The 57,671-nt window shown below is 52.3% G+C and carries 49 protein-coding genes and 1 pseudogene (1 of these 50 running past the window's edge); 37 read left to right on the plus strand and 13 right to left on the minus strand.

Annotated features, from left to right (window positions below; translation table 11 throughout):
* The first annotated feature begins 111 nt into the window (after positions 1–111).
* From gcvA to rlmM, 3 genes are read left to right on the plus strand one after another with little or no spacing between them, the layout of a single operon-like run.
* On the plus strand, positions 112–1,029 hold the full coding sequence (gene gcvA, locus FDX19_RS10935) for a glycine cleavage system transcriptional regulator GcvA (protein ID WP_005130970.1): 918 nt from the start codon (positions 112–114) through the stop codon (positions 1,027–1,029).
* Positions 1,030–1,047: 18 nt separating this feature from the next.
* Complete coding sequence (locus FDX19_RS10940; RefSeq protein ID WP_005130969.1) at positions 1,048–1,443, plus strand: DUF423 domain-containing protein; 396 nt, start codon at positions 1,048–1,050, stop codon at positions 1,441–1,443.
* Positions 1,436–2,536 (plus strand): 23S rRNA (cytidine(2498)-2'-O)-methyltransferase RlmM, encoded by a 1,101-nt coding sequence (gene rlmM, locus FDX19_RS10945; protein WP_048213093.1) that lies wholly within the window; start codon positions 1,436–1,438, stop codon positions 2,534–2,536. The genes FDX19_RS10940 and rlmM overlap by 8 nt, the downstream gene beginning before the upstream one ends.
* A gap of 31 nt (positions 2,537–2,567) precedes the next feature.
* On the opposite strand, the gene fucR is transcribed toward rlmM, so the two are convergent.
* From fucR to fucI, 4 genes are all read right to left on the minus strand, one after another.
* Positions 2,568–3,296, minus strand: a complete 729-nt coding sequence (gene fucR / locus FDX19_RS10950) for an L-fucose operon activator (RefSeq protein ID WP_137382719.1) — start codon at positions 3,294–3,296, stop codon at positions 2,568–2,570.
* Between the two features lie 58 nt (positions 3,297–3,354).
* Positions 3,355–3,777 carry an L-fucose mutarotase gene (fucU, locus tag FDX19_RS10955; RefSeq protein WP_137382720.1) on the minus strand — a complete coding sequence of 141 codons (423 nt, stop codon included), beginning with the start codon at positions 3,775–3,777 and terminating at the stop codon, positions 3,355–3,357.
* Position 3,778: 1 nt separating this feature from the next.
* Positions 3,779–5,197 (minus strand): L-fuculokinase, encoded by a 1,419-nt coding sequence (gene fucK / locus FDX19_RS10960; protein ID WP_137382721.1) that lies wholly within the window; start codon positions 5,195–5,197, stop codon positions 3,779–3,781.
* Positions 5,198–5,301: 104 nt separating this feature from the next.
* Positions 5,302–7,077 (minus strand): L-fucose isomerase, encoded by a 1,776-nt coding sequence (gene fucI / locus FDX19_RS10965; RefSeq protein WP_137382722.1) that lies wholly within the window; start codon positions 7,075–7,077, stop codon positions 5,302–5,304.
* Between the two features lie 464 nt (positions 7,078–7,541).
* Here fucI and FDX19_RS10970 point away from each other — a divergent pair, with 464 nt between their 5' ends.
* From FDX19_RS10970 to fucO, 7 genes are all read left to right on the plus strand, one after another.
* Positions 7,542–9,041: a sugar ABC transporter ATP-binding protein gene (locus FDX19_RS10970; protein ID WP_137382723.1), complete on the plus strand. Its 1,500-nt coding sequence runs from the start codon at positions 7,542–7,544 to the stop codon at positions 9,039–9,041.
* Positions 9,042–9,044: 3 nt separating this feature from the next.
* Positions 9,045–10,028, plus strand: a complete 984-nt coding sequence (locus tag FDX19_RS10975) for an ABC transporter permease (RefSeq protein WP_003034055.1) — start codon at positions 9,045–9,047, stop codon at positions 10,026–10,028.
* A gap of 73 nt (positions 10,029–10,101) precedes the next feature.
* Entirely contained in the window at positions 10,102–11,052 is a 951-nt protein-coding gene (locus tag FDX19_RS10980) for an ABC transporter substrate-binding protein (protein WP_061068495.1), read from the plus strand.
* 53 nt (positions 11,053–11,105) lie between these two features.
* Complete coding sequence (locus tag FDX19_RS10985; RefSeq protein ID WP_137382724.1) at positions 11,106–12,686, plus strand: FGGY-family carbohydrate kinase; 1,581 nt, start codon at positions 11,106–11,108, stop codon at positions 12,684–12,686.
* A gap of 66 nt (positions 12,687–12,752) precedes the next feature.
* A complete protein-coding gene (locus FDX19_RS10990) occupies positions 12,753–13,751 on the plus strand; it encodes a LacI family DNA-binding transcriptional regulator (RefSeq protein ID WP_137382725.1) in 999 nt (332 codons plus the stop codon).
* Between the two features lie 142 nt (positions 13,752–13,893).
* Positions 13,894–14,541 carry an L-fuculose-phosphate aldolase gene (gene fucA / locus FDX19_RS10995; protein WP_137382726.1) on the plus strand — a complete coding sequence of 216 codons (648 nt, stop codon included), beginning with the start codon at positions 13,894–13,896 and terminating at the stop codon, positions 14,539–14,541.
* A 27-nt stretch (positions 14,542–14,568) separates the two neighbouring features.
* Positions 14,569–15,717, plus strand: coding sequence for a lactaldehyde reductase (gene fucO / locus FDX19_RS11000; RefSeq protein WP_137382727.1), 1,149 nt, complete (start codon positions 14,569–14,571; stop codon positions 15,715–15,717).
* A 94-nt stretch (positions 15,718–15,811) separates the two neighbouring features.
* On the opposite strand, the gene xni is transcribed toward fucO, so the two are convergent.
* The 5 genes from xni to queF form a co-directional block, all read right to left on the minus strand.
* Positions 15,812–16,567 (minus strand): flap endonuclease Xni, encoded by a 756-nt coding sequence (gene xni / locus FDX19_RS11005; RefSeq protein WP_137382728.1) that lies wholly within the window; start codon positions 16,565–16,567, stop codon positions 15,812–15,814.
* Positions 16,568–16,736: 169 nt separating this feature from the next.
* Positions 16,737–18,104 carry an L-serine ammonia-lyase gene (locus FDX19_RS11010; RefSeq protein ID WP_137382729.1) on the minus strand — a complete coding sequence of 456 codons (1,368 nt, stop codon included), beginning with the start codon at positions 18,102–18,104 and terminating at the stop codon, positions 16,737–16,739.
* 53 nt (positions 18,105–18,157) lie between these two features.
* Positions 18,158–19,447 (minus strand): HAAAP family serine/threonine permease, encoded by a 1,290-nt coding sequence (locus FDX19_RS11015; protein WP_005130942.1) that lies wholly within the window; start codon positions 19,445–19,447, stop codon positions 18,158–18,160.
* A 560-nt stretch (positions 19,448–20,007) separates the two neighbouring features.
* Positions 20,008–21,372 carry a nucleotide 5'-monophosphate nucleosidase PpnN gene (ppnN, locus tag FDX19_RS11020; RefSeq protein WP_005130941.1) on the minus strand — a complete coding sequence of 455 codons (1,365 nt, stop codon included), beginning with the start codon at positions 21,370–21,372 and terminating at the stop codon, positions 20,008–20,010.
* Between the two features lie 113 nt (positions 21,373–21,485).
* A complete protein-coding gene (gene queF / locus FDX19_RS11025; protein WP_137382730.1) occupies positions 21,486–22,334 on the minus strand; it encodes an NADPH-dependent 7-cyano-7-deazaguanine reductase QueF in 849 nt (282 codons plus the stop codon).
* A gap of 68 nt (positions 22,335–22,402) precedes the next feature.
* Between queF and syd the strand changes: the two genes are divergently transcribed.
* From syd to FDX19_RS11065, 8 genes and pseudogenes are all read left to right on the plus strand, one after another.
* Complete coding sequence (gene syd, locus FDX19_RS11030) at positions 22,403–22,948, plus strand: SecY-interacting protein (RefSeq protein ID WP_137382731.1); 546 nt, start codon at positions 22,403–22,405, stop codon at positions 22,946–22,948.
* Between the two features lie 632 nt (positions 22,949–23,580).
* On the plus strand, positions 23,581–23,910 hold the full coding sequence (locus FDX19_RS11035) for a YqcC family protein (RefSeq protein ID WP_137382732.1): 330 nt from the start codon (positions 23,581–23,583) through the stop codon (positions 23,908–23,910).
* Positions 23,910–24,692, plus strand: a complete 783-nt coding sequence (truC, locus tag FDX19_RS11040) for a tRNA pseudouridine(65) synthase TruC (protein WP_137382733.1) — start codon at positions 23,910–23,912, stop codon at positions 24,690–24,692. Before FDX19_RS11035 ends, truC begins: the two co-directional genes overlap by 1 nt.
* 19 nt (positions 24,693–24,711) lie before the next feature.
* Positions 24,712–25,161: a flavodoxin gene (locus FDX19_RS11045; RefSeq protein WP_137382734.1), complete on the plus strand. Its 450-nt coding sequence runs from the start codon at positions 24,712–24,714 to the stop codon at positions 25,159–25,161.
* A 342-nt stretch (positions 25,162–25,503) separates the two neighbouring features.
* Positions 25,504–26,856, plus strand: coding sequence for a galactarate/glucarate/glycerate transporter GudP (gene gudP, locus FDX19_RS11050; protein ID WP_137382735.1), 1,353 nt, complete (start codon positions 25,504–25,506; stop codon positions 26,854–26,856).
* Between the two features lie 2 nt (positions 26,857–26,858).
* Entirely contained in the window at positions 26,859–28,199 is a 1,341-nt protein-coding gene (locus FDX19_RS11055) for an enolase C-terminal domain-like protein (RefSeq protein WP_137382736.1), read from the plus strand.
* A 20-nt stretch (positions 28,200–28,219) separates the two neighbouring features.
* Positions 28,220–29,560 (plus strand): glucarate dehydratase, encoded by a 1,341-nt coding sequence (gudD, locus tag FDX19_RS11060; RefSeq protein ID WP_137382737.1) that lies wholly within the window; start codon positions 28,220–28,222, stop codon positions 29,558–29,560.
* A gap of 78 nt (positions 29,561–29,638) precedes the next feature.
* Positions 29,639–30,781 (plus strand): annotated as a pseudogene (locus FDX19_RS11065) (glycerate kinase).
* A gap of 127 nt (positions 30,782–30,908) precedes the next feature.
* On the opposite strand, the gene barA reads toward FDX19_RS11065, so the two are convergent.
* On the minus strand, positions 30,909–33,665 hold the full coding sequence (gene barA, locus FDX19_RS11070; RefSeq protein WP_137382738.1) for a two-component sensor histidine kinase BarA: 2,757 nt from the start codon (positions 33,663–33,665) through the stop codon (positions 30,909–30,911).
* A gap of 57 nt (positions 33,666–33,722) precedes the next feature.
* Between barA and rlmD the strand changes: the two genes are divergently transcribed.
* The 5 genes from rlmD (at position 33,723) to eno (ending at position 41,630) form a co-directional block, all read left to right on the plus strand.
* Positions 33,723–35,021 carry a 23S rRNA (uracil(1939)-C(5))-methyltransferase RlmD gene (rlmD, locus tag FDX19_RS11075; protein ID WP_137382739.1) on the plus strand — a complete coding sequence of 433 codons (1,299 nt, stop codon included), beginning with the start codon at positions 33,723–33,725 and terminating at the stop codon, positions 35,019–35,021.
* 100 nt (positions 35,022–35,121) lie between these two features.
* Positions 35,122–37,356 carry a GTP diphosphokinase gene (relA, locus tag FDX19_RS11080; RefSeq protein ID WP_137382740.1) on the plus strand — a complete coding sequence of 745 codons (2,235 nt, stop codon included), beginning with the start codon at positions 35,122–35,124 and terminating at the stop codon, positions 37,354–37,356.
* 110 nt (positions 37,357–37,466) lie between these two features.
* On the plus strand, positions 37,467–38,258 hold the full coding sequence (mazG, locus tag FDX19_RS11085) for a nucleoside triphosphate pyrophosphohydrolase (RefSeq protein ID WP_137382741.1): 792 nt from the start codon (positions 37,467–37,469) through the stop codon (positions 38,256–38,258).
* A gap of 349 nt (positions 38,259–38,607) precedes the next feature.
* Positions 38,608–40,245, plus strand: coding sequence for a glutamine hydrolyzing CTP synthase (pyrG, locus tag FDX19_RS11090; RefSeq protein WP_005130912.1), 1,638 nt, complete (start codon positions 38,608–38,610; stop codon positions 40,243–40,245).
* An 86-nt stretch (positions 40,246–40,331) separates the two neighbouring features.
* Positions 40,332–41,630, plus strand: coding sequence for a phosphopyruvate hydratase (gene eno, locus FDX19_RS11095; protein ID WP_137382742.1), 1,299 nt, complete (start codon positions 40,332–40,334; stop codon positions 41,628–41,630).
* Positions 41,631–41,699: 69 nt separating this feature from the next.
* Here eno and FDX19_RS11100 read toward each other — a convergent pair whose 3' ends face one another.
* On the minus strand, positions 41,700–42,809 hold the full coding sequence (locus FDX19_RS11100) for an SDR family oxidoreductase (RefSeq protein ID WP_137382743.1): 1,110 nt from the start codon (positions 42,807–42,809) through the stop codon (positions 41,700–41,702).
* Positions 42,810–43,236: 427 nt separating this feature from the next.
* On the opposite strand from FDX19_RS11100, the gene queE reads away from it, so the two are divergent.
* Positions 43,237–43,908, plus strand: a complete 672-nt coding sequence (gene queE / locus FDX19_RS11105; RefSeq protein WP_137382744.1) for a 7-carboxy-7-deazaguanine synthase QueE — start codon at positions 43,237–43,239, stop codon at positions 43,906–43,908.
* A 97-nt stretch (positions 43,909–44,005) separates the two neighbouring features.
* On the opposite strand, the gene queD is transcribed toward queE, so the two are convergent.
* Complete coding sequence (queD, locus tag FDX19_RS11110; RefSeq protein ID WP_041686189.1) at positions 44,006–44,368, minus strand: 6-carboxytetrahydropterin synthase QueD; 363 nt, start codon at positions 44,366–44,368, stop codon at positions 44,006–44,008.
* A gap of 305 nt (positions 44,369–44,673) precedes the next feature.
* Here queD and cysJ point away from each other — a divergent pair, with 305 nt between their 5' ends.
* The 3 genes from cysJ to cysH all read left to right on the plus strand — a co-directional run bounded on the left by cysJ (position 44,674) and on the right by cysH (position 49,021).
* Positions 44,674–46,473 carry an NADPH-dependent assimilatory sulfite reductase flavoprotein subunit gene (cysJ, locus tag FDX19_RS11115; protein ID WP_137382745.1) on the plus strand — a complete coding sequence of 600 codons (1,800 nt, stop codon included), beginning with the start codon at positions 44,674–44,676 and terminating at the stop codon, positions 46,471–46,473.
* Complete coding sequence (cysI, locus tag FDX19_RS11120) at positions 46,473–48,185, plus strand: assimilatory sulfite reductase (NADPH) hemoprotein subunit (RefSeq protein ID WP_137382746.1); 1,713 nt, start codon at positions 46,473–46,475, stop codon at positions 48,183–48,185. Before cysJ ends, cysI begins: the two co-directional genes overlap by 1 nt.
* A gap of 101 nt (positions 48,186–48,286) precedes the next feature.
* Positions 48,287–49,021 carry a phosphoadenosine phosphosulfate reductase gene (gene cysH / locus FDX19_RS11130; RefSeq protein WP_137382747.1) on the plus strand — a complete coding sequence of 245 codons (735 nt, stop codon included), beginning with the start codon at positions 48,287–48,289 and terminating at the stop codon, positions 49,019–49,021.
* Positions 49,022–49,066: 45 nt separating this feature from the next.
* Here cysH and FDX19_RS11135 read toward each other — a convergent pair whose 3' ends face one another.
* A complete protein-coding gene (locus FDX19_RS11135) occupies positions 49,067–50,110 on the minus strand; it encodes an aminopeptidase (protein ID WP_137382748.1) in 1,044 nt (347 codons plus the stop codon).
* Positions 50,111–50,364: 254 nt separating this feature from the next.
* On the opposite strand from FDX19_RS11135, the gene cysD reads away from it, so the two are divergent.
* From cysD to FDX19_RS11185, 10 genes are all read left to right on the plus strand, one after another.
* Positions 50,365–51,273, plus strand: coding sequence for a sulfate adenylyltransferase subunit CysD (cysD, locus tag FDX19_RS11140; RefSeq protein WP_137382749.1), 909 nt, complete (start codon positions 50,365–50,367; stop codon positions 51,271–51,273).
* A gap of 9 nt (positions 51,274–51,282) precedes the next feature.
* On the plus strand, positions 51,283–52,710 hold the full coding sequence (gene cysN, locus FDX19_RS11145; protein WP_137382750.1) for a sulfate adenylyltransferase subunit CysN: 1,428 nt from the start codon (positions 51,283–51,285) through the stop codon (positions 52,708–52,710).
* Positions 52,710–53,315: an adenylyl-sulfate kinase gene (gene cysC, locus FDX19_RS11150; RefSeq protein ID WP_137382751.1), complete on the plus strand. Its 606-nt coding sequence runs from the start codon at positions 52,710–52,712 to the stop codon at positions 53,313–53,315. Before cysN ends, cysC begins: the two co-directional genes overlap by 1 nt.
* Before the next feature lie 47 nt (positions 53,316–53,362).
* Positions 53,363–53,686, plus strand: coding sequence for a DUF3561 family protein (locus FDX19_RS11155; RefSeq protein WP_137382752.1), 324 nt, complete (start codon positions 53,363–53,365; stop codon positions 53,684–53,686).
* Positions 53,687–53,900: 214 nt separating this feature from the next.
* A complete protein-coding gene (gene ftsB / locus FDX19_RS11160) occupies positions 53,901–54,212 on the plus strand; it encodes a cell division protein FtsB (RefSeq protein ID WP_003034163.1) in 312 nt (103 codons plus the stop codon).
* An 18-nt stretch (positions 54,213–54,230) separates the two neighbouring features.
* Complete coding sequence (ispD, locus tag FDX19_RS11165; protein WP_137382753.1) at positions 54,231–54,965, plus strand: 2-C-methyl-D-erythritol 4-phosphate cytidylyltransferase; 735 nt, start codon at positions 54,231–54,233, stop codon at positions 54,963–54,965.
* A 63-nt stretch (positions 54,966–55,028) separates the two neighbouring features.
* Positions 55,029–55,508 carry a 2-C-methyl-D-erythritol 2,4-cyclodiphosphate synthase gene (gene ispF, locus FDX19_RS11170; protein ID WP_005130881.1) on the plus strand — a complete coding sequence of 160 codons (480 nt, stop codon included), beginning with the start codon at positions 55,029–55,031 and terminating at the stop codon, positions 55,506–55,508.
* Positions 55,505–56,554: a tRNA pseudouridine(13) synthase TruD gene (gene truD, locus FDX19_RS11175; protein WP_137382754.1), complete on the plus strand. Its 1,050-nt coding sequence runs from the start codon at positions 55,505–55,507 to the stop codon at positions 56,552–56,554. Before ispF ends, truD begins: the two co-directional genes overlap by 4 nt.
* Entirely contained in the window at positions 56,535–57,296 is a 762-nt protein-coding gene (surE, locus tag FDX19_RS11180) for a 5'/3'-nucleotidase SurE (RefSeq protein ID WP_137382755.1), read from the plus strand. Before truD ends, surE begins: the two co-directional genes overlap by 20 nt.
* Positions 57,290–57,671, plus strand: partial view of a protein-L-isoaspartate(D-aspartate) O-methyltransferase gene (locus FDX19_RS11185; protein ID WP_061068474.1) — the 5' portion only. It continues 245 nt past the right edge of the window; only the first 382 of its 627 coding nucleotides appear in the window; it begins with the start codon at positions 57,290–57,292; its stop codon lies off the right edge, out of view. Before surE ends, FDX19_RS11185 begins: the two co-directional genes overlap by 7 nt.

Genomic DNA, 57,671 nt, shown 5'->3' on the forward strand with positions numbered 1-57,671 from the left:
TTGCTGGTAGAACCTCAACGGACAATTTATAATGGCTCAGATTAAAAAAACTAATAGGTTACAGCCTGTTAGCTAATTGTTAAATTCATTTAACATCAAAGCCTAAAAGTCATGTCAAAACGATTACCACCCTTAAATGCGTTACGTGTTTTTGATGCTGCCGCACGCCATTTAAGCTTTACGCGCGCAGCAGAAGAACTTTTTGTGACGCAGGCCGCAGTAAGTCACCAAATCAAGTCACTTGAGGATTTTTTGGGGCTGAAGCTGTTTCGTCGGCGCAATCGATCGCTGTTGTTAACGGAAGAAGGTCAAAGCTATTTCCTCGACATCAAAGAGATTTTTTCGCAATTAACCGATGCGACGCGTAAACTTCAGGCACGCAGTGCAAAAGGCGCGCTTACCGTCAGTTTATTGCCCAGTTTTGCGATTCAATGGCTGGTGCCCAGACTCTCTAGCTTTAACTCAGCTTATCCGGGAATCGATGTCAGGATCCAGGCCGTGGACCGTCAGGAAGATAAACTGGCCGACGACGTCGATGTGGCTATTTTCTACGGACGCGGCAACTGGCCTGGCTTACGCGTAGAGAAATTGTACGCAGAATACTTGCTGCCCGTTTGCTCTCCTCTGTTGCTGACCGGCGATAAACCGCTGAAGACGCCTGAGGATCTGGCAAAACATACGTTATTGCACGATGCGTCACGACGTGACTGGCAAGCTTATACGCGCCAACTGGGTCTGAATCATATCAACGTACAGCAGGGACCGATCTTCAGCCATAGCGCCATGGTGCTACAGGCCGCTATCCATGGACAGGGCGTTGCGTTGGCCAATAACGTTATGGCGCAGTCCGAAATTGAAGCCGGACGTCTGGTTTGTCCTTTTAATGATGTTCTGGTCAGCAAAAACGCATTTTATCTGGTTTGTCATGACAGTCAGGCAGAACTGGGTAAAATAGCCGCCTTCCGTCAGTGGATACTGGCGAAAGCGGCCACGGAACAAGAAAAATTCCGCTTTCGTTATGAACAATAATTTACGTAGGGTATTAACATGACCAGCCGTTTTATGCTGATTTTTGCCGCCATCAGTGGCTTTATCTTTGTAGCTCTGGGAGCCTTTGGGGCACATGTTCTGAGTAAAACCCTCGGCGTTGTTGAAATGGGGTGGATCCAGACTGGCCTTGAGTATCAGGCATTTCATACGCTGGCTATTTTTGGTCTGGCCGTCGCCATGCAGCGACGTATTAGCATTTGGTTTTACTGGAGTAGCGTGTTTCTGGCATTAGGGACCGTGCTGTTTAGCGGCAGTCTGTATTGCCTCGCGCTTTCTCATTTACGCCTGTGGGCGTTTGTTACCCCTGTCGGTGGTTTTAGCTTCCTTGTAGGCTGGGCACTGATGTTAGTGGGCGCTATTCGATTGAAACGTAAGGGCGTAAGCCATGAATAAGGTTGTATTGTTGTGTCGCCCGGGTTTTGAAAAAGAGTGCGCCGCAGAAATTACGGATAAAGCAGGGCGTCGCGAAATCTTTGGTTTCGCCCGCGTCAAAGAAAATGCGGGTTATGTCATCTTTGAATGCTATCAGCAGGAAGATGCGGAAAAGCTCGTGAAAGAGTTGCCGTTTAGCTCGCTGATTTTTGCTCGCCAAATGTTTGTTGTCGGCGAGCTACTGCAATATTTGCCGCCGGAAGACCGCATCACACCGATCGTCGGTATGCTGCAGGGCGTGGTGGAGAAAGGCGGCGATTTACGTGTCGAAGTTGCCGACACCAATGAAAGCAAAGAGCTGGTTAAATTTTGCCGCAAATTTACCGTACCGCTGCGCGCCGCGCTGCGTGAAGCGGGTGTGCTGGCAAAGCATGAAACGCCAAAACGCCCGGTAGTGCACGTCTTCTTTATTGCGCCTGGCTGTTGCTACACCGGCTACTCCTGGCCTGATAATAACTCGCCGTTCTACATGGGCATTCCGCGGCTGAAATTCCCGGCTGATGCGCCGAGCCGTTCAACGCTGAAGCTGGAAGAGGCGCTGCATGTGTTTATTCCTGCCGATGAGTGGGATGAGCGTCTGGCCAATGGAATGTATGCCGTTGATTTAGGAGCATGTCCTGGCGGTTGGACCTACCAACTGGTTAAACGCAATATGTGGGTGTACTCGGTGGATAATGGTCCGATGGCGCAAAGCCTGATGGATACCGGGCAGGTCACCTGGCTGCGGGAAGATGGATTTAAGTATCGCCCGAATCGTAACAACATCTCGTGGATGGTCTGCGATATGGTGGAGAAACCGGCCAAAGTTGCTGCGCTGATGGCGCAATGGCTGGTGAATGGCTGGTGCCGCGAGACGATTTTTAACCTTAAGCTGCCGATGAAAAAGCGCTACGAGGAAGTGTCGCAAAACCTGGCTTATATTCAGGCACAGCTCGATGAGCATGGCGTGAATGCGCAGATTCAGGCGCGTCAGCTTTATCACGACCGTGAAGAAGTCACCGTGCACGTGCGTCGTCTGTGGGCTGCCGTCGGTGGTCGCCGCGACGAACGATAATCGTTATTTGCCGGATGGCGGCGTAAACGCCTCATCCGGCCTGGATTGTTTCAATCATTTCTGTATCTGAAATAATATGCGTCACATGTTCCAGATGCCCAATCTGCGCCTCACCCGAGCGATTAAATTTACTCTTATCAATCAATAATAATGACTGCGCCGCACGCTTAAGCAGGATGGATTTAAAATCGGCGTTGGTAGCATTTGAATCCCAGAGTGTACCGTCGCGGTCGATCCCCTCGCAGGAAAAGATGAACAGGTCGATATCAAGCGGCTTTAGCTGCGAGATGAGCGATGGATTAACGTAGCAACCGTATTTGCGCTCAAGTCGACCACCGGAACTGATCAACTGAATATTTTCACGTTTTCCCAATTCGAGGCAAATCGGTTGGCTATTCGTAAATACGTGAATGTTAATGTCTGGCAACAGGCGAGCCAGGTACCAGCAAGTAGAGCTGGCATCCAGCGCGATCACCATACCTTCCTCTATCCACGTTAACGCGTCTCTGGCGATATTTGCTTTGTGGGAATAATGGCTTTTCAGTCTGATATGAAACGGCTCGCCGCAGTCCTGGTTTACCCGATGTATCACTTTGGCGCGCCCGTGATGACGCAGTACCTTACCCTGTGCCTGCAGTTGCGTAAGATCGCGACGGATAGTTTCTTTACTGACATTGAGCAGTGAGGATAAGGTTTCAGTCGTCAGACTTTTATGGTTGCTCAACAGACTCAGGATTGCTTGCAGGCGTGCTGCTTTCATGTTTTCTCACCCCATCATGCGATGAATGCCCGTACCTGCCGGGCATTCAGGTAAGAGATTATGGCGTTACCCCTTTTTTTAACAGGATATTTCCGTACTTTGCCCGCTCCCCTGTAATAACGATTGCGAATACTTTTTGTGCGCGTTCATAAAATGCATAACGGTCAATGCGCGTGATGTCCGGGCAAGGTGTTTGTAATGACAGTGCCTGCCGATATCGCGCTTCTACGTCGGGGGCGAGCGAGTCTCCTTCGACGGCGGCCATCATCACCAGTGGTGGGGCATAACTGTCCAGTTCAAACAGCGGAATAATCGCCCGTAACAGGTCGTTGACCTGCAGGCCGTCGGCGCGGATCACCTGTGGCCCCATACTGTGGGCCGGAAAGTGGGCGTCGGAAAAGATAATCTCATCACCGTGACCCATTTCAGCCAGCACCTTTAACAGATCAGGGGAAATTAAGGGGGAAATCGTTTTGAGCATGTCACTCGACTCCTGTGAATACGGGTTCTGTTTGTGGATAGAAGTAACGATATTGATAGTCCACCTGCGCACGAGCCTGCTCGGGAGAGGCAAATTCGCCGACACCGGACCAGGCAAACATCGCTGCACCGGCAACCGTCGTTTCGGCATCATCCAGCACTTTGATGGGAATACCCAAAACGTTCGCTTTTATCTGATTCCATAGTGCATTACGACTTCCTCCACCAACCAGAAGTAGCTCTGTTGCGTTGAAATGACCGATGGTTTCCAGTGTGTGTAGATTGTGCTGCAACTGGGCCGTCAATCCTTCCAACGCAGCGCGGTAGAAGTGTCCGCGGGTGCTGTTAAGTGTGACGCCCTGCCAGCCGGCACGCGGACTGGCAAGCAGGTCGCAGTGCATGGTTATCCCTTCAGCGCCCGCCGGGACGGCCTGCGCTTCATCAATGAGCGTTTGCCAGGGGGTGTCGGGTGTCCACAGCAACTTACGTACCCACTCAAGCACGCCGGAAGCCAGCCACTGCATACCGGGGTTATAGAGTCCCGGCCGGCTGTCCAGTTCACAGGTAGACCCCACATAGTCGCTGAGTAAGGCAGTATTCACCTGAGCGCTGCGTACCATCAGTATTTCCCATGTACCGGAAGAGAGCACGGGTTCATCTGGCTGCGCGCCTGCGCCAAAGAGCGCAAACTGCGTGTCGTGGCCGGCAGAGATAACCGGAATGCCCGCGGTGAGCCCAAGTTGCTTTGCCGCGTCATTTTTCAACGTGCCGATCTGCTCTCCCGCTTCAACTAAACGTGGAAACAGTCGGCGTGGTATCCCGGTAGCCTGCAAAATATCAACACTGAAATCGCGCTGATGAATATCCAGCATCTGACTGGTACCGGCCATGGTGATATCTGTGGTGAACTCACCGGTGAGGCGATGGTTGAGCAGTGATGAAATAAATAGCCAGGCGTGTGCCTGTTCGAGCAATTGCGGGTGATTCTCTTTAAACCATACCAGCTTGTACAGCGTGTTGAAGCTGAACGCGCCAACGCCGGATATATCCTGTAATTTCTGAGGGGATATCCGTTGGCTGATCGAGGCCATGACGGCGGCGGTGCGTGGACATTTCCAACTGATAACCGGATAAAGCAGTTTGCCATACGCATCAACCAGCGCGCCATCAACGCCAAATGTGGTGACCGTTATCCCTCGAATGTTACAGGCGGTCAGTTCCGTGGTGAGTTGTTGGCAGCAATCGGCAAAGCGCTGCACAATGGCGTCGAGGGACCACTGATGCCAGCCAGCGTTCTCGACGGCGGTATCACTGGCGTTCGGGGTTGAGGCGCGGGCGACAATTTTTCCCTGGCGGTTAACCGCAATGGCTCGCACGTTGGTCGCGCCGCAGTCGAGAACCAGGATGACGTCATTCTTCATAATCACTCCCGAGACGGTGCCGGATGGCGGCGTAAACGCCTTATCCGGCCTACACGTTGTGCAACCGTAGGCCCGGTAAGCTTGCGCCACCGGGCTGAATCGCATTAACGTTTATACAGCGGGCCGTAGTTTTGGCAGGCGCGATAATCCTGGCCTTCACTGTCCATGCCGTGGGCTGCCCATGCGGAAGGGCGATAGATCTTCTCTTCTTCCACGTTGTGCATACACACTGGGATACGCAGCATGGCGGCGAGCGTAATAAAGTCCGCACCAACGTGACCAATCGTCAGCACACCGTGGTTGGCACCCCAGTTAGCCATGACGGAATAGACATCGCTGAACGGACCTTTGCCGGTTAAGCGCGGCGCAAACCAGGTTGTTGGCCAGGTAGAGTTGGTACGAGCATCAAGCTGAGCATGCACCTCCTTCGGTAATTCCACACTCCAGCCTTCCGCAATTTGTAGCACCGGGCCCAGGCCTTTGATGATATTGATGCGGGTCATGGTGAACGGTACGCCACCTTCGGTAAGAAAACGGGAAGAGTAACCGCCGCCGCGGAAATACTCGTGGATCGCCGGACACCATTCGGTCGCCGCCAGGCAATCATCTGCTTCCTGCTGTGAGATCTCCCAATGTGGTTTCATGGTGGGCTGACCTTCGCTGTCACGCTGTTTGCAGGAACCATCCAGTGCCGCAGAGCCGGAGTTAATCAGGTGAATAATGCCGTGCTCAGCAAGACCGGTCAGCGGTTTACCTGTGACGCGTTCTACGGCTTCCGGTGACCAGTAGGTCCGTACATCAGCAAAGACCTGCGCCGTGCCGGTGAGCTGGTGGCCAAATAACATTGCGACACCGTTCAGGCTGTCGTTCTCGGTGGCGACGACATACGGTTCACGCACACCATTCCAGTCAAATGAGCTATTCAGCAACGCTTCGGCGGTGTCGCCGTTTGGATATTGATCCGTCCAGTGGCGCTGGCCCTGGAAACCGGCGGCAATCGCGTTGTACCCCATCGACTCTTCAACCCGGCCTTTCTCTGCCAGTTTCTGGTTACCCTGCATCATGTCGCGGATGCACATTGCCATCAGCAGGCTCTCTTTCAGCACGGCACGGCTCTGTTCTTCATTTCGCTTATACTGTTGCGCGTTCTGATCCTCGCCATAACGGAAATGTTTATCCGCCCACGCCAGGGCAATTTCCAGCTCCGCTTCGTCATAGATTTTCTGGTCAATACGACGACGCAATTCGGTCATATCAACAGGTTGAACCTTCATTCCCAGCCAGGATTCAAAGAAGTTATGGTCGACAATAGAGCCTGCAATGCCCATTGAAACGCCGCCGACGGACAGATAGCTTTTGCCTTTCATGCTGGCAACGGCTAAACCTGCCCGGGTGAATCGCAGCAGTTTTTCTTCAACATCGGCAGGGATAGTGGTATCACCGGCATCCTGCACGTCATGACCGTAAATAGAGAAGGCGGGAAGCCCTTTTTGATTATGTGCAGCCAGGGCTGCAGCCAGATACACGGCACCCGGACGCTCCGTCCCGTTGAAACCCCAGATGGCTTTCGGGCGCATGGGGTCCATATCGATAGTTTCGCTGCCGTAGCACCAGCACGGCGTGACGGTAATTGTCACGCCGACGTTCTGGCTACTGAATTTTTCTTCACAGGCGGCAGATTCAGCCAATCCGGCAATACAGGTGTCTGCTATAACGCACTCGATCTGTGCCCCGCAGGCATGACGAAGTTTCTCGGAAATCAGTGCGGCAGTGGCTTTTGCCATGTTCATGGTTTGTTCTTCGAGCGACTCGCGTACACCCATACGACGCCCATCAATCACCGGACGAATACCGATTTTCGGTAAACTATTTTTTTTCATTCGAGGTTCCTCATCTCACTTTATGCCGTGCTGCAAAAGCGGATGTTGGACACCACTGTCGCAGTTGGCTGAATTACCCATTTTTGCTAACTCGAGTTAGCTTAGGTATTAGAGAGTTTTTTGCACAACTTTTTTGTTATGGAACTGTGAGAAACCTCACGAGAAGTGGTTAAAATTCGATCTGCGTCAAATAAACAAATACAGACATTTTCATTAAATTCTTTTTAAATTAATAAGATAAAATAAATTGTCTGTTCAGTGTCACAGTTTTAAACCAAATGATTTGGCTATTTTTGGCAGCTAAAATAGCTTTAAAAGGCAATCGCTAACTCGAGTTAGCATCGTTGATAAAACGCATATGATCTTGTAGGCACATTCGCATTAACGGTGACGATGGCTTCCTGGCAACGCTGTTTTTCGCCTGATTCACTGATTACAGTTTCTGTATATTGAGGAAAGCAGCAATGTCTGAAACATTTTTACAGATGAGTCATATTACGAAACGCTTTCCCGGCGTATTAGCGTTGAGTAATGTGGATTTTACTTTACGCAAAGGTGAGGTTCATGCGCTGTTGGGGGAGAATGGCGCGGGAAAGTCTACCCTGATGAAAATTTTATCCGGTGTATATCAACCTGATGAAGGGGATATTATTTTTGAGGACCAACCCGTTTCGTTTGCAAGCCCATTGAGCGCACAAAACGTAGGTATCACTATTATTCATCAGGAGTTTAACCTTTTTCCTGAGCTAACGGTCGAAGACAATATTTTTATTGGCAGGGAGTTTTGCAAAAATAATCGCTGGCGTCTGGATGAGAAACAACAGCGACAGGCTGCTATCGATATTTTGCAAAAATTAAACCTGAATATCTCCCCAGACACGCTGGTTGCCGATCTCACTGTTGCTCAGCAACAAATGGTTGAGATTGCGAAAGCGATATCGGTGAATGCCAAGATTCTTATTATGGATGAACCAACGGCGGCGTTGACGGAAACCGAAATTGACAGCTTATTCCGGGTTACACGCTTACTTAAAGAACAGGGAACGGGCATCGTTTATATCTCGCACCGACTGGAGGAGTTGGCGCTGATTGCCGATCGCGCTACCGTCATGCGGGATGGACAGTTTATTGCCACAGTGGATTATGACTCGGTCAAAATCAGCGACCTGATTGCCATGATGGTTGGGCGAGACCTTGGCAATATCTATCCCCGCCGCGAGCCGCAACCCCAGCGTAAACCGGTGCTGGAAGTCAGTGGCCTGACGCGCAAAGGCGTACTGAACAATATCGACTTTACCTTGCATCAGGGGGAAATCTTAGGTTTTGCCGGGCTGATGGGAGCCGGGCGTACTGAGCTTGCACGGGCGATCTTTGGTGCCGATCCCATCGACAGTGGAACCATCAAGCTGAACGGTAAAGAGACGGTAATCAAGGATATTCCTGATGCCATCCAGCAGGGTATTAGCTACTTAACCGAGGACAGAAAAAAAGAGGGCCTGGCATTAGGATTGTCCGTTGAACGCAATATTATGCTAGGAAATTACCCCGAGTATTCCAACCGATATGGCAACGTGGATAGCAAACGCTGTCAGCAAACCAGCGAAGAGCAAGTGAAAGCACTGCGTATTAAGACGCCGCATCTTGAACAGGCTGCGTTGAATTTAAGTGGCGGTAATCAGCAAAAAATTATTATTGCCAGATGGGTATGCAAGGACACCGACATTCTCATCTTTGATGAACCCACTCGCGGTATTGATGTGGGGGCCAAGCTTGAAATTTATGAATTAATGAATCGACTGGTGGCAAAAGGGAAATCAATTATCATGATTTCCTCTGAATTACCGGAAGTGCTGGGTATGTGCGATCGCATTTTAGTTATGCGTAATGGGCGTATTACCGGAGAGTTAGCTTCTGATGACGCCACACAAGAAAAAATCATGCAATATGCGACGTTAGAGGACTAATTTATGACTATCTCTGTAACCTCTTCAGACAGCAATAATAAGAAAATAAAAATTAACAAAGAACTTTTAATGCGCCTGGCGCCGCTTTTGAGTCTGATTATTTTAGTAATATTTTTTAGCTTCGGTTCGCCATTTTTCTTTAACACTGAAAACATAATGACAATTGCCCTGCAAACCTCGGTGATTGGCATCATGGCGATTGGCGTTACCTTCGTCATTATCACTTCAGGTATCGACCTTTCTCTCGGTTCGGTAGTGGCCTTTTCTGGTGTTGCGGTAGGTATCAGTGCCACCCTGGGTTTGCCTCTGCCGGTATGTATTCTGGCGGGCGTGCTGGCGGGGGGATTATGCGGCTATATCAATGGATTGCTGGTCACCAAAATGACTATTCCGCCCTTTATTGCCACCCTGGGGCTGATGATGTCCGTCAGAGGCATCAACATGGTGATGACTGACGGCCGGGCAATTTACTTTGCTGATTATCCCACCTTCAAGATGCTGGCGCAGGGACGCTTGTTCGATGTGCTGCCGTATCCCGTTTTTTACCTCGTGGTTGTCGCACTGATCGCCGCCTATATCCTCAAGAAAACGGTGATTGGCCGTTATGTCTATGCCGTGGGGAGTAATGAGGTTGCTGCGCATCTTTCCGGGATTAAAGTCCAGCGCGTCAAAATTTTCGTCTACGCCTTTTGTGGTCTGCTGACCGGGATTGCCGGGGTGATTCTGGCTTCTCGTTTGAACTCGGGCCAGCCGACCGTCGGCGTGGGCTATGAACTGGAAGCCATTGCTGCGGTGGTCATTGGCGGCACGAGCCTGATGGGCGGAATTGGCACCATCGGCGGCACCATTATCGGCGCATTCATTATGAGCGTGTTGAAAAATGGTCTGAACCTGATGGGCGTCTCGCAGTTCTGGCAAATGGTGGCCATGGGCGTCGTCGTTATCGCCGCGGTTTATCTCGACACGTTACGCAAAAAAATTCGTTGATTTACGCACCCGGAAGTCACGGGACAACATAACCCTGACGTTTAGGGTGACTCACTCAGAACGGAGTAAAACAATGAGAACCAGGAATTTTGTCTATGCGTTATCCCTGCTGGCCTGCATGACATCCAGCGCACTGGCTAAAGATATGAACCTTCCTGTGGTCAGTAAAGGTTTCCAGCATGAATTCTGGCAGACCGTAAAAATGGGTACCGAAGCGGCGGCGAAAGAGTTGGGCGATAAGACCAGCTATGTTGGGCCTGCCGATGAAACTCAGATTGCTGAGCAGATTCAGTTGGTTGAAAACGCAATGGCGCAAAAACCTAATGGGTTGCTGTTGGCGGCATTAGACGCCAATGCGCTTGCTCCATTAGTGGAAACAGCGAATTCACGCGGCATCAAGGTGGTGACGTTTGACTCAGGCGTAAATTCTGATATTCCGGTCAGCTTTGTGGCAACGAATAACCGTAAAGCAGGGGCTGAAGCGGCAGATGCTCTCGCTGCGCAGGTGGGTAGCAAAGGGAAAGTCGGCATTATTGCGCACGTGGCTGGAACCTCTTCCGCAATTGAACGTTCGGAAGGTTTTGTGGCCAGAATGAAGGAAAAATATCCGGATATCAAAGTGCTGCCGGTTCAGTACAGCGATGGCGATCCGCAAAAAGCGATGGATAAAACCATCGATATGATCCAGGCAAACCCTGATATTGCCGGGATCTACGGCACTAATGAAGGCTCAACGCTGGGTGTGGCGAACGCCATTGATAGTCAAAACCTGAAAGGCAAAGTGAAGGTGATTGGTTTTGATAGCACCGAAGCAATCATTGCCTTCCTGAAATCTGGTGTGATCCAGGGCTTTGTTGTACAGGACGCGTACCAGATTGGCTATCAGGGTATTAAGACGCTGAATGCGGCCGTGTCAGGTCAGTCAGTACCGAAAGAAATTGATATTCCGGTGAAATTTGTTAATGCGCAGAACATTGATACACCGGAAATCGACAAGCTGTTGCACCCATTCGGTAAAAAATAAGACCGCGGGGGCGGTGCATTCGCCCCCTAATTAGCCAGCGTCAGGGAGCTACTATGAGCAGTGGATATTTCCTCGGAGTGGATGTCGGCTCCGCCAGTGTCAGGGCGGGTGTTTTTGATGCCAGTGGCAAACGGCTAGCTTTTGCGACATTCCCTATCTCGCAGTTTCGACCAGGCCCCGAGCGGGTAGAGCAGTCATCTGCCGAAATCTGGCAGCAGGTTTGCCATGCCGTGAAGGAGGCAGTGTCGTCAGCCGGGGTTTGCGTTGAGGAGATCCGCTCGTTGGGGTTTGATGCCACCTGTTCGTTAGTGGCTCTGGATGAACAGGGGCAGGGTCTGGCGGTTTCACCGGGTGAACCGTCAGATCACAACATCATCATGTGGATGGATCATCGTGCGGTGCAGGAGACACAGCGTATTAACGCGACACAGGACCCGGCGTTGCGCTATGTCGGGGGGGAAGTCAGTGTCGAAATGGAACTACCCAAAGTGTTGTGGCTAAAAAACCATTTCCCTGCGACCTGGCAGAGTGCACACCGCTTCTACGATCTGGCGGATTTTTTGGTCTGGCAAGCCACAGCTTGTGATGTTGCAGGTCTGTGTACTTTAACCTGTAAATGGAACTACCTGGCACATGAACAACGCTTTAGCCACTCCCTGCTGGATGCGGTTGAATTAACCGATTTACTGAGCAAAATTCCGTCGCGGATCCTGCCCCCTGGCGCGGCCGTTGGGACGCTCAGCCCCGATGCGGCACAGGCGCTGGGACTGACGACAGCGGTGGTCGTTGCCAGCGGCATGATTGATGCGCATGCGGGGGGCGTGGCGCTTGCCGGTGTCGAGCCTGCGGGAACATTGGCGCTGATCAGCGGAACATCAAACTGCCATATGTTGTGCAGCGAGCAGGAGATTCATACACCGGGTGTATGGGGGCCGTACTGGTCCGCCATGCTGCCGGGTTACTGGCTGACGGAAGGGGGGCAAAGCGCGGCCGGGGCGCTGGTTGACTGGACGCTTCAGGAGTCAGGTGCCAGCGCTGAGTTGTATCACAAGGCTGAGGCGCGGGGTTGTCATCCGATAGTGTTAGTTAATGAGTGGGTGGCTGCATTGGAAGCGCAGGAGTCAGAGCCTGGTCGTTATCTGCATGTACTGGCCGATCATCACGGTAACCGTTCCCCGCGTGCGCGACCCGATGCCCGGGGCAGCGTGTGCGGTTTGACGCTTGAACGAGGCGAGATGCAGGTTGCTCGTCTGTATCTGGCGACATTACAGGCGATTGCCTGCGGCACCCGACACATTATGCAAGTGATGCGCGAAAACGGTCATAGCATTTCTCGACTGACGTTGTGTGGCGGTGCAACACATAATCCACTGTGGTTGCGAGAGTATGCCGACGCCACCGGATGCGATATTCATCTTTTGCAGGAAGAAGATGCCGTGACGTTAGGCGCGGCTATCACCGGTGCGGTAGCCTGCGGGATGTGGGCAGATGTTCCCGCCGCCTGCCGGGCGATGGTTTGCCCAGGCGAGGTGATTAAAGCGAATCCGGCACGGCAGGACTTCTATGACCGTAAATACCAGGCATATCTGATGATGTGGGATCAACAGCAGGCGCTTAACCAGGTTATGCAGTAAGACAAAAGTTTAAAATACTTTTATGATTGTGAATTGACGTTTTTGGATGTGAACTGGGACATATAAATGGCTAAAACAGTAGAACAGATAGCCAGCGATCTGAATTTATCGGTGACGACCGTGCGACTGGTGCTGAACGGGAAGGCTGAGCAATATCGTATCAGTGTCAAAACCCAAACGCGTATTAATGAATACGTTGAACGGTATGGTTATGTCATAAACCATTCAGCCCGCAGCCTGAAACTGAATAAAACAGATACGTTGGGGCTGATTGTGCCCAATATATCTAACGTCTTTTTTGCCACACTGGCCGAAAAACTTGAACAACGTTGTCGTCGTTCTGGATATCAATTAACGATTAGTTGTACCTACGATGATGTTGATTACGAAAACAAATTAACGAAAGCGTTAATCGCTCGTAATGTTGACGGCCTTTTTATTGTTCCCTCAACATTAGAGAATCAGCAACATCATTTGCGTCAGGTCAGAAAACCGATGGTGCTACTCGACAGGGATTTTAAGTATACCGATAACGCGCTGGTTGAAAGTCATAACATTTTAGGCGGTGAAAAGCTGACGCAAAGTTTGTTTGATGCGGGCAAATCTCCGATCTGGTTTTTAGTCGGGGATACCGGATTGCCCAGTATTGGCGATCGTTTAAAAGGTTATCTTAACGCATTGAATAATAATGGAATTTCTCACCGTGACTGGGTGCGGGAAGGTCCGGATAATACGCCGGATGGTGGCTACCGGTTGATGGAGAAACTGATCAACGAACAGGGCTGTCCGCAGGCGTTTATTGCCTCATCATTACCTGTGCTGGAAGGTGCCGTCATCGCTATTCGCAATCGTTTCGGTGTGATTCCACCGGATATTAATATCGGAACATTTGATGAACATCCGATGCTGGGATTCCTTGCGAATAATGTTTGGTCAATGCAGCAGGATGAAAATGTCTGGGCGGAAAAAGCCTTCACTATGATGATGAGTGCTATTGATGACCAGCCAATTAAAGAAACTGTAAAAGTTGAGATGAAACTAATTAAGCGTGTAAGACAACAATAATTCGTCGCACTAACTAAATCGGCCAACTGAATCTGAATAAATTTGTTCAGTGGCTGCTCATACCTGAAACCTGACCCGTCTTACTCTGCGGCAGCATTTTTTCGCAATAAAGACGAGGGGCAACTGTACCCGGAGAATCATTATGGAAAGAATGCGTTTATCACGTGAAATCATCGAAACCTGCCTGGAAATGACCCGCCTTGGGTTGAATCAGGGGACCGCAGGAAATGTAAGTGCGCGCTATGAAAATGGAATGCTGATCACACCCAGCGGTATCCCTTACGAAAGACTCACTGAAAACATGATCGTGTTCGTAGATAACGACGGCAAATATGATAAAGGACAATTACCTTCCAGTGAATGGCGTTTTCACCTGGCGGCTTATCAGACGCGCCCGGATGCCAATGCGGTCGTTCATAACCATGCGATTCATTGCACCGCCGTGTCGATTCTGAACCGTCCTATTCCGGCAATCCATTACATGATTGCCGCGGCTGGGGGGAACTCTATCCCGTGTGCGCCGTATGCGACGTTTGGTACACGAGAGCTGTCAGAGCATGTGAGCGTCGCGTTGAGAAGCCGTAAGGCAACGTTGTTGCAGCACCACGGGTTGATTGCCTGTGAAGCGAATCTGGAAAAAGCACTATGGCTGGCGCATGAAGTGGAAGTTCTGGCCCGCCTGTATCTGAGCACCCTGGCGATTGTCGACCCGGTGCCGGTGCTGGATGACGAAGAGATCGCCATTGTGCTGGAGAAATTCAAATCTTACGGATTACGAATTGAAGAGTAATTTCGCATAGCGAAAAGGAGAAATACGATGGCGAACAGAATGATTCTGAATGAAACGGCATGGTTTGGCCGGGGAGCTGTTGGGGCATTAACGGACGAGGTCATCCGTCGGGGTTATCGCAAGGCTTTGATTGTCACCGATGCAAACCTGGTACAGTGCGGCGTTGTCGATAAGGTGACATCCCGTATGGATGCCGCCGGTTTGCCGTGGGAGATCTATTCCGGCGTGATCCCGAATCCTACAATTGCAGTGGTGCAGGAGGGGTTGGGAGTCTTTCAGCAAAGTGGCGCAGATTATCTGATAGCGATAGGCGGCGGTTCTCCGCAGGATACCTGTAAAGCGATTGGCATTATCCACAATAACCCTGAGTTTGCCGATGTACGCAGCCTTGAAGGGTTATCGCCAACACGTGCTGCGAGCGTACCGGTGATGGCAATCCCTACGACGGCAGGGACGGCGGCGGAAGTGACCATTAACTACGTGATCACGGATGAAGAAAATCGGCGTAAATTTGTCTGTGTCGATCCGCATGACATCCCGCAGGTGGCGTTTATTGATGCCGATATGATGGACGGTATGCCCGCCGCGTTAAAAGCGGCGACCGGGGTCGATGCGTTGACCCATGCTATCGAAGGATATATTACGCGGGCGGCGTGGGCACTTACTGACGCGTTGCACATCAAAGCCATTGAGATCATTGCCGGGGCGTTGCGCGGTTCTGTTAATGGTGACAGCCAGTCCGGTGAGGCAATGGCGCTGGGTCAGTACGTTGCCGGGATGGGATTTTCAAACGTTGGTCTGGGACTCGTGCATGGCATGGCGCATCCGCTGGGGGCTTTTTATAACACTCCGCACGGCGTCGCCAATGCCATTTTGTTACCGCACGTGATGCACTACAACGCTGAATACACCGGCGAGAAATTCCGCGATATTGCCCGGGTGATGGGGGTGAAAGTGGAAGGTTTGACGCTGGAAGAAGCGCGTAAGGCTGCGGTGGATGCTGTGTTTGCGCTTAACCGCGATGTCGGCATCCCGCCACACTTACGTGATGTGGGGGTACGTAAGGAAGATATCCCTGCGCTGGCGCAGGCGGCATTTGACGATGTTTGCACTGGCGGTAATCCGCGTGAAGCAAGCATTGCCGATATCGTCGAGCTGTATCACACCGCCTGGTAATCACCTGGCGCTTATCCGGCCTACAGTGTGATTGATTTGTAGGCCGGATAAGGTGTTTACACCGCCATCCGGCAACAGAGCTATCGCCTAAGAACTACCGAACCAGGCGTAGCTGCTGGAGATTTCCGTCGATATGTAAGTCAGTTTGCAGCCGCGCGATATCACGGCACAGAAACGCCATCTCTTTATGTATTTCGAGTTTCTTACGCCACTTTTCCGGCACGTCTTCCAGATGTGCGTAAATCCCTTCCAGATGCTGAAACTGCACGAGTAGCTGTGTTGCGCTCTTGGGACCAATACCTGCAACGCCCGGCACTTTTGAGCTGCTGATCCCGGCCAGTCCCCAATAATCTGGCAGCTGCTGAGGCATTACGCCAAATTCGTTCTCAATGAATGGCGCGTCCAGCCAGCGTTTCTGGAAATAGTCGCGAATGCGTAATGTTGGGGAGAGCAACTGGCAATAACCTTTATCTGTCGAAACGATGGTGGCCTGATGTCCCGCCTGGGTGACTTTCACCGCCAGCGTCGCGGCTAAATCATCGGCTTCATTCCCGCTCGAGACCCAACAACAGACGCCGCGCTGTTCAAAAGCGGCGCGTAGGGCGGGCATTTCGTGATGCAATTCGTCGGGCATCGGTGGGCGACCTGCTTTGTAGTCAGGCAGCCGTTGGTGACGCCAACCGCTGTTACGTGCCTCATCATCGAATACCGCCACGGCGTGCGTGGGTTGGCTGTGCACAATCAGCTGATCGAGTGCGTGCTGGCATGTCTCCACACAGGGCGACCCCTGGACGGCGTGAATGCGACGAATGAGATTGAGTGCATCGACAATGAGCAGATGGACGGCCACGGTGTTCTCCCTAACAAATTAGTCTGTAGGGTAACATTCACGACGAGTGGAGACGAGCATTGTGAAATAGTGCTATCCGTAGGCCTGATAAGCGCAGCGCCATCAGGCAATAAAAGCCGGATGCGGCGAGCGCCTTATCCGGCCTACAGATACGAAAATGTGCTGAGAATTAATCGCAGGTAACGATCTTCATCGCCAGACCGCCACGCGAGGTTTCGCGGTATTTGGCGTTCATATCTTTACCTGTCTCGTACATGGTCTCGATGACTTTATCGAGGCAGACACGAGGCTCGCTGGTACGGCGCAGTGCCATACGAGCAGCGTTCACCGCTTTCACCGAGGCGATGGCGTTACGCTCAATGCACGGAACCTGAACTTGTCCGGCAACCGGGTCGCAGGTCAGCCCCAGGTTGTGTTCCATACCGATTTCTGCGGCGATACATACCTGCGTCGGGCTACCGCCCAGCAGTTCTGCCAGACCCGCTGCCGCCATAGAACACGCCACGCCGACTTCACCCTGACAGCCGACTTCAGCACCCGAAATTGAGGCATTCATCTTGTACAGGGAACCGATGGCGCTCGCGACCAGCATATAGCGTGCCAGTGAGTTAGCGTTCACTTCGCGGATAAACTTGTCATAGTACGCCAGCACCGCAGGAACAATCCCGCATGCGCCGTTCGTCGGGGCGGTAACGACACGTCCACCGGCAGCGTTCTCTTCGTTTACGGCCAGCGCAAACATGTTGATCCAGTCTACAACTGCCATCGGGTCAGTTGTGGTTTTGTCACTGCTAACCAGCATACGACGCAGCGCTGCCGCACGACGCGGAACGCGCAGTTTGCCCGGCAATACACCTTCGGTGGTGATACCGCGTTCAATTCCACTACGCATCACTTCCCAGACGTTTGCAAAGTGCTGTTCCAGCTCTTCTTTGCTGTGCAGGGCTAGCTCGTTCTGCATCATCAGGCCGGAAAGTGACAGGCCGGTTTCCTGACAGTGTCGTTGCAAATCGGCTGCGGATTTATACGGATACGGCACGCTTACCGGATTGTTATTCGGCAAACCAAAGTGTTCTTCATCAACGATAAATCCACCGCCGATGGAATAGTACGTCTGGCTGTAAATGGCTTTTTCGCCTGCCAGCGCGGTAATACGCATCCCGTTTTCATGCAGTGACAGATTATCCGTATGGAAATTCATGCACTTATCAACCGGGAATTCGACCTCATGTTGACCGTCTGCCAGCAGCAAACGTCCATGGGTATTCACATCCTGGATAAAGGCCGGGATAGCATCAATGTCTACGGTATCCGGCAGATTACCCGCCAGGCCCATAATAATCGCGATGTCGGTATGGTGACCTTTCCCGGTCAGGGACAGAGAGCCATAGACATCAACCACTACGCGGGTTACGTCAGTGAGAATTCCGCGTGCAATCAGGTCATCCGTGAATTGTTTGCCTGCTTTCATCGGGCCAACAGTATGGGAGCTGGAAGGGCCAATGCCGATTTTGAAAATATCGAATACGCTAATCATGAGGCGTCCATTGTGTATCGAGGTGCGCCGCCCCGAAGAGCGGCGCAGGGGAATTAACTGAACAGAGAGTAGAAAATAGCGGAGATAGCGATCAGGCCCATAATCACAACGAACACGTTGCTGATATGGCCGCTGTATTTACGCATTGCCGGTACTTTCTGAATCGCATACATCGGCATCAGGAACAGAATCATCGCGATGATCGGGCCACCCAGGGTTTCAATCATACCGAGGATGCTTGGGTTCAGCGTCGCCACAATCCAGGTGGTTACCAGCATGAACAGTGCAGTGATTTTGTTCAGTTTATTGATTTCGATGGACTTGCCTTTGCCACGCAGAGACTTAATTACCATACCGTTGAAACCTTCACGCGCACCCAGATAGTGGCCGAGGAAGGACTTGGTGATAGCAATAATCGCGATGATCGGCGCCATCCAGGCAATAATCGGTGCGTTAAAGTGGTTTGCCAGGTAAGACAGGATAGAGATGTTCTGCTCTTTCGCTGCAGCCAGATCCGCCGGAGTCAGGCTGAATACGCAGCTGAAGACGAAGAACATAACGGTCAGTACCATCATGATGTGAGCGAATGCCAGAATCTTGGAGCATTTCTTCTCTGCTTCATCACCGTACTCTTCACGCTTCGCCACGGCGAAGGAGGAGATGATCGGGGAGTGGTTGAAGGAGAACACCATTACCGGAATTGCCAGCCACAGGGTCAGCAGCAGGCCGTTGCCGGTGGTTGCCGCAGAATCAAAGGACAGGGTTTCCAGAATCGCACCGCTCCACTGAGGGATCAGGTACAGTGCCAGCAGCATCAGTGCCGCAACAAACGGGAATACCAGGATGCTCATCGCCTTCACGATCATCTGCTCACCGAAGCGCACGATGGTCATCATGCCGACAATCAGAATCAGAGAGAGGATTGCACGCGGCGGCGGCGTAATCGCCAACTGGTGAGTCAGGAAGCTTTCAACGGTGTTGGTGATTGCAACGCTGTAAACCAGAAGAATAGGGTAGATAGCGAAGAAGTAGAGCAGAGTAATCAGTTTACCTGCGCCAACGCCAAAGTGCTCTTCGACAACTTCAGTGATGTCTTCACCCGGATTTTTACCGGACAACACGAAGCGGGTCAGACCACGGTGAGCAAAGAAGGTCATTGGGAAGGCAAGAATGGCCATGATGATCAGCGGGATCATACCGCCAACGCCTGCGTTAATTGGCAGGAATAATACACCCGCGCCAATCGCCGTGCCGTAAAGGCCCAGCATCCACATGGTGTCTGTCTTGCGCCATGCGCTGCGGGTCTGGCCCGTAACGATAGTGCTGGTTTGCGTGTTTTCCATCTGTTTCTCCTGGAGGAAGCTTAAAAAGTCGGGTTTGGGTTCAATCCAATGAAAAAATACCCAACTGTAAAACGAAATTCGTTTAGCGATTTTTATATAATTTTTCGCCGTAATAATTTTCGGGCGGAAAGATACATTTAAGTAATGAATGTATCAGTGATCGCGATCTCAAATGCAATAATCCACCTTTTATGTGGATAAATTTGGACCATTAATCTGTTAAAAAATAGTCAAAGCGAATTTACGGGCGTGAAGGCTAACATTAACGACATATGGCATGAAAGGCAGGGCGCGAAGATACGAGGGTTGCGCTATAAAAACTGTTGTTTTTAGTGGATTCTGATGACTAATTATAATTTGCGGTGATAAATCACGGTTTACTTTGGAAGGTAATCGTTTGCGTTTCGGGGAGTGTCAGACGAAAGATAATTGATATTTATGTTATTGCGTGAGCTATGTGACTGGTATCACTAAAAAAGCCGGTTGGCTGATGCGCCAAATCCGGCTTTGATATGGACAAAACTGTCACCGGGGTAGCATCAGCTACCCGGTGTTGAAGGTTATGCGCAGATCTCGTAACACGGGATATACGCAGTGCCCGGCAACTTCATACGATGTTGTGCAACAAAGCCCTGCAGGAGATCGTCCATGCGGCGCATCATCTCAGGGTCGCCGTGGATTTTGTACGGGCCAAACTCTTCAATGGCGCGAATGCCGACTTCTTTCACGTTCCCCGCGACAATACCGGAGAATGCGCGACGCAGGTCTGCAGCCAGCACTTCAACAGGCTGGTCTGGATACAGTTTCAGATTCGCCATGTTTTCGTGGGACGGTTCGAAGGGCATCTGCAAATCAGGTGCGATACGAATTGACCAGTTAAAGCTGTAGGCATCACCGGTGTCCCGGCGGTTCTCTTTCACCAGCGGCATCGCTTTTTTCATCAGACGAGCGACTTCCGCTGCATCGTCAATGATAATGCGATAGTGACGGCGCGCCTCTTCTCCCAGCGTGTGCACGATAAACTCGTCCAGTACGCGGAAGTAATCTGCGCTCTCTTTTGGTCCGGTCAGGATCAATGGCAGAACCTGATCTTTGTTCGCCGGATTCATCAGGATCCCCAGCAGGTACAGCAGCTCTTCTGCAGTCCCCACGCCGCCAGGGAAGATGATAATGCCGTGAGCGATACGGACGAACGCTTCCAGACGTTTTTCAATGTCCGGCATGATGATGAGTTCGTTCACCAGCGGGTTTGGTGGTTCCGCCGCGATAATTGACGGCTCGGTCATACCGATAAAGCGGCTGTCTTTGTAGCGCTGCTGAGCGTGGCCGACCGCGGCGCCTTTCATTGGTGCTTCCATCGCGCCCGGACCACACCCGGTGCAGATGTTCAGTTCACGCAAGCCTAACTGAGTGCCCACGCGACGCGCATACAAGTACTCGTTCTCGTTGATGGAGTGACCGCCCCAGCAGACGACCATGTTCGGCGCTTCACCGACGTGAAGTGCCCGGGCGTTACGCAGAATGGAGAAGACCAGGTTGGTGATGTGAACCGAGCTTTCGAGATCCAGATGCTGAAAACGACCCGCGTTATGGATCTGGCCATTGACGAAAAGAATGTCGCGCAGGACGGCAAACAGGTTGGCCTGCAGCGCGCGAATGATGCGCCCATCGACAAACGCGTCTTCAGGTGGGTTGATCAGTTCCAGCTTCACACCGCGTTCACGGCGCAGCACGTTAATGTCGAAACTTTCAAAACGAGACAGCAGCTCTTTGCTGTTGTCTGTCAAACTGCCGGAGTTCAGAACGGCAAGCGAACAGTTACGAAACAGTTGATACAGGTCGCTGCTGGCCGTGCGTTTAAGCATATCGACTTCCAGCTGCGACAACATGTCCATTGAGCCAAGCGGGCTAATATGTGTAATCAAGTAAACTCCTTACGGGACGAGAGATATCATCCTCTACTGATTACAATAGCCCTGGCTTATGACCTTTCACAACCTTGCGCGCGGAATCCGACACGCAAAATTGAGAAAAAAGATTACTGACGCACCAGTCTGCCTGTTGCGGGAGTGAAATCTGTGTTGGTGCGCCATGGGTTGATATCGAGGCCCCCGCGTCGCGTGTAGCGTGCGTATACGCTCAGCTTCTCCGGCTGACAGAAACGCAGCAGGTCATTGAAAATGCGTTCCACACACTGTTCGTGAAATTCATTGTGGTGGCGGAAGGAGACCAGATAGCGCAGCAACTTTTCCCTGTCGATTTTGCGACCACGATACTGAATTTGTATGGAACCCCAGTCAGGCTGGTGGGTGATCAGGCAATTGGATTTCAGCAGATGACTGACCAGCGTCTCTTCTACTACCTTGTCGCCGCTCACGGCGTTTTCCAGATAGTCGGTGCTGAACTGGTAGTTATCAATGACGATATCCTGATTGTCGATGCAGGTGCCATTGAAGTGGGCTATCGGCTGCCCTTCCTGCTCGTCAAGACGATAGAGCGCCACGCTGACATCACCCTGCGCGCAGGCGCGCAGATCGTGTTCCAGCGTCTGACGGACGTGTTCCCATGAGTCAAAACGCGTCTGATTAAAACTGTTCAGATACAGCTTAAAACTTTTTGATTCAATCAGATTAACGCTGGTGTAATCCAGCTCCACATGGCCGACCGCAACCTGCGGTAAACCGTTGGCATTCAGCCATGACAGTTCATACAGCGTCCAGATATCCGCGCCGTGAAAAGGCAGATTATCGGCCTTGAGATCCAGCGGGTCGCGGTTCAGGCTGCGCGGAACACCCTGCAGCAGGCTGGCGTCGTAAATATCCCGGTAATCCGTTGATTTTCCGAGAGTCAGGCCGTCAAGCGCCCGATGATTTTCATAAGAAGACATGTTTCACCGTCATAAACCAGATACACTATGCGACAAGTGTATCCTGGCTTTTGTGAAGAGAGAAATCAGTGGACGAATTGACCGCACAGGCGTTGACAGCCTTTACGACGCGTTATTGCGATGCATGGCATGAAAAAAACAACAGCTGGCCGCTGAGTGAAGAGCTGTATGGCGTACCGTCTCCGTGCATCATCTCCTCCACGAACGATGCGGTGTACTGGCAACCGCAGCCTTTTGTGGGCGAGCCGAATGTAAACGCGGTTGAACGCGCCTTTGATATTGTGGTACAACCCGCTGTTCATGCGTTTTATACCACCCAGTTTGCCGGGGACATGCACGCACAATTTGCGGATGAGAAACTGACTCTTCTGCAAACCTGGTCTGAAGATGACTTCAGACGCGTACAGGAAAACCTGATCGGCCACCTGGTTACGCAAAAACGCCTTAAGCTCTCTCCTACGCTTTTTATTGCCACACTGGACAATGAACTTGATGTTATTTCAGTGTGCAACTTGTCTGGGGAAGTCTGTAAGGAAACGCTGGGAACCCGTAAACGCACGGTTCTGGCGGCCTCACTTGCGGAATTTCTTACTCAACTTAAGCCTGTTCTGTAATCCAGTTTGCCCTAGGGCGTGTGAGAGATCTCTTACAAACCCTGTAGGAGATTGCCAGGTGATCAGTAAAGACTTCATTGGCTGATATAATATTAACTATTTATAATTCAATTAGTTAATGTTTTATTGTCAACTTTCATACGAAAATAATCATTAGGGTATGTCTGTAAGTGTCTTGTAAGACAACGCGAAACAGGCGATTCTATCTCCGTCGACAAGGAGTCGCACAACGAAGAGAACATCAGGATGATGGCTCTTCCGTAGGACACACCAGGACGGTGTTACAAGGACAGGCTTCAGGATGAAGCAAAGAGGAAAGCGCTGGATGCGTTAAAGGACACCTCCAGGATGGAGAATGAGAGCCGGTCAGGATGTTCGGCGGGTCAGGATGGCCAGGACACTTCAGGATGAAGTTTCACATCGGGGGCGGTGTGAGCAGGATGCAAATGTTCAGGATGAACGAGGTCGCAAGACCACAGGAAAAGTTGTCACGGATGAGCAGGGAGCAACAAAAGTAGCTGGAATGCTGCGAAACGAACCGGGAGCACTGTTTTTACAGTGCTCCCTTTTTTTATTTCCTTTCTACTAGTGCTATTCTTCGCGCCAGATTTTTCATCATTGAGGTTAATTTCATGACGACTCATGACCGTGTGCGCGAGCAGTTGCATGCGCTTGAAGCACTGCTGCGTGAACATCATCACTGGCGGATGGATGAGCCAGAAGCGCATCTGTTTTCCAGCACGCAGCCTTTTTGTATGGATACCATGGAGCCAGTTGAATGGCTGCAGTGGGTGTTGATTCCCCGCATGCATGCGCTGCTTGATAATGCGCAGCCGCTTCCTCAGGCTTTTGCCGTCGCACCGTATTATGAAATGGCGCTGGCAGCCGATCACCCGCAACGCGACATTCTCCTGGCGGCATTGCAGGACCTGGATGCGCTGTTTACCCGTGATGACGCCTGATGCTGGAAATTCTCTATCAAGACCAATGGCTGGTTGCAGTCAACAAACCTTCGGGCTGGCTGGTTCATCGTAGCTGGCTCGACCGCGATGAGAAAGTGGTGGTAATGCAAACAGTGCGTGACCAGATTGGTCAGCACGTTTTTACCGCCCACCGACTCGACAGACCGACATCCGGTGTGCTGTTGATGGGGCTGTCCAGCGAGGCCGGACGACGGCTGGCACAGCAGTTTGAGCAGCATCAAATCCAAAAACGCTACCATGCGATTGTGCGCGGCTGGCTGATGGATGATGCCGTGCTGGATTATCCGTTGGTGGAAGAGCTGGACAAGATTGCCGATAAATTTGCCCGTGACGACAAAGGCCCACAGCCTGCGGTAACCCACTATCGCGGTCTGGCGACGGTAGAAATGCCCGTGGCAACCAGTCGCTATCCAACCACCCGTTACGGGCTGGTGGAGCTGGAGCCTAAAACCGGTCGTAAACATCAGCTCAGACGTCACCTGGCGCATTTGCGTCATCCGATTATTGGCGATAGTAAGCACGGTGATTTGCGACAAAACCGTAGCGCCGCGGAACATTTTGGCTGCCAGCGCTTAATGCTGCATGCCAGCCAGCTTGAACTTACGCACCCCTTCACCGGTGAACCACTGATTATTCGTGCCGGGTTAGATAACGTCTGGATGCAGGCGCTATCACAGTTTGGCTGGCGCGGGCTTCTCCCTGAGAATGAAAGGGTTGAGTTCAGCGGGCCATCAGGTCAGGATGAGCAGACAGATTCTTAAGTCCCTGGAGATAAAGGTAATGGCGGAAATTGGTATTTTTGTCGGCACAATGTATGGAAACGCGCTGCTGGTTGCCGAAGAGGCCGAAGCTATCCTCGCGAATCAAGGGCATAAAGCCACGGTTTATGAAGATCCGGAACTGGCGGACTGGGAAAAATACAAAGACAAGTACATCCTGGTCGTAACCTCGACGACGGGACAAGGCGATCTGCCGGACAGCATCGTGCCGCTGTTTCAGGGAATTAAAGACCAGCTGGGTTATCAGCCCGACGTTCACTACGGCATTATTGCGCTCGGGGATAGTTCATATGCCAATTTCTGCGGCGGCGGTAAGCAGTTTGATGCGCTGTTGCAGGAACAGAGCGCCCAGCGTGTCGGTGAGATGCTGCTGATTGATGCCGGTGAACATCCGGAACCGGAAAGCGAATCCAATTCCTGGGTGGAAAACTGGGGAACTTTGCTTAAATAACCTCTCGCCCGCACGGGCGTGCAACCCTCATTTGAACCGTAGGCCGGGTCAGGCGAAGCCGCCACCCGGCAATAAAACCCCAATTACGTGAACTAACTTCCACTGCTTTGGGCTTATGCCCCAAACAACTTCTCACTGCCTCTCTAATGTTGTGTTCCTGCACGGTGAGGGAAAGAGGCACTCCTTCATATACTTTTCCCGTCAGTTCCCGGAAAGGCAGCGAGTCAGAATAAAACGGCCCCGAGCTGTACCAAAACTGCCCCACACTAACCTCTCATTCTGATCACCCTACAGGTGCTGTACAGAATGAACTGGCGAAAGCCAAGACTCAGGAGTGCAACAATGAGTTCATTAAGTCAGGCGGCGAGCAGCGCGGAAAAACGCACTAACGCTCGCTACTGGATAGTGGTGATGTTGTTTATCGTCACATCCTTCAACTACGGCGACCGCGCCACGTTATCCATTGCCGGTTCAGAAATGGCCAAAGACATTGGTCTGGATGCGGTCGGGATGGGCTATGTATTTTCCGCTTTTTCATGGGCCTATGTTATCGGCCAGATCCCCGGCGGCTGGCTGCTTGACCGCTTTGGTTCAAAACGCGTTTATTTCTGGTCCATCTTTATTTGGTCCATGTTTACCTTGCTGCAAGGCTTCGTTGATATCTTTAGCGGCTTCGGCATTATCGTTGCGCTGTTTACCCTGCGCTTCCTCGTGGGGCTAGCTGAAGCACCCTCCTTCCCCGGCAACAGTCGCATTGTGGCGGCGTGGTTCCCTGCGCAGGAAAGGGGAACGGCGGTCGCTATCTTTAACTCTGCGCAATACTTTGCCACCGTTATCTTCGCGCCAATCATGGGCTGGCTGACCCACGAAGTGGGCTGGTCTCACGTGTTCTTCTTTATGGGTGGACTCGGGATCATCATCAGCTTTGTCTGGCTGAAAGTGATTCACGAACCGAACCAGCATCCGGGTGTAAACCAAAAAGAGCTGGAGTACATTGCCGAAGGCGGGGCGCTGATCAACATGGATCAGGCGGCCGCCAAAGCCAAAGTACCGTTCAGCGTGAAGTGGGGGCAGATCAAGCAACTGCTGGGTTCACGGATGATGATCGGTATTTACATCGGCCAATACTGCATAAACGCGTTGACCTACTTCTTTATCACCTGGTTCCCGGTTTATCTGGTACAGGCGCGCGGCATGTCGATTTTGAAAGCCGGTTTTGTTGCCTCGGTCCCGGCCATATGCGGATTCGCAGGCGGCGTGCTCGGCGGCATTATTTCCGACTGGCTGATGCGCCGTACCGGCTCGCTAAATATCGCCCGTAAAACGCCAATCGTGCTGGGTATGCTGTTGTCGATGGTGATGGTGTTCTGTAACTACGTCAACGTGGAGTGGATGATCATCGGCTTTATGGCGCTGGCCTTCTTCGGTAAAGGTATTGGTGCGCTGGGCTGGGCGGTAATGGCAGACACGGCCCCCAAAGAAATTAGCGGCCTGAGCGGCGGTCTGTTCAATATGTTTGGCAACATCTCCGGGATTGTCACGCCAATTGCTATCGGCTACATCGTAGGGACCACCGGCTCATTTAACGGCGCGTTGATTTACGTCGGGGTGCATGCGCTGATTGCCGTAGTGAGCTATCTGGTGCTGGTGGGTGATATTAAACGTATCGAACTGAAACCTGTCGCAGGACAATGATGATGACAACACAATCGAGTCCCGTTATTACCGATATGAAGGTCATCCCGGTGGCCGGTCATGACAGCATGCTGCTCAATATTGGTGGCGCGCATAACGCCTGGTTTACCCGCAATATCGTGGTCCTTACCGATAACGCCGGACACACCGGTGTGGGTGAAGCGCCGGGCGGTGAAGTGATCTACCAAACGCTGGTGGACGCTATTCCGCAGGTGTTAGGCCAGGAAGTGGCCCGCCTGAATAAGGTGGTTCAGCAGGAGCATAAAGGCAATCAGGCTGCCGACTTTGATACCTTCGGCAACGGCGCCTGGACATTTGAGCTGCGCGTCAATGCAGTGGCGGCGCTGGAAGCCGCGCTGCTGGATCTGCTGGGCAAAGCGCTGAATGTACCGGTCTGCGAGCTGTTAGGTCCGGGTAAGCAGCGTGATGCAGTGACTGTGCTCGGTTATCTGTTCTATGTCGGCGATCGCACCAAAACCGATCTGCCGTATCTGGAAAGTACGCCGGGTAAACATGAGTGGTATCACTTACGTCACCAGCAAGCAATGACCAGCGACGCGGTGGTGCGTCTGGCGCAGGCGTCACAGGATCGTTATGGCTTTAAAGATTTCAAACTGAAGGGCGGTGTGCTGCCGGGTGAGCAAGAAATTGAAACCGCCCGTGCGCTGAAAGCAGGCTTCCCGGATGCACGCATTACGGTGGACCCTAACGGTGCCTGGCTGCTGGATGAAGCGATCGCCTTGTGCAAAGGGCTAAATGATGTTCTGACCTACGCCGAAGATCCGTGCGGCGCTGAACAGGGATTTTCCGGGCGTGAAGTGATGGCGGAATTCCGCCGCGCGACCGGTTTGCCGGTGGCGACCAACATGATTGCTACTAACTGGCGCGAAATGGGCCACGCGGTAATGCTGAATGCAGTCGATATTCCGCTGGCCGATCCGCACTTCTGGACGCTTTCTGGTGCCGTGCGCGTGGCACAGTTGTGCGATGACTGGGGCCTGACCTGGGGATGCCATTCCAATAACCACTTTGATATTTCTCTGGCAATGTTTACTCATGTCGGTGCGGCAGCGCCGGGTAATCCGACAGCCATCGACACGCACTGGATTTGGCAGGAGGGCGATTGCCGTCTGACGAAGAATCCGCTGGAAATAAAGAACGGAAAAATTGCGGTTCCAGATGCACCCGGTCTGGGTGTGGAACTGGACTGGGATCAGGTGCAGAAAGCGCATGAAGCCTATAAAGCATTGCCCGGCGGTGCGCGTAATGACGCAGCACCGATGCAGTATCTGATCCCCGGATGGACTTTTGACCGTAAACGTCCCGTTTTCGGCCGTCACTGATTTTGAATAAGGACACGATAATGAGCGCACAATTTTCTACCCCAGTAGTGACCGCTATGCAGGTGATCCCGGTTGCGGGCCACGACAGCATGTTGATGAACCTGAGCGGCGCACATGCCCCGTTCTTCACGCGTAATATTGTGATTATCAAAGATAATTCTGGTCATACCGGAGTGGGCGAAATTCCCGGCGGCGAGAAAATTCGTCAGACTCTGGAAGATGCGATTCCGCTGGTGGTGGGCAAAACGTTAGGTGAATACAAAAACGTACTGAATACGGTCCGCAATACCTTTGCCGATCGGGATGCTGGTGGACGTGGTTTGCAGACCTTTGATTTACGTACCACTATTCATGTGGTTACCGGGATCGAAGCGGCAATGTTGGATCTGTTAGGCCAGCACCTGGGGGTGAATGTCGCGTCTCTGTTGGGTGATGGTCAGCAGCGTAGCGAAGTGGAAATGTTGGGGTATCTGTTCTTCGTCGGCAACCGCAACGCGACACCGCTGCCGTATCAGAGCCAACCGGATGAGAAATGCGACTGGTATCGCCTGCGTCATGAAGAGGCGATGACCCCGGATGCGGTGGTGCGCCTGGCGGAAGCGGCGTATGAGAAATATGGTTTCAACGACTTTAAACTGAAAGGTGGCGTGCTGGCAGGGGAAGAGGAAGCGGAATCTATCGTCGCGTTGGCGAAGCGTTTCCCGCATGCCCGCGTAACGCTCGATCCCAACGGCGCCTGGTCGTTGAATGAAGCGATCAAGATCGGTAAGTATCTGAAAGGATCGCTGGCTTATGCTGAAGATCCGTGTGGCGCGGAGCAGGGTTTCTCTGGGCGTGAAGTGATGGCGGAATTCCGTCGCGCTACGGGCCTGCCGACGGCGACCAATATGATCGCTACCGACTGGCGTCAGATGGGTCACACGCTGTCGTTGCAGTCGGTGGATATTCCGCTGGCTGACCCGCATTTCTGGACTATGCAGGGCTCTGTTCGCGTGGCGCAGATGTGTCATGAGTTTGGCCTCACCTGGGGTTCACACTCTAACAACCACTTTGATATTTCGCTGGCGATGTTTACTCATGTGGCGGCGGCAGCGCCAGGTAAAATTACGGCCATTGATACCCACTGGATCTGGCAGGAAGGTAACCAACGCCTGACCAAAGAGCCGTTCGACATTAAAGGCGGCATGGTACAGGTACCAGCGAAGCCGGGTCTGGGTGTAGAACTGGATATGGACCAGGTGATGAAAGCGCACGAGCTGTACCAGCAACATGGCCTGGGCGCGCGTGATGACGCGATGGGAATGCAGTACCTGATCCCGAACTGGACCTTTGATAATAAACGCCCATGCATGGTGCGCTAAGCGTTATGCCGGTTCTGACAGGAACCGGCACATCTCCAGGTGTATGATTAACAGAATCAACATGCGTAAGGACGGCTTATGAAAATAGTAATTGCACCGGATTCTTATAAAGAGAGTTTGAGTGCGCTTGAGGTGGCAACTGCCATTGAGCAGGGTTTTCGTGAGATCTGGCCTGATGCGGATTACGTAAAGATACCGGTCGCTGATGGTGGTGAAGGAACGGTCGAGGCGATGGTTGCCGCTACGGCGGGCCACCTTGTGCATGTTGATGTAACGGGTCCCCTGGGAAGTAAGGTTCGGGCATTTTATGGGTTATCGGGAGATGAGCGTTCAGCGTTTATCGAGATGGCGGCCGCCAGTGGGTTAGAGCGGGTTCCGGCAGGGTTACGCGACCCGCTGAAAACCACCTCATGGGGGACCGGAGAGTTGATTCGCCATGCGCTGGATGCGGGTGTAGAACACATCATCATCGGGATTGGCGGTAGCGCGACTAATGATGGTGGTGCCGGTATGGTGCAGGCTCTGGGCGCCAAATTGCTGGATGCGCAGAATAACCAGATTGCACAAGGCGGGATCGGTCTGGAATCGCTCACCAGGATAGATATTTCAGCGTTAGATAAGCGCCTTGCTACCTGTCGTATTGAAGTGGCCTGCGATGTCACGAATCCGCTGACCGGTAAAGAGGGCGCTTCTGCAGTATTTGGTCCGCAAAAAGGGGCAACGCCAGAGATGATTACCCGTCTGGATAATGCGCTCACGCACTATGCGCAACTGATTGCCCGCGATCTGGATGTTAACGTGTTGGAACTGGCGGGCGGTGGCGCGGCTGGCGGCATGGGGGCGGCGCTGTATGCGTTTTGCGGCGCGCAGCTACGCCGTGGTATCGAGATCGTGACGGACGCGTTACACCTTGATGACTGCGTTGCGGATGCAGATTTAGTTGTGACCGGGGAAGGGCGTATTGACAGTCAGACGATCCATGGCAAAGTTCCGGTTGGCGTAGCGAACGTTGCAAAGTGATATAACAAGCCCGTCATTGGTATTGCAGGCAGCCTGACGCCAGATGTTGGCGTGGTGCATGAGCATGGAATTGATGCCGTGTTTAGCGTGATTTATACCATTTGCACGCTGGATGAGGCGCTGGATAATGCGAGTGAAAATGTGCGGATGACGGCACGAAACGTGGCCGCAACGCTTAAAGCGGGGCAGCAGTTACGCTGAGGTATTGGCCGGATAAGGCGTTTACGCCGCCTCCGGCGATGTGCCCGATGCGCGACGCTTATCGGATCTGCGGTAAACAGCGAAACCTGTAGGCCGGATAAGGCGTTAACGCTGCATCCGGCGAATATCACCCCAATATCCGTTTCGCTTCCCGCGCGACGTTGTCCATCTCATCAAGAAGCTCTAAAAACTCTGGTTCCAGCTCTTCTTCTTTGGTCCCGCTACGTAACTGCTGCTCAATGAGCTGGCACAGGTTTTTCATGCGAGGAACCCCGCTGTAACCGCAGCTGCCGTGTAGTTTATGAATCAAGTCCACCAACCCTTCAGGGTTTTCGCCCACCAGTTGCTCTTCAATTCTGTTACGGACTTCAGGCAAGAAATCGATCAGCATTTGCAGCATATCCCGCGCCAGATCGTTTTTACCGGCAGCCTGTCTCAACGCCAGTTGCCAGTCGAGGGTCGTATTCAGGTTGATGACGGGTTCAAGGGGTTCCGTCACGATAGTCCGGGCTGATGTGCCGGCACCGGGCTTATAGCGCAACAGCAAACTGTGCAATTTATCTTCTTCAATCGGCTTAGCGAGGTAGTCGTTCATTCCGGCGCTGAGTAACTTCTCTTTTTGTCCTGCCATGGCATGTGCCGTTACCGCAATAACCGGTGTCTGCTGCTGGTGTGGAAGCTGATGGATCAGTTCACAGGCGCGAATACCGTCCATGTCTGGCATCTGAATATCCATCAGGATCAGATCAAACTGCATTTGTTTGGCTCTGTCCACCGCCTGCTGCCCGCTGTCGCACAGCTCGACGTGCTGCACCTTATCTTCAAGCAATGCGCCGATAAGCTTCAGGTTCGCCGGGTTGTCGTCCACCGCCATCACGGTCATCGCAATCTTGCTTTCATCTAACAACTGGAGTTCTGCCCCCTGGTTCAGGTGGCAATACTCGGTTAACGCAGGCAGCAATCGGGTTGAGGTGAGCGGTTTTAACAGACATGCTGCCGCGCCGCCTTGCTTTAATTTTTCAGCGTTAATCTGCGCATGGCAAGGCAGCGCCAGCAACAGGAAATCGGTCATCGCGGCTGCGCTTGCCAGCCGTTCATGCTGCATGGTGAGCGGCTCGCGTAAAGTGACGGGTACACCAAGTAGCAGGATATCGTAGTGTTCTGCCGGTAATGCAGAGAATGAAGGACTGTAAATCACCTCCAGCGGTGTTTCACTCAAGATATCTAGCGTGCATTGCGCGGCGGTAGCATTTGGTTCAACGTAAGCCAGTCGTTTACCGGCCAGACAGCGGGTGGTTGAACGATCGCTGAGAACATTAGGATTGAGATCAAGACTGATATGGAACCAGAAGGTGGAACCGCGATTTGGTTGGCTATGGAACGAGATATCCCCGCCCATTTCATTGACCAGTTTTTGTGTGATCACAAGGCCAAGTCCGGTACCACCGTGACGGCGCGAAATGCTGGCATCAGCCTGACGGAAAGCCTGGAACAGACGTGACTGATCGCGTTCCGGGATGCCAATGCCGGTATCGCGGATTTGAACTTCAATCTGGACTTTTGTGTTACTGAGCGCGCGTTTTTCAACCAAAATGTCGATATTGCCGCTCTCGGTAAATTTGATGGCATTGCCGACCAGGTTGGTAATGACCTGTTGCAGGCGCAGCGGGTCGCCAATCACATTGTCCGGAACGTCATTTTTAATATTCAGTGTTAGCTCAAGCCCTTTATCATGGGAGGAGTGCGCTAACAGCGTTACGACGTCATCCAGTGTGCTGCGCAGCGGGAACGGTATGCTTTCCAGAATCAGTTTACCCGCTTCCAGTTTAGAGAAGTCGAGCACATCATTGATGATAGCGAGCAGGTTGTTGGCAGAGCGTTCAATCGTATTCAGGTGATCGCGCTGAGTGGTATTTAGCTCGGTTTTCAGTGTCAGGCGTGTAAAGCCAATGACACCGTTTAGCGGTGTACGTAGCTCGTGAGACATGTTCGCCAGGAACTCTGATTTAATACGTGCAGCTTCCTGAGCGCGTTTCTTTGCCAGATCCAGCTCAACGTTTTGGATCTCCATCTGCTCCAGCGTTTCGCGCAGATCTGAAGTCGCCTGATCGATATTGTGCTGCATCTCTTCATGGTAGGCGGCGAGAGACATCGCCATCGAGTTGATGCCATTTTTCAGCATATCCAGTTCGCCCAACATGAAACCTTCCACGCGGCTATCGAGCTGACCTCTACGTATTCGGTCAACGGTATTCACCATGTTGCGAATTGGGCCGGTCACGTCACGCATCAGACGCCAGCCGAAAATTAACGCAATACCAATACAAAACAGCATCATAACGCTGGAGATAAAGATCTCTTTGTACTGCTGTAAACGCACGGACTTGAGGTCCAGCTCAAGCGCCACATACCCCAACATATTTTTGGTGTTCTTCGCATCGCTTACGGCAGACTCATCCGGTGAATAGCTTTCCGATATAATAGGGGTGCGCAGGATCATGATATCCCCGTGCCGGGTGACGCTCAGCTTTCGCGGAAATGGCGATCCGGTAGCCAATTGCATCTCTGACGGATCAAGATGAAAGTTGGAGGTGACGAATAGTCGGTTATTTTCGTCATAGACGGAAATTGCCCGCACAATATCGGAATGGCGACGATGCAACACGCTGATAAGCTGGCCGATGGATTCCCGGTTTTGCAAGTTCATGCCGTATTCGCTGGATACCGCGAGTGGCTCGATGATGCTGGCACCAGCATCTTCCAGTTGACGCTGCAAGTCGTTATAGCGATGCACAACAAAAAAGATACTGAGCAGCAAACCTATCAGGACGGTCGGGGCCAGGATCAGAATCATCATGCGTGCGCGCAGGCTGTAGTTGGTCATGGAGTTCCGTTATGGGACAATTAGGGTCACACTGTTAAATAGAGAAAATTCTCGTCGATGGCGCAATTCTACTCTGCAAAACGACGCGTGACGACGCGTCAGATCATAACCGTTACCGTCAATGACCTTGATTCTTTTGGTCAGGGCGTTGCTCGTCATAACGGGAAAGCCCTGTTTATACCGGAATTGCTGCCTCAGGAAAGCGCAGAAGTGGTGATTACTGAAGATAAAAAACAGTTTGCCCGTGCGCAAGTCAAACGTCGTTTAAACGACAGTTCGGAACGTGAAGTGCCACGTTGTCCACATTTTGGGGTCTGTGGTGGCTGTCAACAGCAGCACGCCAGCATCTCGTTGCAGCAGCGTAGCAAAAGTGCGGCGTTATCGCGTTTAATGAAATGTGAGGTGACGGAAGTTATCGCCGATACCCCGTGGGGTTATCGACGCCGCGCGCGTTTAAGTCTGAACTATCGCGCGAAAGAGCAGCAATTGCAGATGGGATTTCGCAAGTCCGGCTCCAGCGACATTATCGATGTGCAGCAATGCCCTATTTTAGTGCCCCAACTTGAGGCTCTGCTGCCTGAAATTCGGGCATGCCTGCAGAGTCTGCAGGGGCTGCGTCACTTGGGGCATGTCGAATTGGTGCAGGCTGGAAGTGGAACCCTGATGATTTTGCGCCACACTGCGCTACTGAATACCGCGGATAAAGAAAAACTGGAACGCTTTTCGCATTCTCAGGGACTGTCTTTGTTTCTGGCTCCGCAAAGCGAGATACTGGAATCAAATTCAGAAGAATCGCCCTGGTATGATTCAAATGGACTACGTTTAACCTTCAGCCCGCGTGATTTTATCCAGGTCAATGAAGGGGTAAACCAGAAAATGGTTTCCTGTGCGCTGGAATGGCTGGATGTGCAGCCAGAGGACCGAGTGCTCGATTTGTTCTGTGGTATGGGGAACTTTACGTTGCCGTTGGCCGTACGAGCAGCGAGCGTTGTGGGTGTTGAAGGTGTCCCTGCGCTGGTGGAAAAAGGCCGGGAAAATGCGCGGAATAACGGACTACACAATGTGACATTCTTTCATGAAAACCTTGAAGAAGATGTCACCAAACAACCATGGGCAAAAAACGGATTTGACAAAGTATTGCTCGATCCTGCGCGTGCGGGGGCTGCCGGTGTGATGCAACATATTATAAAATTAAACCCTGGCCGCGTTGTTTATGTATCCTGTAATCCTGCTACGCTGGCTCGTGACAGCGAAGCGTTACTCAATGCAGGATATACCGTTCGGCGACTGGCGATGCTCGATATGTTCCCGCACACTGGACATCTGGAATCGATGGTCCTGTTTGAGCGTTTGTAATGAATTTTGTACCCATTGGATTTCGGGTTGTCACGCAGCGTGAAAGACAATGGGTACGGCTTGTCGACTTCGACAGGCCTGGCCCCTTAAGGAGAGGACGATGGTTGCGGTAAGAAGTGCACATATAAATAAAGCTGGTGAGTTTGATCCCAAGAAATGGATCGCGAGTCTGGGGATCTCCAGCCAGCAGTCGTGTGAACGCTTAGCCGAAACCTGGGCGTATTGCCTGCAGCAGACACAGGGGCATCCGGATGCGGATCTGCTGCTGTGGCGTGGCGTCGAAATGGTGGAAATACTCTCCATGTTGAGTATGGATATCGACACGCTGCGCGCGGCGATGCTGTTCCCTCTGGCGGATGCCAATGTGGTGAGTGAAGACATCCTGCGCGAGAGCGTAGGCACGTCAATCGTTAACCTTATCCATGGTGTGCGTGATATGGCGGCAATACGCCAGCTAAAAGCCACGCATACCGACTCCGTCTCTTCCGAGCAGGTTGATAACGTTCGTCGTATGCTGCTGGCAATGGTCGACGACTTCCGCTGTGTGGTCATCAAGCTGGCGGAACGTATTGCCCATCTGCGAGAAGTGAAAGACGCGCCGGAAGATGAACGCGTGCTGGCGGCAAAAGAGTGCACCAATATCTATGCCCCGCTGGCTAACCGATTAGGTATCGGGCAATTAAAATGGGAGCTGGAAGATTACTGCTTCCGCTACCTGCACCCAGCCGAATACAAACGCATTGCTAAACTGCTGCATGAACGTCGTATCGACAGAGAACACTATATCGACGAGTTTGTTGGGCATCTGCGTTCAGAGATGAAAACCGAAGGTGTAAAAGCCGAGGTGTACGGGCGTCCGAAGCATATTTACAGTATCTGGCGCAAAATGCAGAAGAAGCAGTTGGCTTTTGACGAACTGTTCGATGTGCGCGCGGTGCGTATCGTGGCTGAGCGTTTACAGGATTGCTATGCCGCACTGGGGATCGTGCACACTCACTATCGCCATCTGCCTGATGAGTTCGATGACTACGTTGCCAATCCAAAGCCTAACGGTTACCAGTCAATCCATACGGTTGTGCTGGGGCCTGGTGGTAAAACCATTGAAATCCAGATCCGTACCAAACAGATGCACGAAGATGCCGAGCTGGGCGTTGCTGCACACTGGAAGTACAAAGAAGGTACCGCTTCAGGCGCGGCGCGTTCTGGTCATGAAGACCGCATTGCGTGGCTGCGTAAACTGATAGCCTGGCAGGAAGAGATGGCGGATTCCGGTGAAATGCTGGATGAAGTGCGGAGCCAGGTCTTTGACGACAGAGTTTACGTCTTTACGCCAAAAGGCGATGTCGTGGACTTACCGGCGGGCTCAACGCCGCTCGATTTTGCTTATCACATCCACAGTGATGTGGGGCATCGTTGCATTGGCGCGAAAATTGGCGGTCGCATCGTACCGTTTACTTATCAGCTGCAGATGGGCGATCAAATTGAAATTATCACCCAGAAACAGCCAAACCCAAGCCGCGACTGGTTGAACCCTAACCTCGGCTACGTGACGACCAGCCGGGGGCGCTCGAAGATCCACGCCTGGTTCCGTAAACAGGACCGGGACAAGAATATTCTGGCTGGTCGTCAGATCCTCGATGATGAACTGGCACACCTGGGTATTAGCCTGAAAGAGGCTGAAAAACACCTGCTTCCGCGTTACAGCTTTAATGAGCTGGAAGAGCTGCTGGCGGCGATTGGCGGCGGTGACATCCGCCTCAACCAGATGGTCAACTTCCTGCAAGCGCAGTTTAATAAACCTAGCGCGGCTGAACAGGATGCCGCCGCGCTGAAACAGCTTCAGCAGAAAACGCAGGCCCCGCAGACTCGCCGAAAAGACGATGGCCGAGTGGTGGTCGAAGGGGTTGGAAACCTGATGCACCATATCGCGCGCTGCTGCCAGCCTATCCCTGGCGATGAGATTGTCGGGTTTATCACCCAGGGACGCGGTATTTCCGTGCACCGGGCTGATTGTGAACAACTGACAGAGCTGCGCTCACATGCCCCAGAACGTATCGTTGATGCGGTTTGGGGGGAAAGCTACTCGGCAGGGTACTCGCTGGTCGTTCGTGTGCAGGCGAACGATCGGAGCGGCTTGTTACGTGATATCACGACGATTCTTGCTAACGAAAAAGTAAACGTGCTGGGGGTTGCCAGCCGGAGTGATACCAAACAGCAGTTGGCCACCATTGATATGACCATCGAAATCTACAACCTGCAGGTGCTCGGACGCGTGCTCGGCAAACTGAACCAGGTGCCGGATGTGATCGACGCACGTCGCTTGCACGGTAATTAATAAGAACGTAGGCCGGATAAGGCGAAGCCGCCATCCGGCGATTTCGCAGCGCCGGATGGCGACATAAATGCCTTGTCCGGCCTACCGTATTGAAATTTCAGGATTTTCACATGAATCAAATCGACCGACTGCTCGGTATTATGCAGCGCCTGCGCGACCCGGAAAACGGCTGTCCGTGGGACAAAGAGCAGACATTCGCCACGATTGCCCCTTACACCCTAGAAGAAACCTATGAAGTGCTGGACGCGATTGCGCGTGAAGATTTCGACGACCTGCGTGGAGAGCTGGGCGACCTACTGTTCCAGGTGGTGTTTTACGCCCAGATGGCGCAGGAAGAAGGGCGCTTCAACTTTGATGATATCTGCGCTGCGATAAGCGATAAGCTTGAACGCCGCCACCCGCATGTATTTGCAGATGTTTCTGCCAGCACTAGCGGCGAAGTGCTGACCCGCTGGGAACAGATCAAAAGCGAAGAACGTGCTGAGAAGTCACAACATTCCGCGCTGGACGATATTCCCCGAAGTTTACCGGCGCTAATGCGCGCTCAGAAAATCCAGAAACGCTGCTCCAATGTTGGCTTTGACTGGAAGACATTAGGACCGGTTGTCGACAAAGTTTACGAAGAGATTGACGAAGTCATGTTCGAGGCGAAGCAGGCTGTCGTTGACCAGGCTAAACTGGAGGAGGAAATGGGCGACCTGCTGTTTGCCACGGTCAATATGGCCCGTCATTTAGGGACAAAAGCAGAGACGGCATTGCAGAAAGCGAATGAAAAATTCGAGCGTCGTTTTCGTGAGGTTGAGCGAATTGTGGCAGCCCGCGGTCTGGAAATGACAGGTGTTGATCTGGAAACAATGGAAGAAGTTTGGCAACAGGTAAAACGACAGGAAATTGATCTCTAAGGGATTTCGTCGGTCAAGGACGATTTGTGTGATTTTTTAAATAACAAGCGATTGATTTACGTCAAAAACATTTACCCAAAAGAGGCTATTTTCTCTTCCCGTTATGTTGATGAAACACCTTGTATGCTGCCTCTTCGAGTTATTCGAGTCGCAACAAGGCGGCGACTGAAAGAATCCCAGGAACATAGAAATGCTATGTGACTGGGGTGAGTGAAGGAAGCCAACACCGGTGCGGCTTGAAGAACGAAGGAGAGGGAATAATGAAAGTTTGTGGCGTTCGTCATGTTCGGGTATACTACTTTCCCGTCTTGGTAATTCCATCGTTTCACCCTAACTTCTCAGGTCCAGCATGACAACGAACTATATTTTTGTGACCGGCGGGGTCGTATCCTCTCTGGGAAAAGGCATTGCCGCAGCCTCCCTCGCAGCCATTCTTGAAGCCCGTGGCCTCAATGTGACCATGATGAAACTGGATCCGTACATCAACGTCGATCCAGGTACTATGAGCCCTATCCAACACGGGGAAGTGTTCGTTACCGAAGACGGCGCTGAAACCGACCTGGACCTGGGTCACTATGAGCGTTTCATCCGCACCAAAATGAGTCGCCGTAACAACTTCACCACCGGTCGTATCTACTCCGACGTTCTGCGTAAAGAACGCCGTGGTGACTATCTGGGCGCGACCGTTCAGGTCATTCCGCACATCACGAATGCCATTAAAGAGCGCGTTCTGGAAGGCGGTGAAGGTCATGATGTTGTTCTGGTCGAAATCGGCGGAACCGTTGGGGATATCGAATCTCTGCCGTTCCTTGAAGCGATTCGCCAGATGGCTGTAGAAATTGGCCGTGAGCACACGCTGTTTATGCATCTGACGCTGGTTCCGTATATGGCGGCGGCAGGTGAAGTCAAAACCAAACCGACTCAGCACTCTGTAAAAGAGCTGCTTTCTATCGGTATTCAGCCAGATATCCTGATTTGCCGCTCCGATCGCGCAGTTCCGGCTAATGAACGTGCAAAAATTGCATTGTTCTGTAACGTTCCGGAAAAAGCGGTGATTTCTCTGAAAGATGTCGATTCCATCTATAAAATTCCGGGCCTGTTGAAATCCCAGGGCCTTGACGATTATATTTGTAAACGATTCAGCTTGAACTGTCCGGAAGCGAATCTGTCAGAATGGGAACAGGTTATCTACGAAGAAGCCAATCCGGCAGGCGAAGTGACTATCGGTATGGTCGGCAAGTACATTGAACTGCCGGATGCCTATAAGTCAGTTATCGAAGCGCTGAAGCACGGTGGCTTGAAGAATCGTGTCACCGTCAACATCAAGCTGATTGATTCGCAGGATGTTGAAACGCGTGGTGTTGAGATCCTGAAAGGTCTTGATGCCATCCTCATCCCAGGCGGCTTCGGCTACCGTGGTGTTGAAGGGAAAATCGCGACAGCGCGCTTTGCGCGTGAAAACAATATTCCTTATCTGGGTATTTGCCTGGGTATGCAGGTTGCGTTGATTGAGTTTGCTCGTAACGTCGTGGGAATGGACAACGCCAACTCCACAGAATTTGTGCCAGACTGTAAGTACCCAGTCGTGGCCCTGATTACTGAATGGCGTGATGAAGACGGCAACGTCGAAGTCCGTACCGAGAAGAGCGATCTGGGTGGCACAATGCGTCTTGGTGCGCAACAGTGTCAGCTGAGCGATGAGAGTCTGGTTCGTCAACTGTACGGTACGCCGACAATTGTTGAACGCCATCGCCACCGCTACGAAGTCAACAATATGCTGTTGAAACAGATTGAAGCTGCGGGTCTGCGTGTTGCAGGCCGTTCCGGTGATGATCAGTTGGTCGAGATCATTGAGGTACCGAATCATCCGTGGTTCGTGGCCTGTCAGTTCCACCCGGAATTTACTTCCACGCCACGTGATGGGCACCCTCTGTTCGCCGGCTTTGTGAAAGCCGCCAGTGAACATCAGAAGCGTCAGGCGAAGTAAGAAGTAAAAAGTTAGAACGGCAATGCACCCATCAGGGTGCATTGTTTGTCTGGAGTTTTAGTTTAACTTGTACTGAGGAAAACCTAATGTCCAAAATCGTTAAAATCATCGGTCGTGAAATCATCGACTCCCGTGGTAACCCGACTGTTGAAGCCGAAGTACACCTGGAAGGTGGTTTCGTTGGTATGGCAGCAGCTCCGTCAGGTGCTTCTACTGGTTCCCGCGAAGCACTGGAACTGCGCGATGGCGACAAATCCCGTTTCATGGGTAAAGGCGTACTGAAAGCTGTTGCAGCTGTAAACGGCCCGATTGCTCAGGCTCTGCTGGGTAAAGATGCTAAAGATCAGGCTGGCATCGACAAGGTAATGATCGATCTGGACGGTACTGAAAACAAATCCAACTTCGGTGCAAACGCCATCCTGGCTGTGTCCCTGGCGAACGCCAAAGCAGCAGCTGCTGCTAAAGGCCTGCCGCTGTATGCACACATCGCTGAACTGAACGGTACTCCGGGCAAATACTCCATGCCGGTTCCGATGATGAACATCATCAACGGTGGTGAGCACGCTGACAACAACGTCGACATCCAGGAATTTATGATTCAGCCGGTTGGCGCTAAATCCCTGAAAGAAGCCGTTCGTATGGGTTCCGAAGTGTTCCACAACCTGGCTAAAGTCCTGAAAGCTAAAGGTATGAACACTGCAGTTGGTGACGAAGGTGGCTACGCGCCGAACCTGGGTTCCAACGCTGAAGCTCTGGCTGTAATCGCTGAAGCGGTTAAAGCAGCAGGCTACGAGCTAGGCAAAGACATCACTCTGGCGATGGACTGTGCAGCGTCTGAATTCTACAAAGACGGTAAATACGTTCTGGCCGGCGAAGGCAACAAAGCGTTCACCTCCGAAGAATTCACTCACTTCCTGGAAGAACTGACCAAACAGTACCCGATCGTATCCATCGAAGATGGTCTGGACGAGTCTGACTGGGACGGTTTCGCATACCAGACAAAAGTACTGGGCGACAAAATCCAGCTGGTTGGTGACGATCTGTTCGTAACCAACACCAAGATCCTGAAAGAAGGCATCGAAAAAGGCATCGTTAACTCCATCCTGATCAAATTCAACCAGATCGGTTCTCTGACCGAAACTCTGGCTGCGATCAAAATGGCGAAAGACGCTGGCTACACTGCTGTCATCTCTCACCGTTCTGGCGAAACTGAAGATGCTACCATCGCTGACCTGGCTGTTGGTACCGCTGCAGGCCAGATCAAAACGGGTTCTATGAGCCGTTCTGACCGTGTTGCTAAGTACAACCAGCTGATTCGTATCGAAGAAGCTCTGGGTGAACACGCTCCGTACAACGGTCGTAAAGAGATCAAAGGTCAGGCGTAATCCTGTTCTTTCTCTGATTTAAAAATGCCAGCCTTCGGGCTGGCATTTTTTTGCCTGCACAATAGCAACCTATTTAAAGTCCACCGCCATTTGCTGTGGAATAGTCAGCCCACGTGTCGTCTGCACACAGCGCTCAATGTAATCGGTAAAACGCGGCGGCTTCGGCATCCCCATGCTGAGCAGCTTATCATTGCTGAATCGCACGTTCAGCGTTGCGAATGCGCCGTACAGACGCATGGCTTTAAGCATCAGTCTTTCGTTGCAGGGGCCAAAAATATTCTTCAGCTCACGGCGCATTTGGACCAGCGTTTCATAGCTGACCTGTGCGTATTTATTGCCGACGGGAGCTTGTTCCAGCGCAGATGCCATCGCACTATCAATATCTGCAAACCTCACGCTATTTTCTTCTCCTGCTGAGATGTGCACCACTTCACCGCGAGCGAGCGGGCTGCTCAGTAACATCAGCAATGCATCGGCGCAGTAATCAACCGGGATCACGTCAATACGGTCTTCCATCGAACACATAAATTTTTGTAGCATCAGACCCATGCTGAATACCCAGAAAATACTGCTGGAGGGTTGGCAGCCATGATGAGTGTGACCAACAACGATAGAAGGCCGCGCGATAACCAGTGGTAATGTTGGGCATTCCTGTTGCATCAGACGCTCTATCGTGGATTTAGAGTGCGTATACTCAACCAGATGCTCAGCACGCTCGCGAAATTCTGCACTTTCTGCCACCAGTGAATCGGGTTCTGGGGAGCATGACATCGCTGTACCAACGTGAAGAAAGCGCTGCAGGCTGCCGACACTGGCCATTCTCCGGGCGAACTTCAGCGTTCCTTCGACATTTACTTTCCAGATAAGCGGGTTGTTGCCAAAAGAGGCGACGGCGGCGCAGTTGATGACATGAGTAACCTGGTCCAGACGCGGGTCGTTAAGAAACGCTTCAGGTTCTACCAAATCACCCAACAGGATATTCCGCGGGCTAAGTGCGGCCAGCTTTTCTTCTGCAATATTGAATTTGCGCAGATTTTCCTTTATCCGTTCCAGCGCAGTTACATCATTATTGGCACGAACTAAAAGCAGCAGATTAAATCCATTTGTCTGATTCAGAATGTTTTCTAAAACGGCTCCGCCCAAAAAACCGGTTGCGCCAGTAATTAATAGTGTATTCATGAATGCAGTCTCATTAGGGGGGTGACTGGATTCTAGGCGTAGATAATTAAACGGAGATTAAATGGAAAATTAGCGTAAGGTTAGGTTTCTTAAGCCTATTTTAATATAAAAAATACCGCGGATCGAATTTGACTATGCATGATACTAGTAAATTCATAATTTCATGTATCCGTTTGTACATGCTTGAAATATTTTACTTTTAAAATATTTATACTATTTTAATAAGGTTATTATCAAAAATATTTTGTTACATCAAAACGCTGCCTGGACAGCGATGAAATTAAATCACAGCGATTCGAACATTGCAGACGCAAACACGAGATCATGTTTCATGATTTTTTAACTCAGGGGACAGCGCAGCCGGGGGCAAGACCTGAGCGTGCAAATCTGCGATAATACGCGCTCATAACCCTAAACAGAGATGACTATGCAGTACCCGATTAACGAGATGTTCCAGACCCTGCAAGGTGAGGGTTACTTTACCGGCGTCCCCGCCATTTTTATTCGTTTACAGGGATGCCCGGTTGGCTGTGCCTGGTGCGATACCAAACACACCTGGGATAAGCTTGAGGATCGGGAAGTCTCCTTATATAGCATCCTGGCCAAGACGAAAGAGAGTGATAAATGGGGCGCGGCGAGCAGTGAAGATCTGCTGGTTGTTATTCAGCGTCAGGGCTATACCGCCCGACACGTGGTGATCACCGGCGGTGAACCCTGCATTCACGATCTGATGCCGCTGACTGACCTGCTGGAAAAGAACGGCTTTAGCTGCCAGATTGAGACCAGCGGGACACACGAAGTTCGCTGTACGCCGAATACCTGGGTGACTGTATCGCCGAAGGTGAATATGCGTGGCGGCTATGACGTACTGTCACAGGCGCTGGAACGAGCCAATGAAATCAAGCATCCGGTGGGTCGCGTTCGCGATATTGAAGCGCTGGATGAACTGCTGGCCACGTTGAGCGATGATAAACCACGTATTATTGCGCTGCAGCCAATCAGTCAGAAAGAAGATGCGACGCGTTTGTGTATTGATACCTGTATTGCGCGAAACTGGCGTCTGTCGATGCAAACGCATAAATACCTGAATATTGCCTGATGAATTTTGCCGGGGGCGCTTCGCTTGCCCGGCCTACGCGTGTTAATAAGGTAGGCCGGGATCAGACGCGAGGCGTCGCCATCCGGCATGGTTGGGATCACTCTCCGCGATAAACGCAACCTGCTGTGCAGGTCTCTTTTACCATCACTGCGCTCAGCAGAGGAACAACCGGTTTTACCTGTTCCCAAATCCAGCGGGACAAGACTTCGCTGGTTGGGTTTTCAAGGCCCGGGATATCGTTCAGGTAGTAGTGATCAAGCCTGTCGTACGTCGGCTTGAACGCCGCTTTTAACTCGGCGAAATCCATGATCCAACCGGTATGTGGATCGACTTCACCGGTAATTTCAAGACGCACCATAAATGAGTGACCATGCAGACGGCCACACTTGTGTCCTTCCGGTACGTGCGGCAGGCGGTGAGCGGCTTCGAAGGTGAAATCTTTAAACAAGGTGGTGGACATTATTTACTCTCAAGAATGCGAAAAACCGGCGTAGGGTACCGGAAAGCACATTTTTGCGCATTAACTAAAACGGCCCTGACCAGTAAATGGATATATTCATTTGATCTATTGTCATTAACTCATTACATATCATGTAGTTATTCAATCGCTTTTGTTGTTAATAACTATAGCTAAAACAGGTTAGTTCATTTGGTTATTTGTTATTTCTATCCCTTCTTTAGTTGTTACTATCCCCACCGTTAACCTTATCTTCAGTTTGGGTTTTATTGCTGAAATCCGCTTTGCTTACTGGAACATGACAACGCATGACGACACAGGCCCCACCTTCCGCTTTGCTCCCGCTAAATCCGGAGCAACTGGCACGCCTTCAGGCGGCCACGACCGATCTTACACCCTCGCAGCTTGCGTGGGTGTCTGGCTATTTCTGGGGCGTGCTGAATCAGCAGCCGGGAACGAATGCTGCAGCGCCTGCGCCTGTCGCTGAAATGCCAGGAATTACACTCATCTCGGCTTCGCAAACCGGTAATGCGCGTCGCGTGGCGGAAGCCTTGCGCGACGATCTGATAGCTGCGCAGCTCAATGTCACCCTGATCAACGCTGGCGATTATAAATTCAAGCAAATTGCCAATGAAAAATTGCTGGTCGTGGTGGCATCGACTCAGGGAGAAGGTGAACCGGCGGAAGAAGCCGTTGCGTTGCATAAATACTTGTTCTCTAAAAAAGCGCCGAAGCTTGAAAACACGGCCTTCGCCGTATTTGGCCTTGGCGATACGTCTTACGAATTTTTCTGCCAGTCAGGTAAAGACTTTGATGCGAAACTGGCAGAATTGGGTGGTGAACGCCTGCTGGACCGCGTTGACGCTGATGTCGAGTATCAATCGGCGGCGGCAGAATGGCGTGCCCGTCTGGTTGATGTACTGAAGGCGCGTGCGCCTGTTGCATCGTCTGCACAGGCTGCAGCGAGCGGTGCGGTTAACGAGGTGCACACCAGCCCTTACACCAAAGAAGCACCGCTGAGTGCAACACTTGCGGTGAATCAGAAAATTACCGGTCGCGACTCTGAAAAAGATGTACGCCATATCGAAATTGATCTGGGTGATTCTGGCCTGCGCTATCAGCCAGGCGACGCACTGGGTGTCTGGTATCAGAACGATCCGGCCCTGGTCAAAGAAATTGTGGAACTGCTGTGGCTGAAAGGTACTGAGCCGGTCACCGTTGAGGGCAAAACGCTGCCGCTCGCTGACGCGCTGGAGTGGCATTTCGAATTGACCGTCAACACGGCCAATATCGTAGAGAACTATGCCATCCTGACGCGCAGCGAAACGCTGTTGCCATTGGTCGGCGATAAAGCGCAATTACAGCATTACGCCACAACCACCCCCATCGTCGATATGCTGCGTTTCTCCCCGGCACAACTCGATGCCGACGCGTTAATTGGCTTGCTGCGTCCGCTGACGCCACGCTTGTACTCCATTGCCTCATCCCAGGCTGAAGTGGAAAGCGAAGTACATATCACCATGGGTGCCGTGCGTTTTGAGGTTGAAGGGCGTGCGCGTGCAGGCGGAGCTTCTGGCTTCCTTGCCGATCGCGTTGAGGAAGAGGGCGAAGTACGTGTGTTCATTGAGCATAACGACAACTTCCGCCTGCCAGAAAATCCGCAAACACCGGTCATTATGATCGGGCCTGGAACAGGGATTGCGCCGTTCCGCGCCTTTATGCAGCAACGTGCGGCAGACGGTGCCGAAGGCAAAAACTGGCTGTTCTTTGGCAATCCGCACTTTACTGAAGATTTCCTGTATCAGGTGGAATGGCAGCGCTACGTCAAAGAAGGCGTACTCAACCGTATCGACCTTGCCTGGTCCCGTGATCAAAAAGATAAAGTCTACGTACAAGATAAACTGCGCCAACAGGGTGCAGAACTGTGGCGCTGGATTAATGACGGTGCGCACATTTATGTCTGCGGCGACGCCAATCGCATGGCGAAAGACGTTGAGCAGGCTTTGCTGGAAGTGATTGCCGAATTCGGTGCTATGGATATCGAAGCGGCGGATGAATTTTTGAGTGAGCTGCGCGTTGAGCGCCGTTATCAGCGAGATGTCTACTAATGAGCGAAAAACATCCAGGACCACTGGTGGTCGAAGGCAAACTGACTGATGCCGAGCGCATGAAGATTGAGAGCAACTACCTGCGCGGTACCATTGCCGAAGATTTAAATGACGGCCTCACCGGCGGATTCAAAGGCGATAACTTCCTGCTGATCCGTTTTCACGGTATGTACCAGCAGGATGACCGTGATATCCGCGCCGAACGTGCCGAACAGAAGCTGGAGCCGCGCCACGCGATGCTGCTGCGCTGCCGTTTGCCGGGGGGCGTCATCACCACCAAACAGTGGCAGGCGATCGATAAGTTCGCCCATGACAACACGATTTACGGCAGCATCCGCCTAACCAACCGCCAGACGTTTCAGTTTCACGGTATTCTGAAGAAGAACGTGAAGCCGGTGCACCAGATGCTGCACTCCGTCGGGCTGGACGCGCTGGCGACCGCCAACGATATGAACCGTAACGTGCTGTGCACTTCCAACCCGTATGAGTCTGAGCTGCATGCTGAAGCGTACGAGTGGGCGAAAAAGATCTCCGAACACTTGCTGCCCCGTACCCGCGCTTATGCGGAGATCTGGCTGGATCAGGAAAAAGTCGCGACCACGGATGAAGAGCCGATCCTCGGCCAGACCTATCTGCCGCGTAAGTTTAAAACGACGGTGGTGATCCCGCCGCAGAACGACATCGATCTGCACGCTAACGATATGAACTTCGTGGCGATTGCCGAAAACGGCAAGCTGGTGGGCTTTAACCTGCTGGTTGGCGGTGGACTGTCTATTGAACACGGTAACAAGAAAACCTACGCACGCACCGCAAGTGAGTTTGGTTATCTGCCGCTGGAACACACCTTAGCGGTGGCAGAAGCGGTGGTGACCACACAGCGTGATTGGGGCAACCGTACCGATCGTAAAAACGCCAAAACCAAATACACGCTGGAGCGGGTAGGTGTCGAGACGTTTAAAGAAGAAGTTGAACGCCGCGCGGGGATCAAATTTGAGCCGATTCGTCCGTATGAGTTTACCGGTCGTGGCGACCGAATTGGTTGGGTGAAGGGGATCGACAATAAATGGCACCTGACGCTGTTTATTGAAAACGGCCGTATTCTGGATTATCCGGGGCGCCCGCTGAAAACCGGCTTGCTGGAGATCGCGAAGATCCACAAAGGCGAGTTCCGTATCACGGCCAACCAGAACCTGATCATTGCCGGTGTCCCGGAGAGTGATAAGGCGAAGATTGAGAAGATTGCGCAGAAAAGCGGCCTGATGAATGCGGTGACCCCGCAGCGTGAAAACTCAATGGCCTGCGTCTCGTTCCCGACCTGTCCGTTGGCGATGGCGGAAGCCGAGCGTTTCCTGCCAACATTTATCGACAACATTGATACGCTGATGGCGAAACACAGCCTGAGTGATGAAAACATTGTCATGCGAGTCACGGGCTGCCCGAACGGCTGTGGTCGTGCGATGCTGGCGGAAGTGGGGCTGGTGGGTAAAGCGCCGGGTCGCTATAACCTGCATCTGGGCGGGAATCGTATTGGGACTCGTATCCCACGGATGTTCAAAGAAAATATCACAGAGCCGGAAATTCTGGCGTTGCTGGATGAACTGATTGGGCGCTGGGCGAAAGAGCGTGAAGCGGGTGAAGGCTTCGGCGACTTTACGGTGCGTGCGGGCATCATTCGCCCGGTGCTCGATCCCGCGCGTGATTTCTGGGAATAACCCGCATTGCCGGATGGCGGCATAAATGCTTTATCCGGCCTACGTAGACTGTAGGCCTGATAAGCGAAGCGCCATCAGGCAAGGCATACAGCGAGGAACTTATGTCCAGACTCGATCTAAATGGCCTGAACGCACTGCCAAAAGTTGAGCGTGTTATGGCACTGGCAGAAACCAACAGCCAACTGGAAACGCTGAGCGCGGAAGAACGCGTGGCGTGGGCGCTGGAAAATCTGCCCGGCGAATATGTCCTTTCATCAAGTTTTGGTATTCAGGCGGCGGTCAGCCTGCATCTGGTGAACCAGATTCGCCCGGATATTCCGGTGATCCTCACCGATACTGGCTATTTATTCCCGGAAACCTACCAGTTTATCGATGCGTTAACGGACAAACTCAAACTCAACCTGCAGGTCTACCGGGCGAAAGAGAGCGCGGCCTGGCAGGAAGCGCGCTACGGCAAGCTGTGGGAACAAGGTGTTGAAGGCATTGAGAAATACAATGACATCAACAAAGTTGAACCCATGAACCGGGCGCTGCAGGAGCTGAACGCACAAACCTGGTTTGCGGGTCTGCGCCGCGAGCAGTCCGGTAGCCGTGCACATTTACCGGTATTGGCTATTCAGCGTGGCGTATTTAAAGTGCTGCCGATTATCGACTGGGACAACCGTACGGTATACCAGTATCTGCAAAAACACGGTCTGAAGTATCACCCGCTGTGGGATCAAGGCTACCTGTCAGTCGGTGATACCCACACGACGCGTAAATGGGAGCCAGGCATGGCAGAAGAAGAGACGCGTTTCTTCGGGTTAAAACGCGAATGTGGGCTGCACGAAGGATAACAGGAAAGTGGTCCGGTAAGATTTACATCCTACCGGACCACTTCTTCAGGATTTACCCGCTTTTGCCAGTTCTTTCACCAGCGGCAGCATGATGCGTACGACGTCGCGGCTGCGATGTTCAATCCGCCCTGGAAGTGCTTTATCGATATGTTGCTGGTTGTCCAGACGCACGTCGTGCCAGCTGTTACCGGCGGGGAAAAAGGCTGTTTTGGCGCGTTGCTGATAACCGTCTTTTTTACCCAGGCTCCAGTTGGTTGCTTCTACCGAGAGCACGGCGATCCCCGCGTTGTCGAAGACCTCGGCATCGTTACAACATCCGGTTCCTTTCGGATAGTCTTTGTTCAGTCCCGGGTTGGTACTGGCGGCGATACCGCGGCTGCGTGCAATTGCCAGCGCCCGGTCGCGCGTCAGTTTTCGTACGGCTTCCGGGGTTCTTTTCCCACTATTGAAGTAGAGCTTATCCCCGACGATCAGGTTATCGAGGTTGATAACCAGCAGCGTATTTTTCTTCTCAGCTGCACTCATGCGCTTGAGGATATTTTCTGCACCCAGTTTGCCTTCTTCCTCGCCGCTGGTGGCGATAAACCGAATACCGTACTGTGTCGGCACATTTTTAAGTTTGTCAGCCAACTCCAGCATGACGCCCAAACCTGCGGCGTTATCGTCGATGCCCTGCAAGGTTAATCCGCCCAGATTAGCATCGGAATCGGCATCGCTCTGCGCGGCGTAAGTGTCGAGATGCGCCATGATAATAATCTGCTGCGGCGCTTTGCCTTCATGCGCTGCAATGACGGTGCTGCCCGTCACGTTATGCCAGTTCTTACGGTTGTCTTTGGCGGTATAAATATAACGGCTATTAAACGTCCGAATATCACTGCGATAGCCCATCTGCTGAAATTGCTGACGCAAATAATCAGCAGAGAGCATTTCTGCCGGAGAGCCCGTCACGCGGCCAGGGAAGAATGTTGCGATATATCGAGCCTGAGTATTTGCCATATCTCCGGGCTTCGAAGAGGTTGCCTGTGCGGGAAGGATAAAGCACGCGCCGAGCGCCAGGGCGGTAGTCAGGTGGCGCAATGCGGAAAACATAGTGAGTCCTTAAATACCAAGCAGAAATTTTCAGCCGCTAGTATGAAACCGTGATCGAGGTAAAACAATTTCATTTGCTCCTAAATGCCCGAAATCTGGCGGCTTAAGCACTTTTTGAACTTTGCTTTTCCAAATCGTTATTCCTTTGAGGAACTACTCATTCCAATTCGTAATTTCATTCGCTCTCTTGCCCTCCCTATAGTCAGGTTATCTGAACTTCGTTAGCAAAATAACGGCAATACATAGGAACGGTTATGGATCAAAAACGACTTACCCACCTGCGGCAACTGGAAGCGGAAAGCATCCATATCATTCGTGAGGTGGCCGCCGAGTTTTCGAATCCGGTGATGATGTATTCCATCGGCAAGGATTCCAGCGTAATGCTGCATCTGGCGCGCAAAGCGTTTTATCCTGGTTCACTGCCGTTTCCTCTGCTGCACGTTGATACCGGCTGGAAATTCAGCGAGATGTATGAGTTTCGTGACCGCACGGCAAAAGCCTACGGCTGCGAACTGCTGGTGCATAAAAACCCGGAAGGGGTGGCGATGGGCATCAACCCGTTTGTCCACGGTAGCGCCAAGCATACCGATATTATGAAAACCGAGGGGTTGAAGCAGGCGCTGAATAAATACGGTTTTGACGCAGCATTCGGCGGCGCCCGCCGTGATGAAGAGAAATCGCGCGCCAAAGAGCGTATTTACTCCTTCCGCGACCGCTTCCACCGCTGGGACCCGAAAAATCAGCGTCCGGAGCTGTGGCATAACTACAACGGCCAGATTAACAAAGGCGAAAGCATTCGCGTATTCCCCCTCTCTAACTGGACGGAACAGGATATCTGGCAGTACATCTGGCTGGAAAATATCGACATCGTGCCGCTGTACCTCGCAGCAGAGCGTCCGGTGCTTGAGCGCGACGGCATGTTGATGATGATTGACGACGACAGAATCGATCTGCAGCCTGGTGAGGTTATCAAAAAACGGATGGTGCGTTTCCGTACGCTCGGCTGCTGGCCGCTCACAGGCGCGGTGGAGTCGAATGCGCAGACGCTGCCGGAAATTATCGAAGAAATGCTGGTCTCAACCACCAGTGAACGTCAGGGCCGCGTGATTGACCGCGACCAGGCGGGCTCCATGGAGCTGAAGAAACGTCAGGGGTATTTCTAAGGAGCCGCCATGAACACGACACTTGCACAACAAATTGCTAATGAAGGCGGCGTTGAAGCCTGGATGGTTGCCCAGCAACACAAAAGTCTGCTGCGCTTTTTAACCTGCGGTAGCGTGGATGATGGGAAAAGTACCCTGATTGGCCGCCTGCTGCACGACACGCGTCAGATTTATGAAGATCAGCTTTCATCGCTGCACAACGATAGTAAACGTCATGGCACGCAGGGCGAGAAGCTCGATCTGGCGCTGCTGGTTGACGGTTTGCAGGCCGAGCGTGAACAGGGCATCACTATTGACGTGGCCTACCGTTATTTTTCCACCGAAAAACGCAAATTTATCATCGCGGATACTCCCGGTCATGAGCAGTACACCCGCAATATGGCAACCGGTGCGTCGACCTGCGATCTGGCGATCCTGCTGATCGATGCGCGTAAAGGCGTGTTGGATCAGACCCGCCGTCACAGCTTTATTTCTACGCTGTTGGGAATAAAACATCTGATCGTCGCGATCAACAAAATGGACCTGGTCGATTTCAGCGAAGAGACATTTAACCGCATTCGTGAAGATTATCTGACCTTTGCAGAGCAGCTGCCGGGCAACCTGGATATCCGTTTTGTACCGCTTTCAGCACTGGAAGGTGACAACGTGGCGTCGCAAAGTTTCAGCATGCCGTGGTACAGCGGTCCGACGCTGCTGGAAGTGCTTGAAACCGTTGAAATCCAGCGCGTAGTCGATACGCAGCCGATGCGCTTCCCGGTGCAGTATGTGAACCGCCCAAATCTTGATTTTCGTGGTTATGCCGGAACGCTGGCCTCCGGTAGTGTGAAGGTGGGACAACGCGTCAAAGTGTTGCCGTCTGGCGTTGAGTCGAGCGTCGCCCGGATTGTCACGTTTGATGGCGACTTGCAGGAAGCGCATGCAGGTGAAGCCATTACCCTTGTGCTAAAAGATGAGATCGATATCAGCCGTGGTGACCTGCTGCTTGATGCCCAGGAAACGCTGCCGGCGGTGCAAAGCGCTGCCGTTGATGTGGTGTGGATGGCGGAGCAGGCACTGTCGCCAGGGCAGAGCTATGACATCAAAGTGGCGGGCAAGAAGACGCGTGCGCGTGTTGATAGCGTGGAGTATCAGGTTGATATCAATAACCTGACCCAGCGTGAAGTCGAAGCCTTACCGCTGAACGGTATCGGCCTGGTGAGATTGACGTTTGATGAACCGCTGGTGCTGGATACCTATCAGCATAATCCGGTCACGGGCGGCCTGATTATCATTGACCGTCTGACCAACGTCACCGTTGGGGCAGGACTGGTACGCGAGCCGATCGTCCAGGAGCAGGCCACGGCTTCCCAGTTCAGCGCGTTTGAACTGGAGCTCAATGCGCTGGTGCGTCGCCACTTCCCACATTGGGGTGCGCGCGATCTGCTGGGAGGAAAATAATGGCGCAGCATGACGAAAACGTCGTCTGGCATGCCCATCCTGTTACACCGCAACAGCGGGAACAACGCCACGGTCATCGCGGTGTTGTGCTGTGGTTTACCGGGCTGTCTGGCTCCGGTAAATCTACGGTGGCAGGGGCGCTGGAAGAGGCGCTGCATAAACTGGGGGTGAGCACCTATCTGCTGGATGGCGATAACGTGCGTCACGGCCTGTGCAGCGATCTTGGATTTAGCGATGACGATCGTAAGGAGAATATTCGTCGGGTTGGCGAAGTGGCTAACCTGATGGTGGATGCGGGACTGGTGGTACTGACGGCCTTTATTTCCCCTCATCGTGCTGAACGACAGATGGTTCGCGAACGCGTGGGTCATGGGCGTTTTATAGAGGTGTTTGTCGATACGCCATTAGCAACGTGTGAAGCACGCGATCCAAAAGGGCTGTATAAAAAAGCGCGGGCGGGGGAGTTGCGCAATTTCACCGGAATCGACTCAGTATACGAAGCGCCTGAATCGCCAGAGATTCATCTTGATGGTGAACAATTGGTAACAAATTTGGTACCCCAATTATTAGACCTGCTGAGGCAGGAAGATATTATCAGATCCTGAGACACCCGAGCTTGTATGCCCGGTCAGTCACGGTCACAGGATTAGATATGCGTAACAGCCATAACATTACTCTCACAGAGTCAGAGACCTTCGCCGCCGACGACGAAACCACCTGGACACTTCCAGGGGCCGTGGTCGGTTTTTTAGCTTGGTTGCTGGCGCTGGGATTCCCGTGTCTGATGTATGGCCCTAACACGCTGTTTTTCTTTCTTTATACCTGGCCTTTTTTCCTCGCGTTGCTGCCCGTCGCCATTGTGGCGGGTATTGCCCTGCATTCGCTTATGCAGGGACGGTTGCTGCTAAGCGTTACGTTTACCCTGCTGGTGGTTGGGTCGATGTTTGGCGCCTTGTTCCTGTGGCTGCTGGGCTAGGTCTCTTCCCTTTTGTCATGGCGAGTGGTGCTGCATACCGGCAGCTCTAATTCAAACCGTAACCAACAATGAGATTATGTTCTCCTCACACGGGGTATACGTAACAACGGGCAAATGTGGTACATTTGCCCGCGTTGTCGCGGCATTCCCGCCCGCAGACGTAAAATCGTCGACGGAAGTTATGGGATGTTAATGCCGTTTTTCAGGGGGCAGGATGGGTAAACTAACGCTGCTGTTGCTGGCTTTATTGGTCTGGCTACAGTATTCGCTGTGGTTCGGTAAGAACGGCATACATGACTATAGTCGCGTCAACGATGATGTTGCTGCGCAGCAAGCTACAAACGCGAAACTTAAAGCGCGTAACGATCAGCTCTTTGCTGAAATTGACGATCTCAATGGCGGTCAGGAAGCTATCGAGGAACGCGCACGCAACGAACTCAGCATGACGAAGCCGGGCGAAACGTTTTATCGCCTGGTCCCTGACGCGTCTAAGCGCGCACAGACCGCAGGGCAAAACAATCGATAAACCAGCCAAGGATTTAACATGGCAGCCACTTTATTGGACGTTTGCGCCGTGGTGCCGGCTGCCGGGTTTGGCCGCCGAATGCAAACAGAGTGTCCTAAGCAGTACCTCTCAATTGGCAATAAAACCATTCTTGAACACTCGGTTGATGCGCTACTGGCGCATCCCCGGGTGACGCGTGTCGTCATCGCTATCAGCCCAGGCGACAGCCGCTTTGCCCAACTTCCACTTGCTGCACATCCGCAAATTACCGTAGTGGATGGCGGCGATGAGCGTGCCGATTCTGTCCTTGCTGGTTTGCAAGCCGCTGGAGACGCTCAGTGGGTACTGGTGCATGATGCCGCGCGGCCATGTCTGCATCAGGATGATTTAGCCCGCTTACTGGCAATCAGTGAAACCAGCCGTATCGGCGGTATTCTGGCNCGTATCGGCGGTATTCTGGCGGCTCCCGTACGCGACACCATGAAACGTGCGGAGCCTGGTAAGACCGAGATTGCTCATACGGTCGAACGCACCAATTTATGGCATGCGTTGACACCGCAGTATTTCCCACGCGAGCTGTTACACGATTGCCTGACCCGAGCGCTAAACGAAGGCGCAACCATTACGGATGAGGCCTCGGCGCTGGAATATTGCGGCTTTCATCCGCTGCTGGTTGAAGGACGCGCTGACAACATTAAAGTCACCCGTCCGGAAGATCTGGCACTGGCGGAATTTTATCTGACCCGAACAACCCCTACACAGCATCATTCATGATGTACCGAGGCGGCCAATACAAAGGCGGCTTGAAGGATGATGTGTCTATCAGGAGAATGCATAATGCGAATTGGACACGGTTTTGACGTACACGCCTTTGGCGGTGTTGGCCCAATTATCATTGGTGGTGTGCGCATCCCGTATGAAAAAGGATTGCTGGCGCATTCTGATGGCGATGTGGCATTACATGCGCTAACCGATGCCCTGCTGGGTGCGGCGGCGTTGGGCGATATTGGTAAACTCTTCCCGGATACCGATGCTGCGTTCAAAGGTGCCGATAGCCGCGAGTTATTGCGTGAGGCCTGGCGGCGTATTCAGGCTAAAGGCTATACGCTTGGTAATGTGGATGTCACTATTATTGCTCAGGCGCCGAAGATGCTGCCGCACATTCCACAAATGCGGGTGTTTATTGCCGAAGATCTCGGCTGCCATATGGATGATGTTAACGTGAAAGCGACCACCACGGAAAAACTCGGTTTCACCGGGCGTGGGGAAGGGATTGCCTGTGAAGCGGTGGCGTTACTCATTAAGGCAACGAAATGACAGCGTTTGAAGATTTGACGTATCTCCATGGCAAACCACTGGGCCATGGCGTTCTGAAAGCGAATCCGGAAGACTTTGTCGTCGTCGAAGATTTAGGCTTCGAACCGGATGGCGAAGGCGAGCACGTTCTGGTGCGTATTCTGAAAAACGGTTGTAACACCCGTTTTGTGGCTGACGCGCTGGCCAAATTCCTTAAAATCCATGCCCGTGAAGTGAGCTTTGCCGGGCAAAAAGATAAGCATGCTGTCACCGAGCAGTGGCTGTGCGCGCGCGTGCCGGGTAATGCAATGCCCGATTTAAGCAAATTTGAGCTTGAAGGCTGTAAAGTGCTGGAGTACGCCCGCCACAAGCGTAAGCTGCGTTTAGGCGCACTGAAAGGCAACGCGTTTACGCTGGTGTTGCGTGAAGTGAGCGAGCGTGATGATGTTGAAGCGCGTTTACAGGCGATTAGCGAGCGCGGCGTCCCGAACTATTTCGGCGCTCAGCGTTTTGGTATCGGCGGCAGCAACCTGCAAGGGGCGCTGCGCTGGGCGCAAAGCGATGCGCCGGTGCGCGATCGCAATAAACGCAGTTTTTGGTTGTCGGCGGTCCGTAGCGCGTTGTTTAATCAGATAGTCAATGAACGCTTGAAAAAAACAGACTTTAATCAAGTTGTTGACGGCGATGCGCTACAATTGTCGGGACGTGGAAGCTGGTTTGTCGCCACACAGGACGAACAGACCGAATTACAGCGTCGTGTTGATGAAAAAGAATTGATGGTAACAGCGGCACTACCGGGCTGCGGTGAGTGGGGAACTCAGCGCGATGCTCTGGCGTTTGAAGAGGCGGCTATTGCTGACGAAACCGCGCTACAGTCTCTGTTATTGCGCGAGAAAGTTGAGGCATCGCGCCGCGCTATGTTGCTGTATCCACAACAATTAAGCTGGAACTGGTGGGATGACGTAACCGTCGAGTTGCGCTTCTGGCTACCGGCAGGTAGCTTCGCCACCAGTGTTGTAAGGGAACTTATTAACACAATGGGTGATTATGCGTATATTGCTGAGTAACGATGATGGGGTCCACGCGCCCGGTATACAAACGCTGGCGAAAGCGCTGCGTGAGTTTGCTGACGTACAGGTGGTTGCCCCGGATCGTAACCGCAGTGGCGCGTCTAACTCGCTGACGCTGGAATCCTCACTTCGCACGTTTACCTATGATAACGGCGATATCGCCGTGCAAATGGGTACGCCTACCGATTGCGTCTACCTGGGCGTGAACGCGTTAATGCGTCCGCGTCCGGACATTGTCGTTTCTGGTATTAACGCGGGTCCTAATCTGGGTGATGATGTTATTTATTCCGGTACCGTTGCGGCGGCGATGGAAGGTCGTCATCTGGGGTTCCCTGCGCTGGCTGTCTCGCTCGATGGGCATAAACACTACGATACTGCTGCCGCAGTAACCTGTCGTATCTTACGGGCGCTGAGCCGTGAACCGCTGCGCACCGGTCGCATTTTGAATATCAACGTGCCGGATTTACCGCTGGATCAGATCAAAGGTATGCGAGTCACCCGCTGTGGCAGCCGTCATCCGGCGGATCAGGTGATCCCACAGCAGGACCCGCGTGGTAATACGCTGTATTGGATCGGGCCGCCGGGCGAAAAGTGCGATGCCGGTCCGGATACGGACTTTGCTGCCGTTGATGAAGGCTATGTTTCTATCACGCCACTGCATGTCGATTTAACCGCATACGGTGCGCATGAGGTTGTTTCTGACTGGTTAGACAGCGTGGGAGTCGACACGCAATGGTAAGCAGACGCGTACACACTCTCCTTGAACAATTACGTGCGCAGGGCATCAGAGATGAGCATGTCCTGGATGCACTCGCCGCCGTGCCGCGTGAAAAGTTCGTTGATGAGGCGTTTGAACATAAGGCCTGGGATAATATCGCCCTGCCGATTGGCCAGGGGCAGACCATCTCACAGCCCTATATGGTGGCTCGCATGACCGAGCTGCTGGAGCTAACGCCGCAATCCCGGGTACTGGAAATTGGTACTGGCTCTGGCTACCAGACGGCGATCCTGGCGCATCTGGTGCATCACGTGTGCTCTGTTGAGCGCATCAAAGGCTTGCAATGGCAGGCGCGTCGTCGCCTGAAGCAGCTTGATTTACATAATGTTTCGACCC

It is taken from the genome of Citrobacter sp. wls619 (assembly GCF_005281345.1).
In the GTDB taxonomy this organism is placed as follows: Bacteria; Pseudomonadota; Gammaproteobacteria; order Enterobacterales; family Enterobacteriaceae; genus Citrobacter.

What these genes read in the sequence shown, in the direction of transcription:
- queF (WP_137382730.1), bottom strand. Translation starts at nt 22,334, where the DNA reads ATGTCTTCTTATGAAAATCATCGGGCGCTTGACGGCCTGACTCTCGGA.
- fucI (WP_137382722.1), bottom strand. Translation starts at nt 7,077, where the DNA reads ATGAAAAAAAATAGTTTACCGAAAATCGGTATTCGTCCGGTGATTGAT.
- FDX19_RS10985 (WP_137382724.1), top strand. Translation starts at nt 11,106, where the DNA reads ATGAGCAGTGGATATTTCCTCGGAGTGGATGTCGGCTCCGCCAGTGTC.
- FDX19_RS11135 (WP_137382748.1), bottom strand. Translation starts at nt 50,110, where the DNA reads ATGTTTTCCGCATTGCGCCACCTGACTACCGCCCTGGCGCTCGGCGCG.
- FDX19_RS10975 (WP_003034055.1), top strand. Translation starts at nt 9,045, where the DNA reads ATGACTATCTCTGTAACCTCTTCAGACAGCAATAATAAGAAAATAAAA.
- FDX19_RS11015 (WP_005130942.1), bottom strand. Translation starts at nt 19,447, where the DNA reads ATGGAAAACACGCAAACCAGCACTATCGTTACGGGCCAGACCCGCAGC.
- gcvA (WP_005130970.1), top strand. Translation starts at nt 112, where the DNA reads ATGTCAAAACGATTACCACCCTTAAATGCGTTACGTGTTTTTGATGCT.
- FDX19_RS11155 (WP_137382752.1), top strand. Translation starts at nt 53,363, where the DNA reads ATGCGTAACAGCCATAACATTACTCTCACAGAGTCAGAGACCTTCGCC.
- eno (WP_137382742.1), top strand. Translation starts at nt 40,332, where the DNA reads ATGTCCAAAATCGTTAAAATCATCGGTCGTGAAATCATCGACTCCCGT.
- FDX19_RS10980 (WP_061068495.1), top strand. Translation starts at nt 10,102, where the DNA reads ATGAGAACCAGGAATTTTGTCTATGCGTTATCCCTGCTGGCCTGCATG.
- ftsB (WP_003034163.1), top strand. Translation starts at nt 53,901, where the DNA reads ATGGGTAAACTAACGCTGCTGTTGCTGGCTTTATTGGTCTGGCTACAG.
- queD (WP_041686189.1), bottom strand. Translation starts at nt 44,368, where the DNA reads ATGTCCACCACCTTGTTTAAAGATTTCACCTTCGAAGCCGCTCACCGC.
- truD (WP_137382754.1), top strand. Translation starts at nt 55,505, where the DNA reads ATGACAGCGTTTGAAGATTTGACGTATCTCCATGGCAAACCACTGGGC.
- pyrG (WP_005130912.1), top strand. Translation starts at nt 38,608, where the DNA reads ATGACAACGAACTATATTTTTGTGACCGGCGGGGTCGTATCCTCTCTG.
- queE (WP_137382744.1), top strand. Translation starts at nt 43,237, where the DNA reads ATGCAGTACCCGATTAACGAGATGTTCCAGACCCTGCAAGGTGAGGGT.
- ispF (WP_005130881.1), top strand. Translation starts at nt 55,029, where the DNA reads ATGCGAATTGGACACGGTTTTGACGTACACGCCTTTGGCGGTGTTGGC.
- fucU (WP_137382720.1), bottom strand. Translation starts at nt 3,777, where the DNA reads ATGCTCAAAACGATTTCCCCCTTAATTTCCCCTGATCTGTTAAAGGTG.
- mazG (WP_137382741.1), top strand. Translation starts at nt 37,467, where the DNA reads ATGAATCAAATCGACCGACTGCTCGGTATTATGCAGCGCCTGCGCGAC.
- FDX19_RS11055 (WP_137382736.1), top strand. Translation starts at nt 26,859, where the DNA reads ATGACAACACAATCGAGTCCCGTTATTACCGATATGAAGGTCATCCCG.
- FDX19_RS11100 (WP_137382743.1), bottom strand. Translation starts at nt 42,809, where the DNA reads ATGAATACACTATTAATTACTGGCGCAACCGGTTTTTTGGGCGGAGCC.
- FDX19_RS11035 (WP_137382732.1), top strand. Translation starts at nt 23,581, where the DNA reads ATGACGACTCATGACCGTGTGCGCGAGCAGTTGCATGCGCTTGAAGCA.
- FDX19_RS11045 (WP_137382734.1), top strand. Translation starts at nt 24,712, where the DNA reads ATGGCGGAAATTGGTATTTTTGTCGGCACAATGTATGGAAACGCGCTG.
- cysI (WP_137382746.1), top strand. Translation starts at nt 46,473, where the DNA reads ATGAGCGAAAAACATCCAGGACCACTGGTGGTCGAAGGCAAACTGACT.
- barA (WP_137382738.1), bottom strand. Translation starts at nt 33,665, where the DNA reads ATGACCAACTACAGCCTGCGCGCACGCATGATGATTCTGATCCTGGCC.
- surE (WP_137382755.1), top strand. Translation starts at nt 56,535, where the DNA reads ATGCGTATATTGCTGAGTAACGATGATGGGGTCCACGCGCCCGGTATA.
- rlmM (WP_048213093.1), top strand. Translation starts at nt 1,436, where the DNA reads ATGAATAAGGTTGTATTGTTGTGTCGCCCGGGTTTTGAAAAAGAGTGC.
- cysD (WP_137382749.1), top strand. Translation starts at nt 50,365, where the DNA reads ATGGATCAAAAACGACTTACCCACCTGCGGCAACTGGAAGCGGAAAGC.
- FDX19_RS10940 (WP_005130969.1), top strand. Translation starts at nt 1,048, where the DNA reads ATGACCAGCCGTTTTATGCTGATTTTTGCCGCCATCAGTGGCTTTATC.
- FDX19_RS10970 (WP_137382723.1), top strand. Translation starts at nt 7,542, where the DNA reads ATGTCTGAAACATTTTTACAGATGAGTCATATTACGAAACGCTTTCCC.
- gudD (WP_137382737.1), top strand. Translation starts at nt 28,220, where the DNA reads ATGAGCGCACAATTTTCTACCCCAGTAGTGACCGCTATGCAGGTGATC.
- fucO (WP_137382727.1), top strand. Translation starts at nt 14,569, where the DNA reads ATGGCGAACAGAATGATTCTGAATGAAACGGCATGGTTTGGCCGGGGA.
- fucK (WP_137382721.1), bottom strand. Translation starts at nt 5,197, where the DNA reads ATGAAGAATGACGTCATCCTGGTTCTCGACTGCGGCGCGACCAACGTG.
- FDX19_RS11010 (WP_137382729.1), bottom strand. Translation starts at nt 18,104, where the DNA reads ATGATTAGCGTATTCGATATTTTCAAAATCGGCATTGGCCCTTCCAGC.
- cysN (WP_137382750.1), top strand. Translation starts at nt 51,283, where the DNA reads ATGAACACGACACTTGCACAACAAATTGCTAATGAAGGCGGCGTTGAA.
- FDX19_RS10990 (WP_137382725.1), top strand. Translation starts at nt 12,753, where the DNA reads ATGGCTAAAACAGTAGAACAGATAGCCAGCGATCTGAATTTATCGGTG.
- fucA (WP_137382726.1), top strand. Translation starts at nt 13,894, where the DNA reads ATGGAAAGAATGCGTTTATCACGTGAAATCATCGAAACCTGCCTGGAA.
- rlmD (WP_137382739.1), top strand. Translation starts at nt 33,723, where the DNA reads ATGGCGCAATTCTACTCTGCAAAACGACGCGTGACGACGCGTCAGATC.
- relA (WP_137382740.1), top strand. Translation starts at nt 35,122, where the DNA reads ATGGTTGCGGTAAGAAGTGCACATATAAATAAAGCTGGTGAGTTTGAT.
- cysJ (WP_137382745.1), top strand. Translation starts at nt 44,674, where the DNA reads ATGACGACACAGGCCCCACCTTCCGCTTTGCTCCCGCTAAATCCGGAG.
- fucR (WP_137382719.1), bottom strand. Translation starts at nt 3,296, where the DNA reads ATGAAAGCAGCACGCCTGCAAGCAATCCTGAGTCTGTTGAGCAACCAT.
- gudP (WP_137382735.1), top strand. Translation starts at nt 25,504, where the DNA reads ATGAGTTCATTAAGTCAGGCGGCGAGCAGCGCGGAAAAACGCACTAAC.
- truC (WP_137382733.1), top strand. Translation starts at nt 23,910, where the DNA reads ATGCTGGAAATTCTCTATCAAGACCAATGGCTGGTTGCAGTCAACAAA.
- cysH (WP_137382747.1), top strand. Translation starts at nt 48,287, where the DNA reads ATGTCCAGACTCGATCTAAATGGCCTGAACGCACTGCCAAAAGTTGAG.
- cysC (WP_137382751.1), top strand. Translation starts at nt 52,710, where the DNA reads ATGGCGCAGCATGACGAAAACGTCGTCTGGCATGCCCATCCTGTTACA.